The 52,676-nt window shown below is 66.7% G+C and carries 58 protein-coding genes, 1 tRNA gene and 1 riboswitch (2 of these 60 running past the window's edge); of the genes, 23 read left to right on the top strand and 36 right to left on the bottom strand.

Going from position 1 to position 52,676, the window contains the following annotated elements; translation table 11 throughout:
• Positions 1–134: the 3' end of a hypothetical protein gene (locus D6860_RS21935; protein ID WP_076623421.1), read on the top strand. Its footprint begins 247 nt before the window's first position; only the last 134 of its 381 coding nucleotides appear in the window; its start codon lies beyond the left edge, outside the window; the stop codon is at positions 132–134.
• Positions 135–242: 108 nt separating this feature from the next.
• On the opposite strand, the gene D6860_RS21930 is transcribed toward D6860_RS21935, so the two are convergent.
• Positions 243–863, bottom strand: coding sequence for a 2OG-Fe(II) oxygenase family protein (locus D6860_RS21930; RefSeq protein WP_076623420.1), 621 nt, complete (start codon positions 861–863; stop codon positions 243–245).
• Positions 864–963: 100 nt separating this feature from the next.
• On the opposite strand from D6860_RS21930, the gene D6860_RS21925 reads away from it, so the two are divergent.
• Positions 964–1,683, top strand: coding sequence for a hypothetical protein (locus D6860_RS21925; RefSeq protein WP_076623419.1), 720 nt, complete (start codon positions 964–966; stop codon positions 1,681–1,683).
• A 6-nt stretch (positions 1,684–1,689) separates the two neighbouring features.
• Here D6860_RS21925 and D6860_RS25390 read toward each other — a convergent pair whose 3' ends face one another.
• The 12 genes from D6860_RS25390 to D6860_RS21870 form a co-directional block, all read right to left on the bottom strand.
• Positions 1,690–1,848 carry a hypothetical protein gene (locus D6860_RS25390; protein ID WP_017467398.1) on the bottom strand — a complete coding sequence of 53 codons (159 nt, stop codon included), beginning with the start codon at positions 1,846–1,848 and terminating at the stop codon, positions 1,690–1,692.
• Between the two features lie 87 nt (positions 1,849–1,935).
• Positions 1,936–2,349 carry a 50S ribosomal protein L16 gene (gene rplP / locus D6860_RS21920; RefSeq protein ID WP_017467397.1) on the bottom strand — a complete coding sequence of 138 codons (414 nt, stop codon included), beginning with the start codon at positions 2,347–2,349 and terminating at the stop codon, positions 1,936–1,938.
• 13 nt (positions 2,350–2,362) lie between these two features.
• Positions 2,363–3,073: a 30S ribosomal protein S3 gene (gene rpsC, locus D6860_RS21915; RefSeq protein ID WP_017467396.1), complete on the bottom strand. Its 711-nt coding sequence runs from the start codon at positions 3,071–3,073 to the stop codon at positions 2,363–2,365.
• Positions 3,073–3,453 carry a 50S ribosomal protein L22 gene (rplV, locus tag D6860_RS21910; RefSeq protein WP_017467395.1) on the bottom strand — a complete coding sequence of 127 codons (381 nt, stop codon included), beginning with the start codon at positions 3,451–3,453 and terminating at the stop codon, positions 3,073–3,075. The genes rpsC and rplV overlap by 1 nt, the downstream gene beginning before the upstream one ends.
• Before the next feature lie 3 nt (positions 3,454–3,456).
• Positions 3,457–3,735, bottom strand: coding sequence for a 30S ribosomal protein S19 (gene rpsS, locus D6860_RS21905; RefSeq protein WP_008883583.1), 279 nt, complete (start codon positions 3,733–3,735; stop codon positions 3,457–3,459).
• A gap of 3 nt (positions 3,736–3,738) precedes the next feature.
• Complete coding sequence (rplB, locus tag D6860_RS21900) at positions 3,739–4,581, bottom strand: 50S ribosomal protein L2 (protein WP_076623418.1); 843 nt, start codon at positions 4,579–4,581, stop codon at positions 3,739–3,741.
• 364 nt (positions 4,582–4,945) lie between these two features.
• Positions 4,946–5,242: a 50S ribosomal protein L23 gene (locus D6860_RS21895; protein WP_076623417.1), complete on the bottom strand. Its 297-nt coding sequence runs from the start codon at positions 5,240–5,242 to the stop codon at positions 4,946–4,948.
• On the bottom strand, positions 5,239–5,856 hold the full coding sequence (gene rplD / locus D6860_RS21890; RefSeq protein WP_076623416.1) for a 50S ribosomal protein L4: 618 nt from the start codon (positions 5,854–5,856) through the stop codon (positions 5,239–5,241). Before rplD ends, D6860_RS21895 begins: the two co-directional genes overlap by 4 nt.
• Positions 5,853–6,695: a 50S ribosomal protein L3 gene (gene rplC, locus D6860_RS21885; RefSeq protein WP_076623415.1), complete on the bottom strand. Its 843-nt coding sequence runs from the start codon at positions 6,693–6,695 to the stop codon at positions 5,853–5,855. The genes rplD and rplC overlap by 4 nt, the downstream gene beginning before the upstream one ends.
• A 14-nt stretch (positions 6,696–6,709) precedes the next feature.
• Positions 6,710–7,015 carry a 30S ribosomal protein S10 gene (rpsJ, locus tag D6860_RS21880; protein WP_017467315.1) on the bottom strand — a complete coding sequence of 102 codons (306 nt, stop codon included), beginning with the start codon at positions 7,013–7,015 and terminating at the stop codon, positions 6,710–6,712.
• Positions 7,016–7,240: 225 nt separating this feature from the next.
• A complete protein-coding gene (gene tuf / locus D6860_RS21875; protein ID WP_017467314.1) occupies positions 7,241–8,416 on the bottom strand; it encodes an elongation factor Tu in 1,176 nt (391 codons plus the stop codon).
• A gap of 162 nt (positions 8,417–8,578) precedes the next feature.
• Positions 8,579–9,226 carry a hypothetical protein gene (locus D6860_RS21870; protein ID WP_076623405.1) on the bottom strand — a complete coding sequence of 216 codons (648 nt, stop codon included), beginning with the start codon at positions 9,224–9,226 and terminating at the stop codon, positions 8,579–8,581.
• A 179-nt stretch (positions 9,227–9,405) separates the two neighbouring features.
• Between D6860_RS21870 and D6860_RS21865 the strand changes: the two genes are divergently transcribed.
• The gene (locus D6860_RS21865; protein ID WP_229743288.1) at positions 9,406–9,990 is read left to right on the top strand and encodes a hypothetical protein; all 585 of its coding nucleotides are present in this window, start codon (positions 9,406–9,408) and stop codon (positions 9,988–9,990) included.
• A gap of 22 nt (positions 9,991–10,012) precedes the next feature.
• Here D6860_RS21865 and D6860_RS21860 read toward each other — a convergent pair whose 3' ends face one another.
• Positions 10,013–10,420, bottom strand: a complete 408-nt coding sequence (locus tag D6860_RS21860) for a universal stress protein (protein ID WP_076623404.1) — start codon at positions 10,418–10,420, stop codon at positions 10,013–10,015.
• Between the two features lie 303 nt (positions 10,421–10,723).
• Between D6860_RS21860 and D6860_RS21855 the strand changes: the two genes are divergently transcribed.
• Positions 10,724–11,401, top strand: coding sequence for a winged helix family transcriptional regulator (locus tag D6860_RS21855; protein WP_229743287.1), 678 nt, complete (start codon positions 10,724–10,726; stop codon positions 11,399–11,401).
• On the opposite strand, the gene D6860_RS21850 is transcribed toward D6860_RS21855, so the two are convergent.
• Positions 11,398–11,718, bottom strand: a complete 321-nt coding sequence (locus tag D6860_RS21850; RefSeq protein ID WP_076623402.1) for an antibiotic biosynthesis monooxygenase family protein — start codon at positions 11,716–11,718, stop codon at positions 11,398–11,400. The genes D6860_RS21855 and D6860_RS21850 overlap by 4 nt on opposite strands.
• A 217-nt stretch (positions 11,719–11,935) precedes the next feature.
• Here D6860_RS21850 and D6860_RS21845 point away from each other — a divergent pair, with 217 nt between their 5' ends.
• The 6 genes from D6860_RS21845 (at position 11,936) to D6860_RS21820 (ending at position 16,141) form a co-directional block, all read left to right on the top strand.
• A complete protein-coding gene (locus D6860_RS21845) occupies positions 11,936–12,646 on the top strand; it encodes a DUF484 family protein (protein ID WP_017469625.1) in 711 nt (236 codons plus the stop codon).
• Positions 12,643–13,569: a tyrosine recombinase XerC gene (locus D6860_RS21840; protein WP_076623401.1), complete on the top strand. Its 927-nt coding sequence runs from the start codon at positions 12,643–12,645 to the stop codon at positions 13,567–13,569. The genes D6860_RS21845 and D6860_RS21840 overlap by 4 nt, the downstream gene beginning before the upstream one ends.
• 105 nt (positions 13,570–13,674) lie before the next feature.
• Positions 13,675–14,280 (top strand): glutathione S-transferase, encoded by a 606-nt coding sequence (locus D6860_RS21835; RefSeq protein WP_076623400.1) that lies wholly within the window; start codon positions 13,675–13,677, stop codon positions 14,278–14,280.
• A 68-nt stretch (positions 14,281–14,348) separates the two neighbouring features.
• On the top strand, positions 14,349–15,029 hold the full coding sequence (locus D6860_RS21830) for a phosphatidylserine decarboxylase (protein ID WP_076623399.1): 681 nt from the start codon (positions 14,349–14,351) through the stop codon (positions 15,027–15,029).
• Positions 15,019–15,783, top strand: a complete 765-nt coding sequence (gene pssA / locus D6860_RS21825) for a CDP-diacylglycerol--serine O-phosphatidyltransferase (RefSeq protein WP_017469359.1) — start codon at positions 15,019–15,021, stop codon at positions 15,781–15,783. Before D6860_RS21830 ends, pssA begins: the two co-directional genes overlap by 11 nt.
• A gap of 61 nt (positions 15,784–15,844) precedes the next feature.
• Positions 15,845–16,141: an alkylphosphonate utilization protein gene (locus tag D6860_RS21820; RefSeq protein WP_076623398.1), complete on the top strand. Its 297-nt coding sequence runs from the start codon at positions 15,845–15,847 to the stop codon at positions 16,139–16,141.
• A 78-nt stretch (positions 16,142–16,219) separates the two neighbouring features.
• Here D6860_RS21820 and D6860_RS21815 read toward each other — a convergent pair whose 3' ends face one another.
• Entirely contained in the window at positions 16,220–16,882 is a 663-nt protein-coding gene (locus tag D6860_RS21815; RefSeq protein WP_017468407.1) for an outer membrane beta-barrel protein, read from the bottom strand.
• A 219-nt stretch (positions 16,883–17,101) separates the two neighbouring features.
• Between D6860_RS21815 and petA the strand changes: the two genes are divergently transcribed.
• The 3 genes from petA to D6860_RS21800 are packed head-to-tail and all read left to right on the top strand — an operon-like array spanning position 17,102 to position 19,845.
• Entirely contained in the window at positions 17,102–17,677 is a 576-nt protein-coding gene (gene petA / locus D6860_RS21810) for a ubiquinol-cytochrome c reductase iron-sulfur subunit (protein ID WP_017468406.1), read from the top strand.
• Between the two features lie 12 nt (positions 17,678–17,689).
• Positions 17,690–19,030, top strand: a complete 1,341-nt coding sequence (petB, locus tag D6860_RS21805; RefSeq protein WP_076623397.1) for a cytochrome b — start codon at positions 17,690–17,692, stop codon at positions 19,028–19,030.
• Between the two features lie 20 nt (positions 19,031–19,050).
• Complete coding sequence (locus D6860_RS21800) at positions 19,051–19,845, top strand: cytochrome c1 (protein WP_076623396.1); 795 nt, start codon at positions 19,051–19,053, stop codon at positions 19,843–19,845.
• A 72-nt stretch (positions 19,846–19,917) separates the two neighbouring features.
• Here the strand turns inward: D6860_RS21800 and D6860_RS21795 are convergent, their stop codons facing one another.
• From D6860_RS21795 to D6860_RS21785, 3 genes are read right to left on the bottom strand one after another with little or no spacing between them, the layout of a single operon-like run.
• Positions 19,918–20,613 (bottom strand): thiamine ABC transporter ATP-binding protein, encoded by a 696-nt coding sequence (locus D6860_RS21795; RefSeq protein WP_076625342.1) that lies wholly within the window; start codon positions 20,611–20,613, stop codon positions 19,918–19,920.
• Complete coding sequence (locus tag D6860_RS21790; RefSeq protein WP_076623395.1) at positions 20,600–22,168, bottom strand: thiamine/thiamine pyrophosphate ABC transporter permease ThiP; 1,569 nt, start codon at positions 22,166–22,168, stop codon at positions 20,600–20,602. Before D6860_RS21790 ends, D6860_RS21795 begins: the two co-directional genes overlap by 14 nt.
• Positions 22,144–23,127, bottom strand: coding sequence for a thiamine ABC transporter substrate-binding protein (locus tag D6860_RS21785; RefSeq protein WP_076623394.1), 984 nt, complete (start codon positions 23,125–23,127; stop codon positions 22,144–22,146). Before D6860_RS21785 ends, D6860_RS21790 begins: the two co-directional genes overlap by 25 nt.
• Before the next feature lie 37 nt (positions 23,128–23,164).
• Positions 23,165–23,275, bottom strand: a riboswitch (TPP riboswitch).
• Positions 23,276–23,370: 95 nt separating this feature from the next.
• On the opposite strand from D6860_RS21785, the gene aroC reads away from it, so the two are divergent.
• The gene (gene aroC, locus D6860_RS21780; RefSeq protein ID WP_076623393.1) at positions 23,371–24,471 is read left to right on the top strand and encodes a chorismate synthase; all 1,101 of its coding nucleotides are present in this window, start codon (positions 23,371–23,373) and stop codon (positions 24,469–24,471) included.
• Between the two features lie 82 nt (positions 24,472–24,553).
• Here aroC and D6860_RS21775 read toward each other — a convergent pair whose 3' ends face one another.
• The 4 genes from D6860_RS21775 to D6860_RS21760 form a co-directional block, all read right to left on the bottom strand.
• Positions 24,554–26,401: a methyl-accepting chemotaxis protein gene (locus D6860_RS21775; protein ID WP_229743286.1), complete on the bottom strand. Its 1,848-nt coding sequence runs from the start codon at positions 26,399–26,401 to the stop codon at positions 24,554–24,556.
• 135 nt (positions 26,402–26,536) lie between these two features.
• Entirely contained in the window at positions 26,537–27,406 is an 870-nt protein-coding gene (locus D6860_RS21770; protein ID WP_076623392.1) for a DMT family transporter, read from the bottom strand.
• 181 nt (positions 27,407–27,587) lie between these two features.
• Complete coding sequence (locus D6860_RS21765) at positions 27,588–28,700, bottom strand: site-specific DNA-methyltransferase (protein ID WP_076623391.1); 1,113 nt, start codon at positions 28,698–28,700, stop codon at positions 27,588–27,590.
• Between the two features lie 90 nt (positions 28,701–28,790).
• The gene (locus D6860_RS21760) at positions 28,791–29,420 is read right to left on the bottom strand and encodes a ribonuclease HII (protein WP_076623390.1); all 630 of its coding nucleotides are present in this window, start codon (positions 29,418–29,420) and stop codon (positions 28,791–28,793) included.
• Between the two features lie 80 nt (positions 29,421–29,500).
• On the opposite strand from D6860_RS21760, the gene D6860_RS21755 reads away from it, so the two are divergent.
• Positions 29,501–30,160, top strand: a complete 660-nt coding sequence (locus tag D6860_RS21755; protein ID WP_076625340.1) for a DUF2161 domain-containing phosphodiesterase — start codon at positions 29,501–29,503, stop codon at positions 30,158–30,160.
• A gap of 1 nt (position 30,161) precedes the next feature.
• On the opposite strand, the gene D6860_RS21750 is transcribed toward D6860_RS21755, so the two are convergent.
• The gene (locus tag D6860_RS21750) at positions 30,162–31,142 is read right to left on the bottom strand and encodes a DMT family transporter (RefSeq protein ID WP_017467511.1); all 981 of its coding nucleotides are present in this window, start codon (positions 31,140–31,142) and stop codon (positions 30,162–30,164) included.
• Positions 31,143–31,453: 311 nt separating this feature from the next.
• Here D6860_RS21750 and D6860_RS21745 point away from each other — a divergent pair, with 311 nt between their 5' ends.
• From D6860_RS21745 to D6860_RS21730, 4 genes are all read left to right on the top strand, one after another.
• Entirely contained in the window at positions 31,454–31,747 is a 294-nt protein-coding gene (locus D6860_RS21745; protein ID WP_017467512.1) for a co-chaperone GroES, read from the top strand.
• Positions 31,748–31,802: 55 nt separating this feature from the next.
• Positions 31,803–33,446 (top strand): chaperonin GroEL, encoded by a 1,644-nt coding sequence (groL, locus tag D6860_RS21740; RefSeq protein ID WP_076623389.1) that lies wholly within the window; start codon positions 31,803–31,805, stop codon positions 33,444–33,446.
• 188 nt (positions 33,447–33,634) lie between these two features.
• Positions 33,635–34,393, top strand: a complete 759-nt coding sequence (locus D6860_RS21735) for a meso-2,3-butanediol dehydrogenase (RefSeq protein WP_017468053.1) — start codon at positions 33,635–33,637, stop codon at positions 34,391–34,393.
• Between the two features lie 109 nt (positions 34,394–34,502).
• Positions 34,503–35,495 carry a TraB/GumN family protein gene (locus D6860_RS21730; protein WP_076623388.1) on the top strand — a complete coding sequence of 331 codons (993 nt, stop codon included), beginning with the start codon at positions 34,503–34,505 and terminating at the stop codon, positions 35,493–35,495.
• Between the two features lie 46 nt (positions 35,496–35,541).
• Here D6860_RS21730 and D6860_RS21725 read toward each other — a convergent pair whose 3' ends face one another.
• From D6860_RS21725 to D6860_RS21700, 6 genes are all read right to left on the bottom strand, one after another.
• A complete protein-coding gene (locus D6860_RS21725) occupies positions 35,542–37,563 on the bottom strand; it encodes a M3 family metallopeptidase (protein WP_076623387.1) in 2,022 nt (673 codons plus the stop codon).
• A gap of 81 nt (positions 37,564–37,644) precedes the next feature.
• Positions 37,645–38,691 (bottom strand): HesA/MoeB/ThiF family protein, encoded by a 1,047-nt coding sequence (locus D6860_RS21720; RefSeq protein WP_076623386.1) that lies wholly within the window; start codon positions 38,689–38,691, stop codon positions 37,645–37,647.
• Positions 38,691–39,128, bottom strand: a complete 438-nt coding sequence (gene dut / locus D6860_RS21715) for a dUTP diphosphatase (protein WP_371683209.1) — start codon at positions 39,126–39,128, stop codon at positions 38,691–38,693. Before dut ends, D6860_RS21720 begins: the two co-directional genes overlap by 1 nt.
• A gap of 57 nt (positions 39,129–39,185) precedes the next feature.
• Positions 39,186–40,385: a bifunctional phosphopantothenoylcysteine decarboxylase/phosphopantothenate--cysteine ligase CoaBC gene (coaBC, locus tag D6860_RS21710; protein ID WP_076623384.1), complete on the bottom strand. Its 1,200-nt coding sequence runs from the start codon at positions 40,383–40,385 to the stop codon at positions 39,186–39,188.
• A 58-nt stretch (positions 40,386–40,443) separates the two neighbouring features.
• Entirely contained in the window at positions 40,444–41,259 is an 816-nt protein-coding gene (locus tag D6860_RS21705) for a ChaN family lipoprotein (RefSeq protein WP_076623383.1), read from the bottom strand.
• Positions 41,256–42,134 carry an RNA polymerase factor sigma-32 gene (locus D6860_RS21700; protein WP_076623382.1) on the bottom strand — a complete coding sequence of 293 codons (879 nt, stop codon included), beginning with the start codon at positions 42,132–42,134 and terminating at the stop codon, positions 41,256–41,258. Before D6860_RS21700 ends, D6860_RS21705 begins: the two co-directional genes overlap by 4 nt.
• 271 nt (positions 42,135–42,405) lie before the next feature.
• Here D6860_RS21700 and D6860_RS21695 point away from each other — a divergent pair, with 271 nt between their 5' ends.
• Entirely contained in the window at positions 42,406–43,329 is a 924-nt protein-coding gene (locus D6860_RS21695) for a glutathione S-transferase family protein (protein WP_076623381.1), read from the top strand.
• Between the two features lie 57 nt (positions 43,330–43,386).
• Entirely contained in the window at positions 43,387–44,901 is a 1,515-nt protein-coding gene (locus D6860_RS21690; RefSeq protein WP_017467571.1) for a YifB family Mg chelatase-like AAA ATPase, read from the top strand.
• On the opposite strand, the gene D6860_RS21685 is transcribed toward D6860_RS21690, so the two are convergent.
• The 4 genes from D6860_RS21685 to rsmI form a co-directional block, all read right to left on the bottom strand.
• Positions 44,871–45,770, bottom strand: a complete 900-nt coding sequence (locus D6860_RS21685; protein WP_076623380.1) for an alpha/beta hydrolase fold domain-containing protein — start codon at positions 45,768–45,770, stop codon at positions 44,871–44,873. The two genes, D6860_RS21690 and D6860_RS21685, sit on opposite strands and share 31 nt — an antisense overlap.
• The gene (gshB, locus tag D6860_RS21680; RefSeq protein ID WP_076623379.1) at positions 45,767–46,702 is read right to left on the bottom strand and encodes a glutathione synthase; all 936 of its coding nucleotides are present in this window, start codon (positions 46,700–46,702) and stop codon (positions 45,767–45,769) included. The genes D6860_RS21685 and gshB overlap by 4 nt, the downstream gene beginning before the upstream one ends.
• 62 nt (positions 46,703–46,764) lie before the next feature.
• Positions 46,765–47,214: a YraN family protein gene (locus tag D6860_RS21675; protein WP_083697792.1), complete on the bottom strand. Its 450-nt coding sequence runs from the start codon at positions 47,212–47,214 to the stop codon at positions 46,765–46,767.
• A gap of 16 nt (positions 47,215–47,230) precedes the next feature.
• A complete protein-coding gene (gene rsmI / locus D6860_RS21670) occupies positions 47,231–48,103 on the bottom strand; it encodes a 16S rRNA (cytidine(1402)-2'-O)-methyltransferase (RefSeq protein ID WP_076623378.1) in 873 nt (290 codons plus the stop codon).
• Between the two features lie 89 nt (positions 48,104–48,192).
• On the opposite strand from rsmI, the gene D6860_RS21665 reads away from it, so the two are divergent.
• On the top strand, positions 48,193–49,389 hold the full coding sequence (locus tag D6860_RS21665; protein ID WP_076623377.1) for a penicillin-binding protein activator: 1,197 nt from the start codon (positions 48,193–48,195) through the stop codon (positions 49,387–49,389).
• A 19-nt stretch (positions 49,390–49,408) separates the two neighbouring features.
• Positions 49,409–52,159, top strand: a complete 2,751-nt coding sequence (locus tag D6860_RS21660) for a [protein-PII] uridylyltransferase (RefSeq protein ID WP_076623376.1) — start codon at positions 49,409–49,411, stop codon at positions 52,157–52,159.
• Positions 52,160–52,365: 206 nt separating this feature from the next.
• On the opposite strand, the gene D6860_RS21655 is transcribed toward D6860_RS21660, so the two are convergent.
• Both D6860_RS21655 and D6860_RS21650 read right to left on the bottom strand, forming a co-directional pair.
• A tRNA-Arg gene (locus D6860_RS21655) sits at positions 52,366–52,442 on the bottom strand.
• A gap of 63 nt (positions 52,443–52,505) precedes the next feature.
• On the bottom strand, positions 52,506–52,676 hold the 3' portion of the coding sequence (locus D6860_RS21650; RefSeq protein ID WP_076623375.1) for a sensor histidine kinase. 1,212 nt of this gene lie beyond the right edge of the window; only the last 171 of its 1,383 coding nucleotides appear in the window; its start codon lies off the right edge, out of view — the gene reads right to left on this strand; its stop codon occupies positions 52,506–52,508.

Below are 52,676 nucleotides of genomic sequence, written 5' to 3'. Positions count from 1 at the left end.
AAGACGAGACCGCTCCCTGGAGCCCGCGCCAGACCGCGAAGGTCGAGGGGCTCCGCGCAAGATGGCAGGCGCTCGGGGGCGATGCGCGCGACGTCAGCGCAAAATGCCACCAGCTCCCGTCCATGGTGCTCTAGGGCCGCACCAGCCCCGTAAATGGCCAGGAGCCCGGACCAGCGGGCTCCGTCCGTTCGAACCTCAAACGCTCCCCCGGAGCGTTTGCCGGGCCCGGGCCGGCCCGTCCTTCACTCCCACTTGTAGTTGAAGCTGACCGAGATCCGCTCTTCCTCGGACATGTTCGGCGGCACTTCGTGGCGCAGCCAGCTTTCCCACAACAGCACATCACCGACCTTGGGCGCCTCGTAGATGAAGGTCTTCAGTTCCTCCCGGCAGCCCTTTCGACGCGCGGGCGCGGCCATCATGTAGCCCAGCCGCGGGTCCTCGAGCTTCAGCGCCGATGTGCCGTCGGGCATGGCGACATAGGTCGTGCCCGAGATCACGGAGTGCGGGTGAATGTGCGACGAATGCGTGCCGCCCTCGGGCAGGATGTTGATCCAGAGGTCCTCCAGCACCAGCGTCTTCTCCCCGAGATCGAACTCGAGATCCTCGGCAAAGGCCATGACATGCTTGTCGAGCGCCGCGACGAGATCGGCGAAGATCGGGAAGCGCCACGGCAGGTCCGTCAGCGAGGCATACGATGTGTATCCCGGATAGCCGTTCGCCTCGCACCATTCCTGCCCCGCCTCGTCATCCTCGGCGATGGACCAGCAGGAGGCTTCGAGCTCGTCGGTGTCGATGGCGGGCGCCTGCTCGGAGAGCTGCGCACGGTAGAGGCGGGTCGCGAAGAGGGAGCGGATCTGGGACATGCCCGCCTCATAGCGCGAGTCGCGGGATCTGGCGAGAGGCAACGAAGTCTCAACCTCGCTGTGCGAGACCTCGGGCTGTCTCTCTCGTCGAAAGGTCAGAATGACCCGTCTTCTGTTGCCACTGTCCCTGGGCCTGGCCCTCGCGCCGCCCGCGATGGGCGCCGAACCGCTGTTGTCGTCGCGCGTCGCGCGCAAGCCCCTCTTGCAGCAGGCACAGCCGCTGATCCCGGTGCGATCGGGCGCCGGGACCTCGGGCGCGAGCCTGTTCGCCGGGCGGGCAGAGGGGGGCCTGTTCTCGGCAGTTCTTGAGCCCACCAGCCTGCCCCACCGGATCGGTGGGGATAGCGTCAACGCGCGCATTCGCGACATCATCGCACGGGCCGAGGCCGGGCCTGACGGATACGACGCGGTCCAGCACGGCGCCCGCAGGCGGCCGCCGAAACGCCCCACGGCGATGACCCTCGACGAGATCTTCGCATGGATCGCCGCCACGCCGGGCCAGCCGCACGCCATCGGCCGTTACCAGTTCATTCCGGACACGCTGCGGATGCTGGTGAATCGGCTCGGTCTCGACCGTCGGACACGGTTCACCCCCGGCGTTCAGGACAGGCTCGCGGACCTGCTGCTCCTCGATGCGGGGCTCGACGACATGCGGCGCGGCAACATCACGCGCCGCAGCTTCATGCACAACCTGGCCCGGATCTGGGCCGGCCTGCCGACCGCGTCGGGCCGGTCGCATTACCACGGCCATGCGGGCAACCGCGCGACCATGACATGGGCGCGCTTCGAAAGCGCCATGGCGCCGATCTTTCCGCACTGATCCCGCTCAGCCGGGAACGACGCAGATCTGTGCCTCGCCCCCGTCCAGCGAACCGCCAAGATCGTCGCAGGCGGCGTCGTCGAGATATTGCTCGTAGGATCGCCCGGCCCAGAACCCGACGATCACGGCAAGAACAAGCACCAGCCGGCGCAAGATCCAGAACATGTCAGTCTCCCGGAAAAGAAAAGACCTCCGCCGATCTCTCGGCGGAGGTCCAATTCAATCGGCGGGCCATCGGCCCACCGCAGCGGTTTACCAGTCCTCGCGGACGACCACGCGGGTCTTGATCGGCAGCTTCATCGCGGCCAGGCGCAGCGCCTCGCGGGCGATGTCCTCGGCGACGCCGTCGATCTCGAACATCACGCGGCCAGGCTTCACCTTGCAGGCCCAGAAGTCGACCGAGCCCTTACCCTTACCCATCCGGACTTCGGTGGGCTTGGAGGTCACGGGGGTATCCGGGAAGATACGGATCCAGACCCGGCCCTGACGCTTCATGTGACGCGTCATGGCACGACGGGCCGCCTCGATCTGGCGCGCGGTGACGCGCTCGGGCTGAAGAGCCTTCAGACCGTAGTGACCGAAGTTCAGATCAGAGCCGCCCTTGGCTTCGCCCTTGATCCGGCCCTTCTGCATCTTGCGGAATTTTGTGCGTTTCGGTTGCAGCATTGTTCAAGCCTCCTCAGCGACGGCCGCCCATGGCGCCGCGCGGAGCCGGACCATCCTGGATTTCCTGCGACTTGCGGTCGCGGGCTGCCGGGTCGTGCTCCATGATCTCGCCTTTGAAGATCCAGACCTTGATCCCGATGATACCATAGGGGGTCGTGGCTTCGACGTTGGCGTAATCGATATCGGCGCGCAGGGTGTGCAGGGGCACACGACCTTCGCGATACCACTCGGTCCGTGCGATCTCGGCACCGCCCAGACGGCCGGCGACGTTCACCCGGATGCCGAGCGCGCCCATGCGCATGGCGTTTTGCACCGCGCGCTTCATGGCACGACGGAACGACACACGACGCTCGAGCTGCTGTGCGATGTTCTCGCCCACCAGACGTGCGTCCAGCTCGGGCTTGCGAACCTCGACGATGTTGAGGTGCAGCTCGGAGTCGGTCATCTTCGACAGCTTCTTGCGCAGGACTTCGATGTCCGCGCCTTTCTTGCCGATGATGACACCCGGACGTGCGGTGTGAACCGTCACGCGGCACTTCTTGTGCGGGCGCTCGATGATGACACGGGCAACGCCGGCCTGCTTGCACTCTTCGTGGATGAACTCGCGGATCGCGATGTCTTCCAGAAGCAGGTCACCGTAGTCCTTGGTGTCGGCGTACCAGCGGCTGTCCCAGGTGCGGTTGACCTGGAGGCGCATGCCGATCGGATTGGTCTTGTTACCCATTAGGCTTGCTCCTCGATCTGGCGCACCTTGATGGTGATTTCCGAGAACGGCTTGTTGATGCGGCCGAAGCGACCACGTGCCCGGGGACGGCCACGCTTCATCACAAGGTTCTTGCCCACGTACGCCTCGGCGACGACGAGCTCGTCGACGTCAAGACCGTGGTTGTTCTCGGCATTCGCAATGGCGGACTGAAGGCACTTCTTCACGTCCACGGCGATCCGCTTTTTCGAGAAGGTCAGGTCCGTAAGGGCCTTTTCGACCTTCTTGCCACGGATCAGCGCGGCCACCAGGTTCAGCTTCTGCGGCGACGTACGCAGCATGCGGAGCTTTGCCATCGCCTCGTTGTCCGCCACGCGGCGGGGATTCTTATCCTTGCCCATGGCTTACTTCCTCTTGGCTTTCTTGTCGGCCGCGTGCCCGTAGTAGGTGCGGGTCGGCGCGTATTCACCGAATTTCTGACCGATCATGTCTTCCGACACGTTCACCGGAACGTGCTTCTGGCCGTTGTAGACGCCGAACGTCAGGCCCACGAACTGGGGCAGGATCGTCGAGCGACGCGACCAGATCTTGATAACTTCGTTCTTGCCGCTTTCGCGAACCTTCTCGGCCTTCTTGAGGACGTAGGCATCGACGAAAGGGCCTTTCCAAACAGAGCGCGACATATGTTAGCGACCCTTCTTCTTGGCGTGGCGCGAGCGGATGATGAGCTTCTGCGACGCCTTGTTGGTGTTGCGGGTGCGCTTGCCCTTGGTCGGCTTGCCCCAGGGCGTCACCGGGTGACGGCCACCGGAGGTCCGGCCCTCACCACCACCGTGCGGGTGGTCGATCGGGTTCATCACGACACCACGGACCGACGGACGCTTGCCCATGTGGCGGGTGCGGCCGGCCTTGCCGAAGTTCTGGTTGCTGTTGTCGGGGTTCGACACGGCACCGACGGTGGCCATGCATTCCTGACGCACCATCCGCAGCTCGCCCGAGGACAGGCGGATCTGGGCGTAGCCGCCGTCACGGCCGACGAACTGGGCGTAGGTGCCCGCGGCGCGTGCGATCTGACCGCCCTTGCCCGGCTTCAGCTCGATGTTGTGGACGATCGTGCCGATCGGCATGCCCGAGAACGGCATCGCGTTGCCCGGCTTGATGTCCGCCTTCGCGCTTGCCACGATCTTGTCGCCGATGGCGAGACGCTGCGGCGCGAGGATGTAGGCCTGTTCGCCGTCGTCATACTGGACGAGCGCGATGAAGGCGGTGCGGTTGGGGTCGTATTCGATGCGAACGACGATGCCGTTCACGTCGATCTTGTTCCGCTTGAAATCGACGATCCGGTAGAGACGCTTTGCGCCACCGCCGCGGCGGCGTGCAGTGATCCGTCCGGTGTTGTTACGGCCGCCCTTCTTCGTCAGACCCTCGGTGAGGGCCTTGACGGGACGTCCTTTGTACAGCTCCGAACGGTCGATCAGCACCAGCCCGCGCTGGCCCGGCGTCGTCGGTTTGTACGACTTGAGTGCCATGCTTCTGTCTTCCGTTTGCAGACGGGTGGAGGATCCACCCTATGTGTTAGCCCCCTCGACTGTGCGTCCGCAGGTGGCCGGTCGTGTAGGCCCCCGAAGGTGCCCGGTTCGATGCCCCGGGACGACGCCCCGGACAAAACGCGAAGCCCCGGACGAATCCGGGGCTGTTGCGGATGCCCCCCTTTAGAGATCGTCGCCCTGCCGGTCAAGGGCACACGGGCGAAAGCGCCCGGTTTGCCGCACGTGGGCCGAAAGGGCGACGATATCCAAGCGCTGTCGGGAGTGGCTTCACAAGAGAAAAGGCCCCCGCAGCGCTGCGGGGGCCCTTCCAATTAAGTTCAGCGGGGCGCCTGCCCCACCGGGCTCAGAGGCCGGTCGACACGTCGATCGTGTTGCCCTCTTCGAGGGTCACGTAGGCCTTCTTCACGTCGTTCCGGCGGCCGATCTGGCCCCGGAACCGCTTGACCTTGCCCTTGGTGATGGAGGTGTTCACGGCCTTGACCTTGACATCAAAGAGCGCCTCGACGGCCTCTTTCACCTGGGGTTTCGTCGCGTCGATCGCCACTTCGAAGACCACCGCGCCGTGCTCGGACGCCATAGTGGACTTCTCGGTGATGACCGGCTTGCGGATCACGTCGTAATGTTCGGGCTTCGCACTCATTTCAGTCGAGCCTCCAGAGCTTCGACACCCGCCTTCGTGAGCACCAGCGTGTCACGCTTGAGGATGTCATACACGTTCGCACCCATGCTGGGGAGCACGTCGAGACCGTCGATGTTGGCCGCGGCACGAGCGAAGTTCTCGTTGACCGAGGCGCCGTCGATGATCAGGGCACGCTTCCAGCCCAGGCTCTTCACCTGCGCCGCGAGGGCCTTGGTCTTGCCTTCGGCTTCGGTGTTGTCGATCACCACGAGGGCGCCCGACTTCGCCTTGGCCGACAGGGCCATCTTCAGACCCAGAGCGCGGATCTTCTTGGGAAGATCATGCGCGTGGCTGCGCGGGGTCGGACCCTTGTAGATACCACCCTTGCGGAAGATCGGCGCCTTGCGCGAGCCGTGGCGTGCGCCACCGGTGCCCTTCTGGCGGTAGATCTTCTTGGTCGAGTAGCTCACTTCCGAGCGGGTCTTGACCTTGTGCGTACCGGCCTGCGCCTTGTTGCGCTGCCAGCGGACGACCCGGTGCAGGATGTCGGCGCGCGGCTCGAGATCGAAGATCGCGTCCGTCACCTCGACCTCGCCCGCGGCGGAGCCGTCCAGGTTGATCACGTCGAGTTTCATTCGTCGCCTTCCTTCTTCTCGGCCTGGATTTCAGCTTCCGCTTCCTTCAGGGCCTCTGCTTCGGCTGCTGCCTGCTCCTTGGCGGCGGCCTCGGCTGCTGCGGCTTCCTCGGCGGCGGCCTGTGCGGCGGCTTCCTCGGCGGCTTTCGCGGCTTCGTCAGCTGCGGACTTCAGCGCTGCCGGCAGAATGGCGTTCTCGGGGAACGGCTTCTTGACGGCGTCCTTGATGGTCACCCAGCCACCTTTCGAACCCGGAACCGCGCCCTTGATCATGATCAGGCCACGGGTCGCGTCGGTCTTGACGACCTGCAGGTTCTGGGTGGTGACACGGACGGCGCCCATGTGGCCCGCCATCTTCTTGCCCTTGAAGACCTTGCCCGGATCCTGACACTGGCCGGTCGAACCGTGCGAACGGTGCGAGATCGACACGCCGTGCGAGGCCCGCAGACCGCCGAAGTTGTGGCGCTTCATCGGGCCGGCGAAGCCTTTACCGATGGTCGTGCCCGCGACGTCGACGAACTGGCCTTCGAAGTAGTGGTCCGCGGTGATCTCTTCGCCGACCTTGATCAGGTTCTCGGCGTCGACGCGGAATTCCGCGATCTTCCGCTTCGGTTCAACCTTGGCAACGGCGAAGTGGCCACGCATGGGCTTCGAGACGTTCTTTGCCTTGATCGAGCCGGAACCGAGCTGAACGGCGGTGTAGCCGTCCTTGTCCGCGGTCCGCTGTGCCACGACCTGGCAACCTTCGAGTTGGAGAACGGTCACAGGAACCTGCTTGCCGTCTTCCATGAAAAGCCGGGTCATGCCGACTTTCTTTGCGATGACTCCAGAGCGCATCATGACGTCTGCCCTCCTTACACCTTGATCTCGACATCCACGCCGGCGGCGAGGTCGAGCTTCATGAGCGCGTCCACCGTCTGCGGGGTCGGGTCCACGATGTCGAGCAGCCGCTTGTGGGTGCGGATCTCGAACTGGTCGCGGGATTTCTTGTTCACGTGGGGGCCACGAAGAACGGTGAATTTCTCGATCTTGTTCGGCAGCGGGATCGGTCCGCGCACTTGCGCGCCGGTCCGCTTGGCGGTGTTGACGATTTCCTGGGTGCTGGCATCGAGCACGCGGTAATCGAACGCCTTGAGCCGGATACGGATGTTCTGGTTCATCGAACAGTCCTGTTATTGGCATTTGAGTTGAGAGGAGGAGACAGGACCACCCTGCACCCTCGTCGAACCCGGTCGGAGGCGGGGCCCCCTTAAAGCAGACGGGCGCCGAAGCACCCGTCCAGAAATCCTTGCAGGCGCGCCGGATAGTGCCGGGCGGACTGCGAGTCAAGCCCCTTTAGGGGATGACGGATCAGCGCATCGCCCCGAAGGGCGATGCTTCCGAAATCACTCGAGGATTTTCGAGACGACGCCGGAGCCGACGGTGCGGCCGCCTTCACGGATGGCGAAGCGCAGGCCGTCTTCCATCGCGATCGGGGCGATCAGCTCGACCTCGAACTTCAGGTTGTCGCCCGGCATGACCATCTCGGTGCCCTCGGGGAGGGTCACGGTGCCGGTCACGTCGGTGGTCCGGAAGTAGAACTGCGGACGGTAGTTCGCGAAGAACGGCGTGTGACGGCCACCTTCTTCCTTGGTCAGGATGTAGACCTCGGCTTCGAACTTCGTGTGCGGCGTCACCGAACCCGGCTTGCAGAGAACCTGGCCACGCTCGACGCCTTCACGGTCCACACCGCGAAGCAGCGCGCCGATGTTGTCGCCCGCTTCACCACGGTCCAGCAGCTTGCGGAACATTTCCACACCGGTGCAGGTCGTCTTCTTGGTGTCGCGGATACCCACGATCTCGATCTCGTCGCCGACGTTGATCACGCCACGCTCGACACGACCGGTCACAACCGTGCCGCGGCCGGAGATCGAGAACACGTCCTCGATCGGCATCAGGAACGGCTGGTCGACAGCGCGCTCGGGCTGCGGGATGTACTCATCCACGGCCGCCATCAGTTCCTTGATCTTCTCTTCGCCGATCTCGGGATCACGGCCTTCCATCGCCGCAAGCGCCGAGCCCGCGATGATCGGAATGTCGTCGCCCGGGAAGTCGTACTCGGACAGCAGCTCGCGGACTTCCATCTCGACGAGCTCGAGGAGCTCCTCGTCGTCCACCTGGTCGACCTTGTTCAGGAACACGACCATCGCGGGGATGCCCACCTGGCGGCCGAGCAGGATGTGCTCGCGCGTCTGCGGCATCGGGCCGTCAGCCGCGTTCACCACGAGGATCGCGCCGTCCATCTGGGCCGCACCCGTGATCATGTTCTTCACGTAGTCGGCGTGGCCGGGGCAGTCGACGTGCGCGTAGTGGCGGTTCTCGGTCTCGTACTCGACGTGGGCGGTCGAGATCGTGATGCCGCGGGCCTTCTCTTCCGGCGCGCCGTCGATCTGGTCGTACGCACGGAAGTCACCGAAGTACTTCGTGATCGCCGCCGTCAGCGTCGTCTTGCCGTGGTCAACGTGACCGATCGTGCCGATGTTGCAGTGCGGTTTGCCGCGCTCAAACTTTTCCTTTGCCATCTTCTTAAGACGCCTCGCCTTTTCAGGGGCCCCAAGTGACCCGGTTTTGCATCGCGGGCCGTTTATTGGCTTGCAACGGGAAAATCAAGCGGTTGATGCGCCGGACGCGGCGGGAAAGCGCGCTCTGCAACGGGTTTGGCACGCCCCGCGCGCCGCGGAGCGTCAACTCGCCGCGTCGGCGGGCGCGTCGTCCGCTTCGGCAGGATCCTCGGCCCCGGCCTCCGGCGCGGGCGCCATGGCGGGTGCGGAGGCGGTGGCGTTGGCCTCGGGGCCACCGAACCAGCCTTCCTCGCGCTGCTTCCGCCGCATCCACTTCTCGATCTGGAGCGCCACGTTGACCGACAGGTTGCGCATCTGCTCGGCCTTGGACTGGGTGACGCCGGAGCCCACGACCGTCTCGGCCGAGAACGACTCGAGGGCGGTGATCTGCTCGGGCTCGGCGTTCAGCTTGGTCTGGGTGGCGTCGTCCCACACCGTCACCCGCACGATCAGCGCCGACTTCGGGCTGAAGACCAGCGGCACGCCGGGCTGCGCCAGCACGTAGCCCTCGATGCTGATGCCGAGATGGTAGAACTTTTCCCCGTCGTAGCGGCGGAAGCGCTCCTCGATCGCGGCGTCGACCTCGTCGATCCACTCCTCGGGACTGGCCTCGCGCGAGACGGGGCCCTTGACGATGTTGGGCGCGACCACCGCCGCGTGTCCGAGCTTGAAATCTCCCAACGGGTCGGCCTGCTTCTCGAGATCGCGCTGGCCGTTCGCGCAGGCGGCAAGGCCGAGAACGAGGCCGAGAACGGGGATCAGACGGAACATGGGGCCTCCTGCGGGCTGGGGTGCCGCGCAGGGATAGCGCAGCGGCCCCCCGCGCGCAAATGCAGTGATGCTGCGGCCCCGGGGACACGCCGACGCGCCGTCGCGCGCTCTGCCCTTGCCTTGCCGGCCGCGCGCGCCAAGATCGTAGGACATCCTGCAACCGGACCGGACCGATTTCCTTGCTGCCACGCGCCTTTACCGCCCTTGTCCTGCTGCTCGCGACCTTGCTTGTCGCCGGCTGCGCCACGCCGCCCCCGCACGAATTGCCGCGCCCCAGCGACGGCGACATCGCCGAGCTTGCGCGTGAAATCACCGCGCTCGGACCCGACATCGACCCGGCCGAGGCCCGCCGGGCCGCGCAGATCGCCTATGACTACCCGCTGCGACTGGCGGTGCGCTACGAGATCGAGGATCCGCCCTACATCCACAACATCAAGGTGAACCAGGGGATCAAGCCGCGCGGCCTCTGCTACCAGTGGGCCGACGACCTCGAGGCCCGCTTGCGGCAGGAAGGGTTCACGACGCTCGAGTTGCAGCGCGCCATCGCCAACTCCGAGAACGCGTTCCGCATCGAGCACAGCACGGTCGTGGTGACCGCGCCGGGCGACAGCATGTACGACGGCATCGTGCTCGACCCGTGGCGCTACGGCGGCGAGCTCTACTGGGGCGCGGTGACCGAGGATCACAAGTATCCGTGGCTGCCCCGGCAGGAGGTGTTCAAACGCAAGCGCCTGCGCGCCGGCGGGATGGCGGCGGCGCGCTGAGGCCGCCGCCGCTCGGGATCGCTCAGCGCAGGACGTGCACCGCGCAGTTCGCGTGACGCACGACCTGTGTCGCCGTCGAGCCCAGCAGCATGTCGCCCATGCCCGGCCGGTGCGACGCCACGACGATGAGGTCGATGCCGTTGTCCTCGGCAAAATCGAGGATGGTGCGGCCCGAGTGTCCCTCGACCACCAGCCCCTTGGCTTGACCGAACTTCGCCGCCATCGCGTCGAGCTCGGACTGGATCGCGTCGCGGGACTGCTTGAGGTAATCCGGCGGCATGTAGCTGATCGCGTAGCCGGGGATATGCTCCATCACGTGCAGCAGGGTGATCTCCGAATCGTCGGCAGCCAACTGCTTGGCCACCGCCATGGCCGCCTCCGCCTTGGCGTCACTGTCGAATGCGATGGGGACCAGGATATTCTTGTACATGAGGTGGCCTCCTTTCTTCCTGGCATGAAGATACCTATCCCTAAGAGTATCACATTGATCCATATCACCTGCCGCCCGCCGGGGCCGGAACACATTTCGGGCACAATTCGCCGTTAAACCGTTTTTCAGGCCGCAGAACGCGCCGCACCCGATCCCGCCGCCGGAGGCCCACCCTCCCGGCTCCCACGAGATCGGCGTGCCCGGCAGCGCGGCCCGTCCCGACACCGCCGCCCTGCCCTTCCCGCAACCCCGAGAAGTGAGACCCGAGCGATGCGTTACCTGATTGCTGAATCGAGTTGGAAAATGGTGAGTTTGGCCAAGGCCGTGGCCGACAGCGGCACGCTGGTCACCCGCTGCGAGGCCAGCGAGGAGGTCGAGGACTACCACGAGATGGGCACGCACGACCTGCTGGTGATCGAAGCGCGGCAGGTGATGCGCCAGAGCGCCCTGAGCCGCCTGCGCGAACTGCGCCCGCGCACCCCGATCGCCGTGGTCGCCCGTGACCCCGAGCCCGAGCAGATCGCGGCATGGATCATGTCCGGTGCCGACACGGTGTTCGACGGCAACACGCCGCTACCCGAGATGCTGGCACGGCTCTCCGCGGTCGCGCGCCGGGCGCACGGGGTACCGCAGCGTCTGCTGGAATGCGGGCCGCTGCTGTTCGATCTCGATGCACGACGGGTGCACATGGGCACCGTGACGCTGTCGCTCTCGCCGAAACTCTACGAGATCCTCGAATACCTCGCGCTCCGCCCCGGCGCGCTGGCCTCGCGCGAGGCGCTGCTGAGCCACGTCTACGGGTTCGAGAACGAACCCGCGCCGCGGGTCTTCGACGTCTACATGTGCAACCTGCGCAACCACCTTTCCGGGGTGGCCGATGCCATGCGGATCGAGACGGTGCGCGGCTCGGGTTACCGGCTGGATGTCACGGACCGGCGCGCGGCCCCCCGCGCCCCGGCAAGGATCGGCGCCGCAGCCTAGCCGTAGGCGGCGACCACGTCGTACATCACCGGCTCGAAACTTCGGCTCAGCTCGTTGAAGCGGCGGTTGCGCGCGCGCATCTCGTCGCTTCGCAGCATCGCCTGGAAGTCCTCGCGACGGGTCCATTGCGAATAGTTTGCGATGCGCGTCTGCGCGTCGTTCACATGCAACCCGGCGGCGATGAAGCCGGGCTGTTTCGAGATGAAGCTGTCGTAGGCATCCTGCAGGGCATCGAGAAGATCCTGGCAGTTGCCGGGGCTTGTCTCGAAGGTGGTGATGACGGTCTGGCAGTCGCTCGGGCTGGTGATCTCTGGCATGGCTTTCCTCCGTTCCCTCTAGCAGTCTGGCACGGAACCCTGCGCCCCGCCAAACCTTTCCATACACGCCGAAATCCGCCATGTGCCCGCGCCCGCCGGCCGCTTGCTTGACAGATGCGCAACAGGAACGCGAAACAGGGCCGAACAGAAAAGAAAAGGCGGCGCATTCGTGCCCGAGACCTGATAAGGTCCCAATCACAATAAAGAAGAGACAGGCATGAAGAGCGGTTCCCAGACGATCGACGAGCCCCTGCGCGAGGAGATCATCTCGCGCCCCGACATGATCCTCGACGACCGGGATCTGATGCAGGCCCTCATCGCCGCCAACGAGCGGGCCATGGGCGGCAACATCGTGGACCTGCGCGGCATAGCGATGGAGCGCCTCGAGGCACGCCTCGAGCGGCTCGAGGACACCCACCGCAGCGTCATCGCCGCCGCCTACGAGAACCTTGCCGGGACGAACCAGATTCACCGCGCCGTGCTGCGGATGCTCGACCCGGTCGAGTTCGAGCCCTTCCTGCATGACCTGCGCGGCGAGGTCGCCGACATCCTGCGCGTCGACAGCGTGCGGCTGGTGCTCGAATCCGGCCAGACCGAGGACGATCCGGCAGTGCGCAAGCTCGGCGACGTGCTTTCGGTCGCGGAACCCGGCTTCGTCGAGGCCTATGTCACCGAGGGGCGCAACATCCCGCTGCGGCAGGTCACCCTGCGCCAGCTCAGCGAGGGCGACCCCGAGATCCACGGCAACAAGGCCGCCTGGATGCGCTCGGAGGCCTGCCTGACGCTCGACTTCGGCACCGGCCGCCTGCCCGGCCTGCTGGTGCTCGGCTCCGAGGACCCGCATCTCTTCACGCCGCAGCAGGGCACCGACCTGCTGGGCTTCTTCGCCGGCGTCTTCGAACGCGCCATGCGGCGCTGGCTCTCGTGACCCTCGAGATCTCGGGCGCCGCCCGCGACGCGCTCGAGGGCTGGCTCACGGCATCGCGCGCGCTCAAGGGTTCCGCGGAGAATACGATCACCGCCTACCGCAACGACGTGCTCGACTTCATCGTCTTTCTCACCAGCTATCACGCCGAGCCGCAGGGGCTTAAGGCGCTCGCCCGGGTGACCACGCCCGACATGCGTGCCTTCATGGCGCATCTGCGGGCCGAGGGCGCCTCGCCCCGTTCGATGGCGCGCAAGCTGTCCGCCGTGAAGAGCTTCTACCGCTGGCTCGCCGAACGCGAGGGCTTCGAGCCGACCGCCGTCCTCTCGGCCCGCGCGCCGAAGTTCCAGAAGAAGCTGCCCCGCCCGCTCGGCGAAGACGCGGCCCGCGCCATGATCGACACCGTCGAGATACAGGCCGCCGACAGCTGGGTCGGTGCCCGGGACGCGGCGGTGGTCACGCTGCTCTACGGGTGCGGGCTGCGGATCTCGGAGGCCCTGAAGCTCACCGGTGCCGACTGGCCGATGGGCGACTCGCTCCGGATCACCGGCAAGGGTGGCAAGGAGCGGATCGTGCCGGTGCTGAAGGTCGCCCGCGACGCGGTGGCGACCTACCTGCAGCTCTGCCCCTTCGAGCCCGAGCCGACCCAGCCGCTCTTTCGCGGCAAGCGCGGCGGTGCACTGAACCCGCGGCTGGTGCAGAAGGTCACCGAGAAGGCGCGGATGCAGCTCGGCCTGCCCGCCACGGCCACGCCGCACGCCATGCGTCACAGTTTCGCGACGCATCTGCTGTCGGCCGGCGGCGACCTGCGGGCGATCCAGGAGCTGCTGGGCCACGCGTCCCTCTCGACCACGCAGGCCTATACCTCGGTGGACAGCGTGCACCTCATGAAGGTCTATAACGCCGCCCACCCCAAGGCGGGCTGAGGGGCCCTGCCCCTCGCAATGGTTCGGTAAATCTTTTCCGAAAGGATTTGCCCGGCACTCCCGCCGTGCCTACGTTCAGCGCAAGATCCGGAGGACACCATATCCATGAAACTGCTCAAGGCCGGCCCGTCGCCGTTCGTCCGCAAGGTGCTTGTCACGCTGCATGAAACCGGCCAGTTCGACGAGGTCGAGCAGGTGCAGGTGACCGCCTCGCCTCTCGACCCCGATCCCAATCTCACCGCCGCGAACCCGATGGGCAAGATCCCCGCGCTGATCCGGCCCGATGCTCCGGCGCTCTATGACAGCCGCGTCATCTGCCGCTTTCTCGACCACCGCGCGCAGGCCGGGCTCTATCCCGACGCGCGCCTGTGGGACACGCTGACGCTCGAGGCGACCGCCGACGGCATGATGGAAGCGGCGGTGCTCATCGTCTACGAAGAGCGCTTTCGCCCGTCCGAGAAGGTTTCGCTCGATTGGATCGAGGGGCAATGGGCCAAGGTCTCGCGCGCGCTCGATGCGCTCGAGACCCGCTGGATGAGCCACCTGCACGGACCGCTCGACATGGGCCACATCGCCATCGGCTGCGCGCTCGGGTATCTCGATTTCCGGCATGACGTCCGCAAGTGGCGCACCGGGCGCGACTCGCTGGCCGACTGGTACGAACGTTTCGCCGACCGCGAGTCGATGATCGCCACCGAACCGGACCGCTGACGCGGGGCTTGCAAGACCACGCCCGCCCCCGTAAGCCCCGGCAACGCCGCCGATAAGGAGGATCTGCCATGCGGATGCGCGACACCTTCCTGAAACCGATGCACCCCGAGGGACGCAAGTTCGTCGCGATCTTCGCCGTCGTCTCGCTCGTGCTGTTCCTGATCTGGGAGCCGCTCGGCTGGATCGGCGTGGGCCTCACGGTCTGGTGCTACTACTTCTTCCGCGACCCCGACCGCGTCACGCCCACGCGCCCCGGTCTCGTCATCAGCCCCGCCGACGGCATCGTCTCGCTGATCGAGCCCGCCGTCCCCCCGGCCGAGCTGGGCATGGGGCCCGAGCCGCTGACCCGCGTGTCGGTCTTCATGTCGGTCTTCAACTGCCACGTGAACCGCTCTCCGGTCGCGGGCGAGCTGGTCAAGCTCGCCTACCGGCCCGGCAAGTTCCTGAACGCCTCGCTCGACAAGGCGTCCTCGGACAACGAACGCAACGCGCTGCGGCTTCGCATGGCCGACGGGCGCGAGATCGCCGTGGTGCAGATCGCGGGCCTCGTGGCGCGCCGCATCATGTGGTGGAAGAAAGAGGGCGACTGGATCGATCGGGGCGAGCGCTTCGGCCTCATCCGGTTCGGCTCGCGGCTCGATGTCTACCTCCCCGACGGCGTGCCGCCGCTGGTCAACATCGGTCAGACCATGGTCGCGGGCGAAACCGTGCTCGCGGACCTCGGGCTCGAGGCCGGCGATGACCACTGAACCCGGCGAACCCAGTGGCGACCGCGGACAGGAGAAGCTGACCCTGGTTCAGCTTCTGCCCAACATGCTGACCGTCGTGGCGATCTGCGCCGGTCTCACGGCCATCCGCTCGGGGCTTCAGGGCTCCTACGAGGTGGCGGTGCAGCTCATCCTGCTGGCCGCCGTGCTCGACGGGATGGACGGCCGCCTCGCCCGCGCGCTCAAGTCCGAAAGCGGCATGGGCGCCGAGCTCGACAGCCTCGCCGACTTCCTGAACTTCGGCGTGGCGCCGGGGATGCTGCTCTACACATGGGCGCTCGAGGACAGCCGCAGCGTCGGCTGGCTCGCCGTGCTGACCTTTGCGATCTGCTCGGTGGTGCGGCTCGCCCGCTTCAACGTGCAGCGCAAGTCCGAGGACAAGAGCCACGACAACGCCTATTTCACCGGCGTCCCCTCCCCCGCCGGCGCGATGCTGGTAATGCTGCCGATGTTCCTCAGCTTCGGGCTCGGCACCGGCCCGGTGCTGCCCGACGTGATCCTCGCGATCTGGATGGTCATCATCGGACTGCTGATGATCAGCCGCATTCCCACATGGTCGTTCAAGACCACCCGGATTCCGCGCAAGAACGCGAAGTTCTTCCTCGTGGCGGTCGCCGTGGCGCTCGCCGCCGCCGTGACCTACGCGTGGATCACGCTGGTGGCTTTCTGCGTGGCCTATGTCGCCTCGGTCATCATCATGCTGCCGCGCCGCCGCCGCGCGATGTCCGACGACTGAGCGACAGCGCGTCCCATCCGGGGCTGCCGACCGGCGCCCCGCCCCTTTGAAGGAAACCGGCATGGCCGATCAGGATGAAGAGTGGGTCTACGACGAGGCCAGCGGCGAGTGGCGCCCGGCCTCGGAGGTCGCACAGGAGCAGGCGGTCGAGGTGCGCGACGCCGCCGGCAACCTGCTGAGCGACGGCGATTCCGTGGTGCTCGTCAAGGATCTCAAGGTGAAGGGCGCGGGCCAGACCCTGAAGCAGGGCACGGTGATCCGTTCGATCCGGCTGACCGACACACCGGAAGAGATCGACTGCCGGCACGACACCATCAAGGGCCTCGTGCTGCGAACCGAGTTCGTGCGCAAGCGATAGCCGCCGCCTCGGGCCGCTGAAGGAAACACAAAAAAGCGCCCCGAGGGGCGCTTTTCGCGTTTCGACCTGCGGTCAGGATCAGAACCTGTAGGAAATGCCGATGTTCAGCGCATTGGTCTTGATGTCGGTGGACAGCGACCCGCCGCCATCGAGATCGGCCTCGTTGCTGGAATAGACGAACTGGTATTCCCCGAACGCCGAGAAGCGCTCGTTGATCGGGTAGCTGACCCCGGCGACAAGCCGCATCGCCGGACCGGTCAGCTGGTAGCCGTAGGTCTTGTCACCGGCCGTGGTCGACACGTCGACATGCGGCACCGCGACACCGAGACCGCCGCCCACGTAGGGCGTGGCGCTGCCCCACTGCTCCGGCCAGCGCTTCATGGCGTTGACCGTGATGATGTTGTGGCCGTCGGTGAATTCGAGGTTGTCGAAGCCAAGCGCTGCCTTCTCGTCGTCGGGGGCGTAGACCTTGGTGTGGGTCATCTCCAGCGCGAGGCCGAAGGTGTCGGTCTTCCACCAGGTGCCGCGGACGCCGTAGTAGGGCGGCATATCGAAGCTCTTTCCCTCCCAGCCGATCAGCTCGTCGTAGTCCGCGCCGGTGCCGGGGAAATCCCCCGAGATCCGGCTGTGCGGTGCGGTCTGCCAGCCGGTGTAGCCGGAAATTTCGAACTCGCCCGCGGCGACCTGCGACGCGGTGACGGTTGCGACCGAAAGGGTCGCGGCAAGAATCAGTGTCTTCATGGGATTGCTCCGGGCGCTCGGGTGCCGATGCATTGCTCATATACCTTTCGGCATGCGAGTTTCAATTGCGACAGATGCGCACTACTTGGGATCACGACTTCATGATTGCTTTACGGACACATGACAGATCGCTAAACACGCCAGCGGAAAGCCGTATCGGGACGCGGCAATCTTAGGGATTCTGGCCAGCACTAGGCCATGAGGAATGGAGAATACCCCGTGACACAAGCAGAAGATCACGAAGGCACTCGGAGGGATTTCCTCTACTATGCCACCGCCGGTGCGGGTGCCGTCACCGCCGGCGCAGCCGTCTGGCCGCTGGTCAACCAGATGAACCCCTCCGCCGACGTGCGCGCGCTCAGCACGATCCGCGTCGATGTCTCCGGCGTCGACACCGGGACGCAGCTGACCGTCAAGTGGCTCGGCAAGCCGGTCTTCATCCGCCGCCGCACCGAGGCCGAGATCGAGGCCGCGCGCGAAGTCGACCTCAGCGAACTCGTCGATCCGGTCGCGCGCAACGCCAACATCGCCGGCGCCGCCGACGCGACCGACCAGAACCGTGCGCTGGACGACACCGGCGAATGGCTCGTGATGATGGGCGTCTGCACCCACCTCGGCTGCGTTCCGCTGGGCAATGCCGGCGAATACACCGCCGGCGGCGTGGGTGGCTGGTTCTGCCCCTGCCACGGCTCGCACTACGATACGGCCGGACGCATCCGCAAAGGCCCCGCCCCGCAGAACCTGCCGGTTCCCACGGCGGAATTCGTCGAAGAAACCACCATTCTGCTGGGATAAGGGAGGGCGCAGATGTCCGGTATTCCGCACGACCATTACGAACCGAAGACGGGTGGCGAGCGCTGGCTGCACAAGCGGCTGCCGATCGTCGGTCTTCTCTACGACACCATCATGATCCCCACTCCCAAGAACCTCAACTGGATGTGGATCTGGGGGATCATCCTGACCTTCTGCCTCGCGCTGCAGATCGCCACCGGCATCGTGCTCGTGATGCACTACACGCCGCATGTCGACATGGCCTTTGCCAGCGTCGAGCACATCATGCGGAACGTGAACGGCGGCTTCATGCTGCGCTACCTGCACGCGAACGGCGCGTCGCTGTTCTTCGTCGCCGTCTACCTGCACATCTTCCGCGGCCTCTACTACGGCTCCTACAAGTCCCCGCGCGAGGTGACCTGGATCGTCGGCATGCTCATCTACCTCTGCATGATGGGCACCGCGTTCATGGGCTACGTGCTGCCCTGGGGCCAGATGTCCTTCTGGGGTGCGACCGTGATCACCGGCCTGTTCGGCGCCATCCCGTTCATCGGTGAACCGATCCAGACCTGGCTGCTGGGCGGACCGGCGGTGGACAACGCCACGCTGAACCGCTTCTTCTCGCTGCACTACCTGCTGCCCTTCGTGATCGCGGCGCTGGTCGCCGTGCACATCTGGGCCTTCCACACCACGGGCAACAACAACCCGACCGGTGTCGACGTCCGCCGCACCTCCAAGGCCGACGCCAAGAAGGACACCGTGCCCTTCTGGCCCTACTACGTCATCAAGGACGTCTTCGCCCTCGCGGTGATCCTGATGATCTTCTGGGCCATCGTCGGCTTCATGCCGAACTACCTCGGCCACCCCGACAACTACATCGAGGCGAACCCGCTCGCGACACCTGCGCACATCGTTCCGGAATGGTACTTCCTGCCGTTCTACGCGATCCTGCGTGCCTTCACCTCCGAGGTGTGGGTCGTGCAATGGGCCTCGGCGCTGACCGGCGGCATCATCGACGCGAAGTTCTTCGGCGTGCTCGCCATGTTCGGTGCCATCATCGCCATGGCGCTGGCGCCCTGGCTCGACACCTCCTCGGTGCGCTCGGGCCGCTACCGCCCGCAGTTCAAGTGGTGGTTCTGGCTGCTGGTCATCGACTTCGTCGCGCTGATGTGGCTTGGCGCCATGCCTGCGGCCGAACCCTATGCCAGCTTCTCGCTCATCGGTGCGGCCTACTGGTTCGGCTACTTCTTCGTGATCCTGCCGCTGCTCGGCGTGTTCGAGAAGCCGCTGCCGCAACCCGCAACGATCGAAGAAGACTTCGAGGCCCACTACGCGAAGTCCGGCGGCACCAAGACCGTCTCGACCCCGGCCGAGTGACATTGAAAGGACAACGACCCATGTTCAAGAAACTTGCCCTTTCGACCGCAATGGCTCTCGGCCTTGCCACCGGCGGCGCTTTCGCCGCCGGAGAGGGTGGCCACGTCGAGGACTTCAGCTTCTCCTTCGAGGGGCCGTTCGGCACCTACGACCAGGCGCAGCTGCAGCGCGGCCTCAAGATCTACACCGAGGTCTGCTCGGCCTGTCACGGTCTGCGCTACGTGCCGATCCGGACCCTTGGCAGCGAGGCCGGCCCCGGCATCCCCGAGGACCAGGTCCGCGCCTACGCCGAGCAGAACTTCGAGGTCTTCGACGAGGAACTCGACGACTACCGCCCTGCCCGGCCGACCGACAACTTCCCCGCCAACACCTCGCTTGGCGCCCCTGACCTGTCGCTGATGGCCAAGGCGCGCGCGGGCTTCCACGGCCCCTACGGCACTGGCCTGAACCAGCTGGTGAACGGCATGGGCGGCGCGGAATACATCGCGTCGCTCCTGACCGGCTACACCGGCGAGGAAAAGGAAGAAGCGGGCACGCTGTTCTACGAGAACACCGCCTTCCCGGGCGGCTGGATTTCGATGGCGCCGCCCCTGCAGGGCGAAGACGTCGAATTCGACGACGGCCACCCGAACTCGCTTCACCACGAGGCGCAGGACGTCTCGGCGTTCCTGATGTGGGCGGCCGAGCCGAAAATGATGGCACGCAAGCAGGCCGGCTTCGTCGGCGTGATCTTCCTCGGTGTCCTGTCGGTGCTGCTCTACCTCACCAACAAGCGCATCTGGCGCCCGATCAAGCACAAGCACGAAGAAGCCTGATCGCGGCCCATCGCCAACAAGAAAGCCCCGCCCGACCGGCGGGGCTTTTTTCATGTCCTGCGCAATGGCTGTCTAGCCGAGGTAGGCGCGCAGTGCCTCGGGCGGATCCGCAAAGAGCGCCTCGGTCGCGCGCGGCGCGGCGGCGATGCCCTCGGCCACGAGCACCGTCTCGTCAGCAAAGCGCCGTGCGTCCTGCGGATCGTGGCTCACCAAGAGCACCAGCGCGCCGAGCTCGCCCGAGACTTCGCGGACCAAAGCCAGCATCTCGTCCTTGAGCGCGGGGCCAAGCGCGGCGAACGGCTCGTCCAGCGCGATGACCGGCCGTTTCTGCAGGAGCACCCGCGCGAGCGACGCACGGCTCTGCTGGCCGCCCGAGAGTGCACCCGGTTTGCGCGCGCCCATGCCATCAAGACCCACGCGCTCCAGCGCGCGGTCCACGGCGTCAGCCTCGGCCGGGGTCACCCGGCGCCCGTCAGGGCGCAACGCAAGCCCGAGATTGCGGCGCAGGTCGAGATGCGGAAAGAGGTTGTTTTCCTGGAACAGCATCGCGACGGGCCGGCGATCCGGGGGCTCGTCGGTGATGTCCTGCCCCTGCCAGAGCACCCGCCCCTCCCCGGGCTTTCGAAACCCGGCGATGAGGTCGAGAAGCGTCGACTTGCCTGCCCCCGATGGCCCGATGATCGCCACCCGTCGCCCCGCTGCGAGGCTGAAGTCGGCGGACAGCGCATAGTCGCCCTCTTGGAAGCGCAGGGCCTCAAGCGTCAGCATCGATTCTTCCTCCGCGATCGAACAGCCAGAACACCCCGAAGCTCAGGAGCAGCAGCAGAAGCGCCGCGCCGGCGGCCGCATCCATCTGGTAGGAGCCCATCAGCCGGTAGACCTGCAACGGCAGCGTCGCCCGGTCGGGGTCCGCGAAAAGCGCGATGACCCCGAGGTCCCCCATCGACAGCGCGGCGGTCAGCCCGGCGGCAAATCCGAGCGGGCGGCGCAGGCGCGGCAGCAGAACGAGCCGCAGCCAGGCGAAGGGCGTCAGCCCCAGCGATTGCGACAGGCGGCGATAGTCCTTCCGGATCGCCTCGGCCTCGGGGCGCAGGATGCGCAGCGCGAAGGGCAGCGCCACCAGCGCGTTGACCAGCGCCGTGACCGGCAGGGCCAGCGAAAACGGGTTCGCAAACGGCCTCACGATCAGGAACAGCCCGGTGCCGAGCACCAGCGGCGACAGCGCGATACCGGCGAGCCCCACGAGCTCGCCGCCGCGCGTCGACAGCGGCAAGGCCCAGCAGAGGCAGAGCGCCGTCGATCCAAGCGCCACCGTCGCGGAATGGCCAGCGGCCTGCCAGGTGGCCGCCCCCAGATCTGCAAGATACGGCAGCCCGCGGATCACGACGCTCAGAAGCGGTGTCAGCAGGAAGAGCGCCGCAAGCGCGATCCACAGCGTATCGCCGATACGGGCGGCCGCGCCCTGCCCGTCCCAGCGGTGCCGGATGCGGTCGAGACCCGCACCGAAACCATCCCCTGCCCCGAGCTTCAGCGCCACGAGCCCCGCGCATAGAGCAAGCCCGAGCTGGATCACCGACAGCAGCGCCGCGCGGCCCAGGTCGAAATCGAAGCGCACCGCCTGGTAGATCGCCAGCTCCACGGTCGTCGCGCGCGGCCCGCCCCCCAGCGTCAGCGCAACAGCGAAGCTTGACAGGCAGATGACGAAGATCACCGCGAAGGCGCCCGGCGCGATGCGCAGCAGCATCGGCGCCTCGAGCACCCGGAACATCGCCCCGGGCGTCAGCCCGAGCGAGGCCGCAAGCCGAAACCGTTCGGCCGGAATGGCAAGCCAGCCCTGGAGGATGAGACGCACGGCGAGCGGCAGGTTGAAGAACACATGCGCGAGGATCACCCCGTGCACGCCGTAAACGGTCATGCCCGGCAGACCAAGCCCACGCAGCGCGAGGTTCACGAGACCGTTCTGGCCGAAGACCGCGATCAGCCCCAGCACCGCCACGATCACCGGCAGGATGAAGGGCGCGCCCATAAGCGCGACGAGCGCCCCACGGCCGCGAAAACTCCGCCGCGCCAGCGCCCGCGCCACGGGGACTGCAAGCGCGACACTCAATCCCGCGGACAGAGTGGCCTGCATCAGGGTGAACCGCAGCGCCTGCCACTCGTTCGCCCCGAGGCTGCCCCAACCGCCCGCGCGGATCAGCACCGCGACGACCGGCCCGAGCGTGAGCACCGCCACGGCAAGCGCGGCGAAAACCGCGATGCCCCGGCCTGGGCGCACCATTGATTTCCCGAAGCCGCGGGTCAGCGCGACAGCGCCCGGCGCCATGCCTCGATCGCCTCGTCGCGCAGCGCGGCCGCCTCGTCCTCGGAATAGAAAAGCACCTTCTCGGGCAGATCGAGTTCCTTGAAGCCCTCGGGCCATTTCTCGCGCGGCAGCGCCGCCGGGAAGGACCAGTTGCCGGTCGCGATCATCTCCTGGAACGGCTCGCTCAGGATGAAGGCCATGAAGTCGTCCGCCAGCTCGGGCTGGTCGGTGCTTGCGACCTTGGCGGCCAGTTCGACCATGAAGTAATGCCCCTCGGGGAAGATCGCCGCCTTCTTCGTTCGATCGTCCTCGGCGATGATGTGATAGGCGGGCGAGGTCGTATAGCTCATCACCATGTCGGCCTCGCCGTCGGTGAAGAGCCCGTAGCTTTCCGACCAGCCCTTCGTCACCGTGAGGATCTTGGGGGCAAGCTCCTCCCAGGCTGCCTCGGCCTCGTCGCCGTAGACCGCCTGAACCCAAAGCACCGTGGCCAGCCCGGAGATCGAGCTGCGCGGGTCCTGGATCACGATCTTGAGGTCGTCCGGCGCGTTCAGCAGTGCGTCGAAGCTTTGCGGCGGCTCGGGCAGACGCTCGGTGTCGTAGACAAAGGCCGTGTGCCCGTAGTTGTAGGGCAGGAAGATCTCGTCATCCCACTCGATCGGCAGCGTCAGCGGCGACAGGTCCTGCCCGTGGGGCGCGAAGAGCCCGCTTTCGCGCGCCTTTTTCGTGACGTCGGTGTTCAGCCCGAAGACGACGTCCGCTTCGGTGCGGTCGCCCTCGAGCAGAATGCGCGGCAGCAGGTCGCCGGGCTTGAACTGGAGGTCGCAGTCGCACTGCGCCTCGAACATCTCCTCGATCTTCGGGCCGGGGCCCCATTCCGAGACGATGTAGTCGCCTGCGTAAACGGTGAGAACGGGTGTATCCGCCAGCGCGGCGCTGGCTGTGAGAAGTCCCGCTGCAGCGGTGGTGATGGCCTTCATGGCATCCTCCAGGCTTGCGGCGAGAGGGCAAGACCGGGCGCGAGGCCGTCACCTTCCCTCCGCCGGTGTTAACCGGTTCAGGTTCAACGGGTTCGCAAGATGCATCTCAGCCCGGCCGCGGATCGGCCGGACACCCCGAGGTATCGGGAGTCGTAGTGCCGCAACCCGCCCCGCGCAAGGTGAAATGCCTTGAGACGGCGCCGCCGCTGCCCTAGGAACCCTTCGGACAAGGAGACTGCGCCCATGAGCATGAACACATTCGGCCACCTGTTCCGCGTCACCACCTGGGGCGAAAGCCACGGTCCCGCGCTCGGGGCCACGGTGGACGGCTGCCCGCCGGGGGTCGCGGTTGACGAAGCGATGCTGCAGCACTGGCTCGACCGTCGCAAGCCGGGGCAGAACCGCTACACGACGCAGCGGCGCGAGCCCGACGCGGTGCGCATCCTGTCGGGCGTGTTCGAGGGGCAGACCACCGGCACCCCCGTGCAGCTGATGATCGAGAACACCGACCAGCGGTCCAAGGACTACGGCGACATCGCCGAGAAGTTCCGGCCCGGTCACGCCGACATCACCTACTGGCAGAAATACGGCATTCGCGACTATCGCGGCGGCGGACGCTCGTCGGCGCGGGAAACCGCCGCGCGCGTCGCTGCCGGAGGGCTCGCGCGGGCCGCTCTCGCCGCTCTGGCCCCGGGCCTCGAGATCACCGGCTACATGGTGCAGATGGGTCCGCACGCGATCGACCGGTCGCGGCTGGACCTGGCGCAGGTGGGCGAGAACGCCTTCTGGTGCCCGGATGCAGAGACGGCCGAGACCTGGGCCAACTACCTCGACGACCTGCGCAAGAGCGGCGACAGCGTCGGCGCGGTGATCGAGGTCGTGGCGCGTGGTGTCCCTGCGGGGCTTGGCGCCCCGGTCTATGGCAAGCTCGACACCGACCTTGCGGCGGCAGCCATGTCGATCAACGCGGTCAAGGCGGTGGAGATCGGCGAAGGCATGGCGGCGGCGGCCCTGCGCGGCTCGGAAAACGCCGACGAGATCACCATGGGTCCCAACGGGCCGGAGTACAGCTCGAACCACGCGGGCGGCATCCTTGGCGGCATCTCGACGGGGCAGGACGTCGTGCTGCGGTTCGCGGTGAAGCCAACCTCTTCGATCCTCACCCCCCGCCGGACAATCACGAAGTCCGGCGAAGAGACCGAAATCGTCACGAAGGGCCGTCACGACCCCTGCGTAGGCATCCGCGCCGTTCCGGTGGGGGAAGCCATGGTGGCTTGCGTGCTGCTCGACCATCTGCTCCTGCATCGGGGACAGGTCGGAGAGAACCGCGGCAAGATCGGGTGACCTTTCCTGTCCCGTGACATGCAGCTTGCCGTCTTCCCCTGGGTTCGCGTTCCGGAGAAAGACGGCAGCGCGTCATGCTGATCTAGAAATCCTCCCAGAGGTCCATGTCGGCACCAGCCGCACGTTTGGGAGGCGCGACCGGGACATCCTGCACGGCCATCTCCGGGACCTCGATCTCGGCGATCGGCGCAGCAACGGGCGTGACCTCCTCGAGCTCAGGCGCCTCCATCCCCATGAAGCGGTTCAGGACGCTGCTCAGGCGATCCGCCTCGGCACTGAGTTGCTGGCTTGCCGAACTCGTCTCGCCGACCATTGCCGCGTTCTGCTGGGTGACCTTGTCGAGTTCCGCCACGCCTACGTTGATTTCCTCAAGACCCGCTGACTGCTCCTTGGCCGCAGAGGCGATCTCGCCCACCATGTCGGAGACCTCGGTGACATAGCCCACGATCTCGGACAGGGTCGCGCCGGTCTGCTCGACGAGCAGCCCCCCGTCCTTCACCTGTTGCGAGCTGTTCTGCACGAGGGCCTTGATCTCGCGAGCCGACTCCGAGGCCCGTTGCGCCAGCGACCGCACCTCGGAGGCGACGACCGAGAAGCCTTTGCCGCTTTCGCCGGCGCGCGCCGCCTCGACCCCGGCATTCAGCGCAAGCAGATTGGTCTGGAAGGCGATGTCGTCGATGACTCCGATGATCTGCGTGATCTGGTCCGAAGAGGCCGCGATCGAACTCATTGCCTGAAGTGCGCGCTCCATGACGGTCCCGCCTTCCTCGGCGCGGCGGCGCCCCTCGCCAGCACGACGGTCGGCGGCCTCGGCCCTGTCTGCCGCGGAGCGGACACTGCCCGACATCTCTTCGAGTGCGGCGGCAGATTCCTCGAGCGTGGCAGCCTGCACCTCGGAGCGGCGCGACATCTCGTTCGACATCTTGGACAGTTCCTGAGAGTTCCGCTGGACCATCTCGGCGGAATCCTTGAGCGAGCCGACCATGTCGCCGATCTGCTCGGCCAATTCATTGAAATCGTCGCAGATCTTCTTGTAGTCGGTCCCGAGATCATTCCATTCGGCGCCATCCAGACGCTCGGCCACCTGCCCTTGGGCGAGCTGGCCCATCGCCTCTCCCAGGGCACTGAAGAGCGCGACGCGTCGCTCGTTTGCCACCCGCTCGCGGCGGTCCGTCTCTTCGGCCTTTTTCAGCTGATCTCGCAGGCCCGCGAGATTGCGGGCAATGGCGCCGGCTTCATCGCCGCGCTCCTGCCCCGTGATTTCATGTTCAAGCGCACCGTCGGCGATGCTTTGCACGCTTTGCGCGGCAGTCTGGAAGGGACGAGCCAAAACGCGACCGAAGATCAGCACGCAGCCGAGTCCGAGGAGCACTGCAAAGCCATTCAGCCCTAGCAGGATGACGTTTCCATCCCGGACTGTCACATCGGTCTGCCTTTCCGACACATGAAACGCCTCGATGATTTCGTCGCGAAGGCTGTCCACCGTCGTGCGCATTTCATCCAGCGCGGGAAGGACCGTGTCAGAGACGATGGCGTCTCGCTCGAAAATCGTCACCCCCGGTGACCCAAGGAAGTCGACGGGCTGCACAAGGGTCTGGGCGATCTCTGCGACGCTCTGGAATTCGGGAACGAAATGAGGTCGATAGGCTGCCTCGGTATCGGTCCTGGTGAACACGTCGTCGGCTTCGTCCACCAAGGTTGAGAGTGTCGCGATCTCTTCGCGAATTTCGTCCAGCACGTCGTTGCTGCTGTGCTCGAATTTCAGGAAGCCCGCCGCGATCCGTTCGATCCGCTCTTCAAGCAGCGACAACGCGCGGTTCTGGGAGGTGATGTCGTGCCCATAGTGGATCGCATCGGCCAGCCGGGCCTGCACGCCCCAGGAAATCGCCGCCACCACCAGGATCTGCAGCACGAAAACCGTGCCGAGCATCAACACCTGGGTCCGAATGGGAAACCTGCTCATCATCGCTCCAACCGCTGCATGGTCCGCCGGTCGTAATCCGGCCGACCCTGCAGCTATCAGAGAGGTGTAAACAAACCCTTCCGGCCTGTCGGAAACACCGCCTCAGCGCAGCGCGGCGCGCGAGCGCTGCACCGCGAGAATGCCGAGCGTTACGATGACCACGCCGATCACGTCGTAGCGCCCCATCGGTTCGCCCAGCAGCACTGCGGCCACCGCAACGCCGAAGAACGGATTGAGGAAATGGAAGGTCGCCGCCTGGATCGCCCCGATGCGTTCGACCAGCAGCACCCAGACGAGGGTCGCCGCCACACCGGGGATCAGGACGGTGTAGCCGAAGGCCACTACAAGCGTCCACGACCATGTGACCTCGGGGGTCTCGAGCGCGAGGGCGAACGGCCAGAGCAGCGCGCTGCCGACCAGCATCTGCAGTCCGACGATCATCATGATGTTGCCGCCCGACACGGCGCCGCGCACCGACATGGTCGCCGCAGCCAGAGAGAGCACGCCGAGCACGCATAGCATGACGCCCCACGGATCGGCCCCGCCCTGCAGCCGTGCGCCCATGATGATCGTGACCCCGAGCACACCGGCCAGAAGCCCCGCATAGCCCATGGGACGCAGCCGTTCACCCAACCAGAGCCAGCTCGCCAGCGCCACCACCAGCGGCATGGTCGATGCGATGATCGAGGCAAGCGAGGCCTCGACCGTCTGCATCGCGACGAAATTCAGCCCCAGATACAGGGCGTTCTGGCAGATGCCGAAGATGATGGTCGCCCGCCATTGCGCGCGGTTGAGCCGCCAGCTCTGCCCCAGCATCCGCGCCATCGCCACCGCGAGCAGGCCCGAGATCAGGAAGCGCAACGCCAACGAGCCCAAGGGCGGGGCGGCGGTCACGATGATCCGGGCCGAGGTGAAGGCCGACGACCACATGACCGCAAAGGCCAGCCCCATGAAGATTGCGCGCAAGTCCATTCCGTGCCTCCGTTTGTGCACACATGACCCGCCCTTGCCGGGAGGTCAATCAAGTCGCCCGCCTTGGCGGAGGCCCTCCGAGGACACCAAAAAAGGGCCCCGTCGGCACAAGGCGGACGGGGCCAGTCTGTGCCCGCGTATCGCGGGCACCGGCGGTGTCATTGTTCGGATTTCGGTAGGCTCAGTGTGGGCGCGCTGCCATCTCGGCGCGGATCTGCTGGCGCAGCACGTCGATCGGAACGGTTTTCCCGTCCTTGCGGAAATGCCAGTAGGTCCAGCCATTGCAGGAGGGCGCGCCCTCGAGATGGGCGCCGACCTGGTGGATCGAGCCCTTCACGTCCTCGCCCACCAGCGTGCCGTCCGCCCGGACCTTGGCGACCTTGCCCGTGGGCGAGACAAGCATCTCGCCGGGGCGCAGCATGCCGCGCTCGACCAGCTGACCGAAGGGCACGCGCGGCTCGGCGCGCTTGGCGCGGGTCACCTCGAGCGAGGACTTGTCGTAGGCGCGGATGTCGGCAAGGCGACGCTCAGCCACCTCGCGGTAGCTGGCCTCGCGCTCGATGCCGATCCAGTCACGCCCGAGCATCTTGGCCACGGCGCCGGTGGTGCCGGTGCCGAAGAAAGGGTCGAGCACCACGTCGCCGGGGTTGGTCGACCCGACGAGTACCCGGTGCAGCAGGCTCATCGGCTTCTGGGTCGGATGCGCCTTCTCGCCGTCGGCGGTCTTGAGACGCTCGCCGCCGTTGCAGATCGGCAGAACCCAGTCCGAGCGCATCTGGATGCCCTCGTTAAGGGCCTTCAGCGCCTCGTAGTTGAAGGTGTATTTCGCGCCTTCTCCCTTCGACGCCCAGATCATCGTCTCGTGGGCATTGGTGAAGCGCTTGCCCCGGAAATTCGGCATCGGGTTCGACTTGCGCCAGACCACGTCGTTCAGGATCCAGTAGCCGGCATCCTGCAGCGCGGCGCCGACACGGAAGATGTTGTGATACGATCCGATGACCCAGATCGCCCCGTTCGGCTTCAGCAGGCGGCGGGCGGCCTTGAGCCACTCGCGGGTGAACTGGTCGTAGACCGCGAAGCTGTCGAACTGGTCCCAGTCGTCGTCGACCGCGTCGACACGGCTGTTGTCGGGACGGTGCAGATCGCCGCGAAGCTGCAGGTTGTAGGGCGGATCGGCGAAGATCAGATCCACGGACTCCGCCGGCAGACTGTTCATCATTTCGATGCAGTCTCCGTCCAGAATCGTGTTGAGCGGGAGCGCTTGCGCACTCTTCGGTTTGGTCATCGCGTTCATCTCTGCCTCGGTCCCTGTGGTGCGTTCGGCACTCGTTGGTTGTGGACAAAAATGAGTCAAAGGCGATTCGGGGTCAATTTCTTTTTTGAATCAGTCACTTGTAGATTTGGCTTGCCACAAGATATTGTGTATCGGCCTGAAGGACCGTCTATGGTGAGGCGTCACACCAATATCTCGCAGCGCGTCCTTGTGCTTTTTCGACCCGTAGCCCGCGTTGGTCTCCCAGCCGTAGCCCGGATGTTGTTGCGCCAAATCCCGCATGAGGCGGTCGCGCCACGTCTTCGCGACGACAGAGGCCGCCGCGATGCTCACGGAGCGGCCGTCTCCCTTGATGATCGGCGTGGCCCCACAAGGCAGCTGCGGCGGCAGGAAGCGCCCGTCGACAAGCGCGTGGTGGACCGGACCGCGCAGCCCGGTGACCGCCCGGTGCATCGCGAGCAGGCTCGCCTGAAGGATGTTGAGCCGGTCGATCTCCTCGACGGTCGCCACGCCAAGGCTCACGTCGGCGCATTCCCACAGCCAGCCGGCCAGCCGCGCGCGGCGCTTGGGCGAAAGCTTCTTGGAGTCGTTCAGGCCCGGCGGGATGCAGTCGGGATGCAGCACCACCGCGGCGGCCACCACGGGCCCCGCGAGCGGTCCGCGACCGACCTCGTCCACGCCGGCCACGCATCGGCCATCTGCCCAGAAGGGCGCTTCACACGACTCGTCCGGTCCCGTCATGGCCCCAGAAACCCCAGCAGACGGCGCAACGCAAGCGATGCCGCTCGTCCTTGCCCGACGGCTTCGATATGGTCGCCCGCATGGAACGGGAAAGCGATCTCTACGCGCCGGTGAAGGCGCTTCTGGCGGCGCAGGGCTACGAGGTGAAGGGCGAGGTCGGCGCCGCCGACCTGGTCGCCGTGCGCGGCGGCGAAGAGCCGGTGATCGTCGAGCTGAAGCTGCGCATCTCGCTTGCACTGTTCCACCAGGCGGTGGCCCGGCTTTCGGTGACCGACGCGGTCTATATCGCGGTGCCGAAGCCCTCGGGCCGCAGCGCCCGGCGCGCGCTCAAGGACAATCTTGCGCTCTGTCGCAGGCTCGGGCTCGGTTTCATCACGGTCAAGGGCAAGCGCGCCGAGGTGCATTGCGACCCAGGCCCCTATGCCCCGCGTCGCAACAAGACGAAACGGGCACGGCTGCTGCGCGAGTTCCAGCGGATCTCGGGCGATCCGAACGACGGCGGGGCGACGCGCCACGGCATCGTCACGGGCTACCGGCAGGACGCGCTGCGCTGCGCCGCGCATCTGGCCGAGCACGGCCGCTGCCGGGGTCGTGATGTCGCCGCGGCCACCGGCGTGACCCCCGCGACCCGGATCATGCGCGACAACCACTACGGCTGGTTCGAGAGGGTCGACAAGGGCGTCTACGCGCTGACCGCCACCGGGCGCGCCGGCCTCGTCCACTGGGCGCACAGCTGGTAGCTCAGATCTCTTCGGTGCGCGCCGCCATCTCGGCCTCGAAGGCCGCCTCGGCCCGCGCGCGGTTCTTCGCCCGCCGCGCCGCGATCCGCTCGCGATTGAGCGTGTAGAGCCCCGAGGCCACGATGATCGCGCAGCCGACAAGCGTCCAGACGTCCGGCAGGTCTGCGAAGAGCAGGAACCCGTAGAGCGTGCTCCAGATGATCATCGAATACTGCATCGGCGCCACGACGACCGCCTGCGCGACATCCAGCGCCCGGATGATGAAGACCTCGCCCAACGCCGCGCAAAGCGCCATGGCGGGCGCGACCAGCCAGACCCACGAGACCTCCGGCGACTGCCAGACGAAGGCGAGCGGCACCGTGAGCAGCGCCGTCGAGGTGATCGAGGTGTAGGCCACGGTCGTCGCGATGCCGTCGTCTCCGCTCAGCACCCGCGACAGCACCTGCCGCATGGCAAAGGCGGTCGCAGCCGCGACGGTGATGAAGATCGCCGGATGAAAGACGCCCATGCCGGGGCGCATCACGATCAGCATGCCGACGAAGCCCGCCACCACCGCGAGCCAGCGGCGGATGCCCACCGGTTCGCCGAGAAAGAGCCCGGCGATGACGGTGATGATGAACGGCGCGATGAAGGTGACCGCGGTCGCATCGGCGAGCGGCACGTAGCGGATCGTCAGGATGAAGAAGGTGGCCGAGCAGGTCGTCAGCACCCCGCGCAGCACCTGAACCGCCGGGTGCCGGGTGCGCAGCACGTGCCCGCCGCGCATCGCCAGCATGATCATCACGCCGATGAAAAGACCGAGCTGGCGCATCCAGACCACCTGTAGCGGCGGGAACTCCGTCGTGAGCAGCTTGGCCATGGCGTCGGTCGCGCCGAAGCAGACGAACCCGAGCGTGATCAGGAGGATGCCCTTCATGTTGTCGGGGCCGCGCTGCTCGGACGAGCGCGGCACCTGCACGGAGGACGCGGGATGGGTGGGCATGGGGGGTCAACTCTGGATGGGAAGCGGCTTTGGCCGTTTGGTATACCAAACCACATCCGAGGCCCCAATGCCATGCCCGATCCGCGTCAGCAGGATATTGCTGTCCCGTCACCCCTCCCCTTTCACGGCGCCACGAAGTGAATAGGTCCGGTCGAGACGCTGGCGGGGACGCATTTTTTCGAGTTCCCGCTGGTTGACACGACTCGATGGGCTGCCTAGCTATGCGCCGTTAGCACTCCACCCAAGTGAGTGCTAACGGCCCTCGCGAGGGGGCCGTTACAGGGACAAACTTTGAGCAAGGAGCCTCGAAGATGGCATTCAAACCGCTTCATGACCGCGTGCTGGTTCGCCGCGTCGAAAGTGACGAGAAGACCAAGGGTGGTCTGATCATCCCCGACAGCGCCAAGGAAAAGCCCGCCGAGGGCGTCGTGGTCGCATGTGGCGAAGGCGCACGCAAGGACAACGGCGAGCTGATCGCGATGGCCGTTTCCGAGGGCGACCGCGTCCTGTTCGGCAAGTGGTCCGGGACCGAGGTCACGATCGACGGCGAAGAGCTGCTGATCATGAAGGAATCGGACATCCTCGGCGTGACCGAGGCCGCGTAAGCGCCGCTCCCCCATTTTTCGTCTGCAACGAAATTCAAATCAGGAGAACTGATCTATGTCTGCAAAGGACGTGAAGTTCGATACCGACGCCCGCAACCGGATGGTCCGTGGCGTGAACATCCTCGCCGACGCCGTGAAGGTCACGCTGGGCCCCAAGGGCCGCAACGTGGTGCTCGACAAGTCCTTCGGCGCGCCCCGCATCACCAAGGACGGTGTTTCGGTCGCCAAGGAAATCGAACTGGAAGACAAGTTCGAGAACATGGGCGCCCAGATGGTGAAGGAAGTCGCTTCCCGCACCAACGACGAAGCGGGTGACGGCACCACCACCGCGACGGTTCTGGCACAGGCCATCGTCAAGGAAGGCGTGAAAGCCGTTTCCGCCGGCATGAACCCGATGGACCTGAAGCGCGGCATCGACCTCGCAACCACCAAGGTCGTCGAGGCCATCAAGGCCGCCGCACGCCCGGTGAACGACTCCAACGAAGTCGCACAGGTCGGCACCGTCTCCGCCAACGGCGAAGCCGAGATCGGCAAGATGATCGCGGACGCGATGCAGAAGGTCGGCAACGAGGGTGTCATCACCGTCGAAGAGAACAAGGGCCTCGAGACCGAGACCGACGTCGTCGAAGGCATGCAGTTCGACCGTGGCTACCTGTCGCCCTACTTCGTGACCAACGCCGACAAGATGATCGCAGAGCTCGATGACTGCCTCATCCTGCTGCACGAGAAGAAGCTCTCGTCGCTGCAGCCGCTCGTGCCGCTGCTCGAGCAGGTGATCCAGTCGCAGAAGCCGCTGCTGATCATCGCTGAAGACGTCGAAGGCGAAGCGCTGGCGACCCTCGTGGTCAACAAGCTGCGCGGCGGCCTCAAGATCGCAGCCGTCAAGGCACCGGGCTTCGGCGACCGCCGCAAGGCCATGCTGCAGGACATCGCGATCCTGACCGGCGGCCAGGTGATCTCGGAAGACCTCGGCATGAAGCTCGAGAATGTCACCATGGACATGCTCGGCACCGCCAAGACCGTCACCATCACCAAGGACGAGACCACCATCGTCGACGGTGCAGGCGAGAAGTCGGAGATCGAGGCACGCGTCAGCCAGATCCGCACGCAGATCGAGGAAACCACCTCGGACTACGACCGCGAGAAGCTGCAGGAGCGTGTTGCCAAGCTCGCAGGCGGCGTCGCAGTCATCCGCGTCGGCGGCATGACCGAAGTCGAAGTGAAAGAGCGCAAGGACCGCGTCGATGACGCCCTGAACGCGACCCGCGCGGCCGTCCAGGAAGGCATCGTGGTCGGCGGCGGCGTTGCCCTCGTGCAGGGTGCCAAGGCCCTCGACGGTCTGGAAGGCGCCAACAGCGACCAGAACGCCGGTATCGCCATCGTGCGCAAGGCGCTGGAAGCACCGCTGCGCCAGATCGCAGAGAACGCGGGCGTCGACGGTTCGGTCGTCGCTGGCAAGATCCGCGAAAGCAACGACCTGAAGTTCGGCTACAACGCCCAGACCGACGAATATGGCGACATGTTCTCGTTCGGCGTGATCGACCCGGCAAAGGTCGTCCGCACCGCTCTGGAAGACGCCGCATCGGTCTCCGGCCTGCTCATCACCACCGAAGCAATGGTGGCGGACAAGCCGCAGAAAGAAGGCGCAGCTCCGGCCCCCGACATGGGCGGCATGGGCGGCATGGGCGGCATGATGTAATCTGCCGCTGCTCAAGCGACATCTGCCGTCTGACGGCAGGGCAAAGGGGCCTCCGGGCCCCTTTGTCATGTCCGGACCCCGGCGCCCTGCCTCTCGTTTTCTTGAGACGCGACAAGTGCTTGGTCCGGAACGGTCCTGTCCGCCGTCCCGTTGGGATGCAAACGCACCTTCAACGGAAAGGACATTCCATGAACCGCTTTAGCGAAAAGACCGTCGTCGTGACCGGCGCAAGCTCGGGCATCGGCGCCGCCACCGCCCGCCGCTTCGGCAGCGAGGGTGCAAACGTCGTGCTGGTTTCGCGCACGAAGGAAAAACTCGAGGCGGTCGCGAAGGACATCCCCTCGGCCAAGGTGGTGGCTGCCGACCTTTCGACGAAGGAAGGTGTCGAGACCGCCGCTGCCGGTGCGCGCGAAGCCTTCGGACAGGTCGACGTGCTGGTCAACAACGCCGGTACCGCCGTGGCAGGCAGCATTGACGACGTTGACGAGGACGGCTTCGAGACGGTCATGGAGACGGACGTCACCGGTGTCTGGCGCCTGACCAAGGCGCTGTGGCCGGACCTCAAGGCCAGCCAGGGCAACGTGGTGATGACCTCTTCCGTGTCGGGTACCGGCGGCGACTGGAACATGCACGCCTACAACACGGCCAAGGGTGCAATCACCAACCTGACCCGCGCGCTGGCGCTGGATGCGCGCGAAAGCGGTGTCCGGGTGAACGCGGTGAACCCCAGCTTTACCAAGTCCGAACTGACCGCCGACATGCTCGACAACGAAGAACTCGTCGCGAAATTCCGCGAGCGCATCCCGCTGGGCCGCCCTGCCGAGCCCGAGGACATCGGCGACGTGATCGCTTTCCTTGCTTCGGACGACGCGCGCTTCGTCAACGGCGTGAACCTGCCCGTGGACGGTGGGCTTTCAGCCTCCAACGGCCAGCCGCCGCAGGCCTGAGGCGCATATGCGCGCCCCTCGCGCCATCCGGCGCGGGGGCCATCGCGCGTTGTCGTTCGGAGTGACATCGCCTAGCGTCCTGCCATCGACACTCCGGAGACCGTTCTCGATGCGCAAGTTCCTGTTCGCCCTGCCCGTCTGGCTGATGCTCTCACCATTTGCCTCGGCGCAATGCGCGGGGCACGATCTGCGCGAGACGCTTACCTCCGCCGAACGCGATCGGCTTGACGCGCTTCTCGCCGAGATGCCCTACCCTGCCGGAAATCACTGGCGCGCCGAGAAGGACGGCGAGGTAATCCACCTCGTCGGCACCATGCATCTCAGCGACCCGCGCCTCGAAGCGCCGCTGGAGCGGCTGCGCCCCGTGGTGCGCGACGCCGGCGCGCTGTTGCTCGAGATGCCGCGCGCGCAGGAAAAGCAGTTGCAGGCGGCCGTGACGACGCAACCCGATCTGCTGTTCCTGTCAGACGCCACCTTGCCCGAACTGATGGATGAGGAAGACTGGCAAGCTCTGTCGAAGGCCGCCAAGGCACACGGCATCCCGCCCTTCATGGCGGCCAAGTTCCGCCCCTGGTATCTTTCGATGATGCTCTCGATGCCCGCCTGTGCACAGGAAGCGCTGCAGGAGCAGAATGGCTTCGACAAGCAGCTTGAGACCGTCGCCGAAAACATGGGCGTGCCGACGGTCGCGCTCGAGCCCTATGATGCGGCCTTTGCGATCTTCAACGCAGAGCCGGTCGAGGACCAGATCGAGATGATGACCGCGTCGCTCGCCGCCGAAAAACAAGGCGAAGACAGTTTCGCCACCACCATCGCCGCCTATTTTGACGAAGAGGCCGGCGAGATGTGGCACATGGCGCAGATCCTTCTGGAACGGCAGGACACCTTCACTGCCGAGGAGGCCGCGGAGGTCATGGAGGAGAGCGGCGAGGCGCTGCTCGCTCAGCGCAACCGGGCCTGGATCCCGGTCATCCTCAAGACGGCCGACAAGGCAGGGAAGCCTATCGTCGCCGCTTTCGGTGCCGCGCATCTGCCCGGCGAGGAAGGTGTTCTCAACCTTCTTGCAGAAGAGGGCTTCACGCTCACGCGCGAGCCCTTCTAAGCAGGCAAGGCGGGCGGCACGTCGCGGGCCGCCCGGCCATCGGTGGTCAGGCCGCGAGCCCGCGCCCTTTCAGCAGCGCCTCGACGCCGGGCATCCGCCCCCGGAAGCTGGTGTAGAGGTCTTCCGCCTCCCGCGAGCCGCCCTTCGAGAGAATGAACGCCTCGAGCTTGCGCGCCGTCTCCGGATCGAACGCGTCACCGGCCTCCTCGAAGGCGGCGAAGGCGTCTGCGTCCATCACCTCGGACCACATGTAGCTGTAGTAGCCGCTGGAATAGCCGTCGCCCGCGAAGACATGGGCGAAATGCGGCGTCGCGTGGCGCATGGTGATCGCCTCGGGCATTCCCATCCCGCCAAGGATCTCGGACTGCCGTGCCATCGGATCGGCGGGCGCCTTGCCGCTGTGGAACTCGAGGTCGACCATCGCCGAGGCGACGTATTCCACCGTCTGGAACCCCATGTCGAAGGTCGCCGCCGCGAGCACCTTGTCGAGCAGCGCCTTGGGCATCGGCGCGCCGGTGTCGGCGTGGGTGGCGAACTCCTCGAGCACGCGCGGCACTTCGAGCCAGTGCTCGTAGAGCTGGCTCGGCAGTTCCACGAAATCACGCGCGACACTGGTGCCCGAGACCGACCCGAACTCCACGTCCGAGAGGATCTGGTGCAGCGCGTGGCCGAACTCGTGGAAGAGCGTGCGGGCATCGTCGTAGGACAGCAACGCCGGCTTGCCCGCCGAAGGCTTGGCGAAGTTGCAGACGTTGACCACGATCGGTGTCTCGACCTCGGGCCGCTTGGCCTGGCTGCGCATGGCCGAACACCACGCACCAGAGCGCTTCGACGACCGCGCGAAGTAGTCGCCGATGAACACCGCCAGATGCTTGCCGTCGCGGGTGACCTCCCAGGCGCGGCAATCGGGGTGATAGAGCGGCACGTCGAGTGGCGCGAACTCCAGCCCGAAGAGCCGGTTGGCACAGGTGAACGCGGCTTCGATCATGCGGTCGAGCTGCAGGTAGGGCTTCAGCTCGGTCTCATCGAGGTCGTGCAGCTTCTTGCGGCGCTTCTCGGCGTAGTAGCGCCAGTCCCACGGTTGCAGGCTGTCGTTCACGCCGTCGGCGCGCAGCATCTCCTGCATCTCCTCGGCGTCGCGCAGCGCCTGCGCCCGCGCCGGTTCCCAGACCTGCATCAGCAGATCGCGCACCCGGTCGGGCGTGCCCGCCATCTCGGGTTCGAGCTTGAAATGGGCGAAGTCCGCGTAGCCGAGCAGCCCCGCGCGCTCCTCGCGCAAGGCAAGCACCTCGGCGGCGATCTCGCGGTTGTCGGTCTCACCACCGTTTGCGCCCCGCGCAGCCCAGGCGCGGAACGCCTTTTCGCGCAGGTCGCGGCGCGGCGAGAACTGCAGGAACGGGGTGATGAGCGAGCGGGAAAGGGTCACCACCGGGCCATCCTGCCCCAGCGCCTCGCCCGAGGCGCGGGCGGAATCCACGACGAAACCGGGCAGCCCCTCGAGATCGTCCTCGGCGAGCGGCATGAACCACGCGGACTCGTCCTTGAGCAGGTTCTGGGTGAACTGCGTGCCAAGCACCGCGAGACGGGATTTCACCTCTTTCATGCGGTCGGCCTCGGCCCCCCGCAGCGCCGCCCCTGCCCGCACGAAGCCGCGATGGGTCAGGTAGAGCACCCGCGCTTCCTCGTCCGACAGCCCGAGCGTGTCGCGCTTTTCCCAGAGCGCGGCGATCCGGGCAAAGAGCGGCTCATTGGCATAGATGGCCGAGCTGTGCGCGGCAAGCTTCGGGCTGAACTCGCGCTGCAGCGCCTGCCGGGTCTCGTTGCTGTCGGCTCCCGCCACCGAGAAGAAGGTCGACAGCACCTTGTCGAGCTGCTCGCCCGCGCCCTCCATCGCCTCGATGGTGTTGGTAAAGGTCGGCGGCTCGGGGTTCGCGGCGATGGCCTCTATCTCGTCGAGGTGCTCCTTCAGCGCGACCTCGAAGGCCGGGGCGAAATCCTCGTCGGAGATACGGTCGAAGGGCGCGATCCGGAACGGCGTGTCCCAGTCGGCCAGAAGCGGGTTGGTCATGGATGAAACTCCTTTCCTCCAATAGCTAGGCAACCGCTCACGCACCCGCAATGGGCCGCGCACCCGCCACGCAGGAAAGGGTCAGCCGCCGCAGACCGGACAGCCCTCGCGCCGCTTCAGGGTGATCTTGCGGGTCTCGCTCCAGAGCGCGTCGTAGATCAGCATTTCGCCCAGAAGCGGCTGGCCCGCGCCCGCAATGAGCTTGATCGCCTCCACCGCCATCATCGCGCCCACGACGCCCGGCAGCGGGCCAAGCACGCCGGCTTCGGCGCAGGAGGGCGCGAGCCCCGGCGCGGGGGCTTCCGGGAAGATGCATTCGTAACAGGGCGTGCCCTGCGCCGGAGCGAAGACCGAAAGCTGCCCCTCCCACTGGCTGAGCGCGCCCGAGACGAGCGGCTTGCCGGTCGCCACGGCGGCCCGGTTGGCAAGATAGCGCGTGTCGAAATTGTCGGTGCCGTCGAGGATCAGGTCGTAGTCGGCAAAGAGCGTCTCGGCGACCTCCGCATCGAGCCGGCGCTGGTAGGGGCGCACCTCGACATGCGGGTTCTGCGCCTCCATCGCCTCTTTCGCCGAGAAGACCTTGGGCATGCCGATGCGCGCGTCGGTGTGGATCACCTGCCGCTGCAGGTTGGCGTTCTCGACCACGTCATCGTCGATCACGCCGATCACGCCGACCCCGGCGGCGGCGAGATACTGCAGCGCCGGCGCGCCGAGGCCACCGGCCCCGATCACCAGCACCTTCGCGTCGCGCAGGGCCTTCTGGCCCGGACCACCCAGCTCACGCAGGACGATGTGGCGGGCGTAACGCTCGAGCTCGGCGCCCGAGAAACGGTCCTTGCGCGCGGCGGGCGCGGGCGGCTCGGGCTGTGTCGCGTCGGCCCGCGCCTTGACCCGCCGCAGAACGAAGGCATAGGCCAGCGCGATCGCCACGAACCCGCCGAGGATCAGCCAGGGCGCCGGGCTTTCGCCGGTCGCCATGCGGACGGGGTGGCCGTCGGGCAAGAGCACGTGCAGCGCCAGCACGATCACGCAGAGCAGCCCCAGCATGTAGGCCCGCGCCTGCTTCGAGGCCCCCATGAGCCGTCCGAGGCCCCAGATCGCGGCCGCCAGCGCAAGGACGAGAAGCATCAGCCGCGCCCCGTCGAGCCGAAGCCACCCGTGCCGCGCAGGGTGTCGGGCAGCGTCTCCACCACCGCAAAATGCGCCTGTTCGACGGGCGCTGCCACCATCTGCGCGATGCGGTCGCCATGGGCGATGACGAAGGGCGCCTCGCCGGCGTTCATCACGATCACGCCGAGCGGGCCGCGGTAGTCGCTGTCGATGGTGCCGGGGCTGTTCGGCAGGGTGATCCCGTGCTTGAGCGCGAGCCCCGAGCGCGGTCGGACCTGCACCTCCCAGCCCTCGGGGATCGCGAGGCGCAAGCCGGTGGGCACCAGCGCGCGCGCGCCGGGTTCAAGCGTAATCTCGCCCCGGTCGGGCAGGTTCGCCCGCAGGTCGGCGCCCGCCGCGCCCTCGGTCGCATAGGCCGGAAGCCCCAGTGCCCTGTCCGCGCCCTCGTCCCACATCACCGCAATCTCGACCACGTCTGCCCCTCTTGCTCTCTTCCGCTATCCACACAGCACTCAGTCCGCGCGCAGCGCCTCGGCGATCCGCGCCGCGAGGCGCTTTGCCACCTCGCGCTTGCCCATGCGCGGCCAGCTCTCGCTGCCCTCGCCCGAGATCAGCACCACCGCGTTCTCGCTGCCGCCCATGATCCCCGTCGCAGGGCTCACGTCGTTGGCGACGATCCAGTCGCACCCTTTGCGCAGACGCTTGGCCGTTGCGTGGGCCTCGACATCGTCGGTCTCGGCGGCAAAGCCCACGACCAGCGACGGGCGACCGTTCTCGAGCCGCGAGACCTCGGCAAGAATGTCCGGGTTCTCGGCGAACCCGAGCGTCGGCAGCGCACCGGCGACCTTCTTCATCTTAGACGTCGCGGCGTTCTCGACACGCCAGTCGGCCACCGCGGCAGCGAAGACGCCAGCGTCCACGGGCAACGCGGCCATCACCGCATCGCGCATCTCGCGCGCGGTCTCGACCTCGACCACCTGAACGCCCGACGGTCGCGGCGCCTCGGCCGGACCGGTGACGAAGATCACCTCGGCCCCGAGATCGCGCAGCGCCCCGGCAATGGCCGAGCCCTGCGCCCCCGAGGACCGGTTGGCGATGTAGCGCACCGGGTCGATGGGTTCATGTGTCGGCCCCGAAGTCACCAGCACGCGGCGCCCCCTGAGCGGCCCGTCCGCCAGCGCGGCCTCGACCGCCGCGACGATCTCGGGCACCTCCGAAAGCCGCCCCGGCCCGTATTCGCCACAGGCCATGTCACCGGACGCAGGACCGACCACGCGCACACCGTCGCCCTGCAGTGTCGCAAGGTTGCGCTGCGTCGCGGGGTGGTCCCACATCCGCACGTTCATCGCCGGGGCGATCATCACCGGCGTGTCGGTGGCCAGCAGAAGCGTCGTCGCGAGATCCCCGGCCAGCCCCTGCGCCATCTTCGCCATCAGGTCCGCCGTCGCAGGAGCGACCAGCACCAGATCGGCCACCCGGCTCAGCTGGATGTGGCCCATCTCGGCCTCGTCGGTGAGGTCGAAAAGGTCGGTGTAGACCTTTTCGCCGGCCAGCGCGCCGACCGAGAGCGGCGTCACGAATTCGCCGGCGGCGCGCGTCAGCACCGGCGTCACCGCCGCGCCGCGCTCGCGCAGGCGCCGGATCAGCTCAAGCGCCTTGTAGGCGGCGATACCGCCACCGATGATCAGCAGGATACGTTTGCCGGCCAGCATGTCGCGCGTCTCTCCCTCGCCTCCGTGGTCACGGTGTTACGGCGCGGACGGGGAAAACTCAATTGCCCGTGCTGTCCTCGAAGGCGGCGCAGGGATCTTCGCGGTCGGCCACGCCCTCGGACTGTTCGACGACATCGAAGCTGCCGCCGGGATCGCCGCCGTCCTCGCCCTGCCCCAGCGCCGCCACCTTGACCTCGGGGGCCGCCATAGCGACCAGCGCCGGAGCCCCCCAGTCGGTGCGGGCATGGCCGTTGCCAGTGATGACGACGACCGGCGCGCCGTGCATCGCCAGCGCTTCGAGCGCGGTCTCGGCAAGCCGCGCGTCGCGCAGCCGCTGGATGCCGACCATGACCGGCAGCATGTCGTCAGGGAGCGCGTCGCAATGCGCCGCCGCCTGAAGCGCCTCGCGCTCTTCCTGCTGCTCCGGCGGCAGAGGCTTGTCGAGCGCATAGAACCCCGCACTCGGGCCGAAAATCGCGTCGAGCGGCCTGTCCTGCGCCGCGCGGGCTTCCGCGCGCGGCAGCTCTGCCCCGAAGATCGCCGCCTCGGGGGCCGCCGCGAAGATCGGATAATACATCGAGAAGTCCGGCCAGCCGGTGTTTTCCCAGTCGAGCCGTTCGGCCAGCGCGACCTCGTCCTCGACGTCGCCGGGGCGGATCTGCGCGGACTGGTCCGTGGTCAGCATCTCGAATACCAGCGCGGTCGGCTGCAGCTCACGCACGAGTTCTGCCTGCCGGGCATGGTGCGCCGGGTTGTCGTGGGTCTCGCCGAGGAAGATCACCTCGGCCTCATCGAAAACGCTCCCCTGACCGAAGGCGGCGGGAGCGTAAAGGCCCAGCGCGAGAAGCGGGGCGAGGAAACTGAGGCGCATCATGCGAGGAAGTGTTGCACTTCCCTCGACTGCGCTTCAAGCGACTTGCGCATCTTGGTGAAGGCAGCCGCTTCAAGCTGGCGCACGCGCTCTTTCGACAGGCCGAGTTCCTGACCGAGGCTTTCCAGCGTGCGGGTCTCTTCGCGCAGCTTGCGTTCGCGCACGATGAAGCGCTCGCGCTCGTTCAGCGCGGTCAGCGCCGTCACCAGCCACTCGCGCAGCTGTGCGTTGTCCAGCCGGCCCTCGACAAGCTGGGCGCTCTGCTCGCCGTCGTCCTCGAGCGTGTCGATCCACTCGCGACCGTCCTCGTCGGTGGATTGCGTCGCGTTCAGCGAAAAGTCGGAACCCGAAAGGCGCCCTTCCATCATCTGCACGTCAGTCAGCGGCACGCCGATCTCTTCTGCGATGGCGGCCTGAAGCACGTGACGCTCCAGCGAGCGACCCTCGGCGGCGGCTTCGCGCTCGAGCCGGGCCTGAACGCGGCGCATGTTGAAGAAGAGCGACTTCTGCGACGAGGTCGAGCCGGTCCGGACCATGGACCAGTTGCGCATCACGTAATCCTGGATGCTCGCCTTGATCCACCAGACCGCGTAGGTCGAGAACCGCACACCGCGATCCGGGTCGAACTTGTCCGCGGCCTTCATCAGGCCAAGACCCGCTTCCTGGATCAGGTCGCCCATCGGCGCACCGTAACGCTTGAACTTGGCCGCCATCGAGATAGCTAGCCTCATGTAGGCGTTGATGAGCCGATGCAGCGCAGCCTCGTCCCGGTGATCACGCCAGGCGTAGGCGAGCTTGAGCTCGGTATCCGCATCGAGCAGCTCGGCCTTCATGGCGCGCCGCGAGAGGGTCTGGTCGTTGAAGGTCTCTGGTGTCATGGAACACTCCCCATCGAACTTGGACGGGGTGTCCCCGCCTTCTTCGCACAGTCATTCGGCGAGTTAACGCGCGAGATCCGGGAATGGTTTCTCGCGAACGCGCAGTTTTTTCCGCAGGCGGCAAAAGCTGGCCGACGCCGGGCGCGCTCGCTTGTCGAGCGGGCCAAAAGCGCCATGACATGTTGTGATTTGATGGCGCACAAACCGGAATTTCCCCGCGCGCCCCTGCCGTTGTAATCTGCCCGAAATCCCTTTGTTTCCGGAGACTTCTATGACGGACACGCTGTATCTCGGCGACTACACCTACTCGAGCTGGTCCTTGCGCGGCTGGCTTCTCATGGTGCGGTTCGGCCTGCCCTTCGATCCCGTGAGGGTCGATTTCAGCGAAGGACCGGTCGCGGATCAACTAACCGTGATCCCGCCGGCCCGAACGGTGCCCTGCCTCGTCACCGCGGACGGCGCGGTGATCTGGGACAGCCTCGCCATCGCCGAAGAGCTCGCCAGCCGCCATCCCGACGCGGGCCTATGGCCGCTCGACCCGATCGCCCGCGCCACCGCCCGCAGCATCGCCGCGGAAATGCACGCCAGCTTCGGTGCGCTGCGGTCGGACTGCCCGATGAACCTGCAGACGGGCTATGCCGATGTCGCACCGTCCGACGCCGTTCTCGCCGACGTCGCCCGGATCGAGACGCTCTGGGCTCATGCCCGCACGCGTTTCGGCGATGGCGGCCCCTGGCTTTTCGGCGCCTACACGGCCGCCGACGCCTTCTACGCCCCGGTCGCCGCACGCATCGCCGGCTACGGCCTGCCGGTCTCTTCCACGGCGCAGGACTACGTTGCCGCGCATCTCGCCGATCCGGCCTTTCGCCGCTGGCGCGCCATGGGCATCGCGAAGGCAGAGCATCTCGCGCGCTATGATCGGCCATTCAGGCAGATCGGCTGGCCAGGCCCAACGCCGCTGCCTGCGCGCGCCATTGAGACCGGCACGCCGGAGAATGACCTCTGCCCCTACTCGGGCAAGCCGATCACCCACCTGATGAACATTGACGGGCGCGTCTTCGGGTTCTGCAACGCCTTCTGCCGCGACAAGACCGTGGCCGATCCGCTGGCCTGGCCAGCCTTCGCGGCCCTCTTTGACGGTAAAGGCCGGAGCACCCCGGACCGCACGCCGAGCCGCATCCCGGACCGGAGTTAACCATTCGCTAACCTCCTGCGCAGACAGTCGGACAAGGGGACGACAGGGAGGTGAAGGGTGGTCGCTCAGGCCTACACGGTCGCGTTCGAGGGGGTCGAGGCACGCCCGGTCGAGGTGCAATGCGCCGTCAGCGCGGGGGTGCCGGCCTTTGCCATCGTCGGCCTGCCCGACAAGGCGGTCTCGGAAGCGCGCGAACGGGTGCGCGCGGCGCTCACCACCATGGCCATCGCCCTTCCGTCGAAACGGATCACGGTGAACCTTTCCCCGGCCGACATGCCCAAGGAGGGCTCACATTTCGACCTGCCCATCGCCATCGGCCTGCTCGCCGCGCTCGACATCCTGCCACGGGACGAGATCGCGCAGACCATGGCGCTTGGCGAACTGGCGCTCGACGGCACGCTGATCCCGGTGCCGGGCGCCCTGCCCGCCGCGATGACCGCCGCCGAGGAAGATCGCACGCTGCTCTGCCCCGCCGCCTCGGGACCCGAGGCCGCCTGGGTCGACAGTTGCCGCGTGCTTGGTGCGCACAGTCTTGCGGAGGTGGTGCGGCACTACACCGGCGACGCGCCGATCCTGCCCGCCACGCGGGGCGAGGCCACCGATGGGCCCGCCCTCCGGGACCTGCGAGACGTGAAGGGGCAGGAACGCGCCAAGCGCGCGCTCGAGATCGCGGCTGCCGGACGGCATCACCTGATGCTCGTCGGCACGCCCGGCTCTGGAAAGTCGATGATGGCCTCGCGGCTGCCCGGGATCCTGCCGCCGCTTGCCCCGCGGGAAGCGCTCGAAACCTCGATGATCCACTCGCTTGCCGGCCTGCTCGACCAAGGCGGCATCTCGCGTAGCCGGCCCTTTCGCCAGCCGCATCACACGGCTTCGATGGCGGCGATCATCGGCGGCGGGCGCGGCGCCAAACCCGGCGAGGTCAGCCTTGCGCACAACGGCGTGCTCTTCATGGACGAGTTCCCCGAGTTTCCCCGCGCCGTGCTCGAAACCCTGCGCCAGCCGATCGAGACCGGCGAGGTCATGGTGTCTCGCGCCAACGCCCATGTGTCCTATCCCTGCCGCTTCATGCTGGTCGCCGCCGCGAACCCCTGCAAATGCGGCTACCTGAGCGAGCCCGCGCGGGCCTGCTCACGGGCCCCGGTGTGTGGCGAAGACTACCTTGGCCGCATCTCGGGTCCGCTGATGGATCGCTTCGACCTGCGGATCGAGGTACCGCCCGTCGCCTTCACCGACCTCGACCTTCCGGCCTCGGGCGAGACATCGACCGCCGTGGCCGGGCGTGTCGCCGAGGCGCGCCAACGGCAAACCGAGCGTTTCGCAGCGTATCCGGGCCTGCGCACCAATGCCGATGCCGAGGGTGCACTGCTCGAGGAGGTCGCGAGTCCCGACGCCGAAAGCCGGGAACTGCTCTTGCGCGCGGCGGACCGCTTCGGCCTGTCGGCGCGTGGCTATCACCGCATTCTGCGTGTTGCCCGCACCATCGCCGACCTTGCCGGCGAGCCCGAGCTGCGGCGCCCGCATATCGCCGAGGCGCTGAGCTACCGATTGGTGTCGTCGAGCGAATCCTGAAGAAATCGCGCCGCCTGCCTCAGGCTGTGGCGGGCCTCGGGAATCCATCCGTCGAAGACCGGCCACGCATGGGGTGCGTTCGGATGCACGACAATCTCGACTCGGCCGCCTGCGTCGCGAAGCCGCTCGGCCATGCGCCGCGCGTCATCGGCAAGGATCTCGGTCCGCGCATATTGGATCATCACGGGTGGGCAGCCGGGAAAGGTGGCAAAAAGAGGCGAAATTCTCGGATCATCGGCAGGAAGGTCTCCAAGGACGATTTGCACCAGTTCCTCCATCCGGCCGACCGGCAGGAACGGATCCGCTTTCGCATTGTCCCTGAGACTTGCACCGGTCATCGCGAGGTCGGTCCAGGGCGAGAACGCCACCGCCGCCGCCGGAGGCTCCCCCGAGGCGCAGCAGCGGGCGAGAAGCGCCAGCGCGAGCCCGCCTCCGGCGGAATCCCCGGCAAGAAGGATATCGCCCGGAGCATAGCCCAGCGCCCGACAATGCCGCCACGCGGCGCAGGCCGCATCGAAGGCCGCCGGCGCGGGCGCGTCCTGAGCCAGCGGATAGTCCGGGGCGCAGACCTCGATCCCCGACAGTTTCGAAAGCCGGCCCATGACGCCCTGATGGGTGAGGCCGCTGCCGGTGATGTAGCCGCCGCCGTGAAGATAGAGGATGACCTTGCGCACCCGGCAGGGGCCGGCACTGATCCAGTGCAACCCGCGCGGCCGCTCGAGTCGGCGCAGGTAGGGCGGGCGGCGCAGGAAAAGCGCCGCCGACCTTTCGAACTCGCGCGCCGCCTGCTCGGGGCCCCTTGTCCGGGCCAGTCGCGGCTTCACCGCGACCCGCAGGACGAAGTTGAGCGCGGCGAGCCGGCGGCTCATCCGAGTCGGGCTTCCACCGCCTCCCAGATCTTGCCGGCGATGTTCACCTCGTCGAACCGCTCGAGCTCCTGAATGCCGGTGGGCGAGGTCACGTTGATCTCGGTCAGCCAGTCGCCGATGACGTCGATGCCGACGAACACCTGCCCCTTCTCGCGCAGGACCGGTCCGATCCGCGCGCAGATCTCGCGGTCACGTTCGGTCAGGGCGACCTTCTCGGGGCGGCCACCCACGTGCATGTTCGACCGCACCTCGTTGGCTGCCGGAACCCGGTTGATCGCGCCGACCGGCTCACCGTCGACGAGGATCACCCGCTTGTCGCCCTTCGTCACTGCCGGCAGGTATTTCTGCACGATCAGAGGCTCGCGCGAAAATCCGGTGAACAGCTCGTAAAGCGAGCTGAGATTGCGGTCGTTCTCGTCGAGCCGGAACACGCCGGCCCCGCCGTTCCCATAGAGTGGCTTGAGAATGATGTCGCCGTGCCGCTCCTTGAACTCGCGAATGGTCTGCAGGTCGCGGGCGATGGTCGTGGGCGGTGTCAGGTCGGGGAAGTTCAGCACCAGCAGCTTCTCGGGCGAATTCCGGACCCAGAACGGATCGTTCACCACCAGCGTCTCCGGCCCGAGCCGCTCGAGCAGGTGCGTCGTGGTGATGTAGTGCATGTCGAAGGGCGGATCCTGCCGCAGCCAGACCACGTCGACATCGGCTAGATCGAGCAGCTCGAGCGGCCCCATCTCCGCGTGGTTGCCGCGCACGCGCTGCACCTTGAGAGACCGGGCCCGCGCCATGATCCTGCCCTCCTGATAGGAGAGATGATCCGGCAGGTAATAATACAGTTCGTGACCGCGCGCCTGCGCCTCTTCCGCGAGACGGAAGGTGCTGTCGGCGTCGATGTCGATCGGACCGATCGGGTCCATCTGAAAGGCGATTTTCATGGGATCTCCCGCTCTGGCTTTCGCCATACATGGCCCAGAGACGGGGGCGAGGCAATGCCCGCTCAGGGGCCGAGCGCGTTCTCCATCACCCGGATCACGCCGCTGGCGTTCACGAGCGCGATATCGAACCGCATGTCGGTGAGCGAGCCGCGTGGCTGCGTTCCCGCGAACTCTTCCCCGGCCCGCAGGAGCCGGCCGATCTGACGTTGCGAGAGCCGTGCGAGCGCCCGGTCGAAGCTGCGGCTTTTCTTGACCTCGACGAAGATCAGGGCGTCACCGTCCTGCAGGATAAGGTCGATCTCGCCGCAGGCGCCCCGCCAGCGCTTGCGCAGCACCGCGTAACCGCGCCGCTCGTAGTCCTGCACCACCTGCGCCTCGGCAGACAGCCCCGCGTGATACCCAAGGGCGCCGCGATCCTGCCGGGCGCGACGCCCGTCCTCGTGCGGGCGCAGCACAACCGCCGGGATCGGCGGCGCCGGCGCGCGGAAGTCGAATGCAAGCTGTTCGCCCATCCTCACCTTACCTGATTCAGCCGCCCTGCCCGTCTTCGCGCGACAGCACCATTGCGCGCTGGTAGACAGGCCGTCGCTTTACTCCGTACATCGCCGAGACCGTATCGGCCGCGTCGCGCACCGACATCGTCTGCAGCGCCTCGGACAGCGAACGGTCTATATCCAATTCACTAATTTTCTCCGAACCTCCCCGCCCGATCAGCACCACGATTTCACCCTTGGGCGGCGCGTCGGCGTAGTGGTCGGCAAGGTCCCCAAGACTGCCCTGCCGGCATTCCTCGAAACGTTTTGTCAGTTCCCGGCAGACCGCCGCGGGCCGGTCAGCGCCAAGCGTGTCGGCGGCGTCGCGCAGCATCGCGCCCAGTCGTTTCGGCGATTCGTAGAAGGCGAGCGTCGCGGACACGCCACGCATTTCCTCGAGCCCGCGGCGCCGGGCGCCCCCGGCATTGGGCAGGAAGCCCCCGAAGCAGAAGCGGTCGGTCGGCAATCCCGCGACCGTCAACGCGGCAATGACCGCCGAGGCGCCCGGGGCGGTGGTCACCGGGTAGCCGGCCTCGCGGGCGGCGCGCACCAGGTCGAAGCCGGGGTCCGAGATCATCGGCGTCCCGGCTTCCGACGCATAGGCCACCGACTGGCCCGCCGCGAGCGCGTCGAGCAGGCGCGGCCGCACGCGCTCGCCGTTGTGATCGTGGTAGGCGAGGCACGGCCGGTCCCCGAGCGGCACGCCGTGGATTTCGAGCAGCCGTCGCAGGCTGCGCGTGTCTTCCGCGGCCAGCACGTCGGCGTCGCGCAGGATGTCCAGCGCCCTGAGCGTAATGTCGCGCGCGTTGCCGATCGGCACCGCCACCATGTAGAGTCCCGGCGCCATTCCGCCCCTTTCCGGATTCATTTCTGGACCCGCCTTCCTGCTGGCCTATGATCAGCCTCAAACCCGCGCGGGATCGAACCCGCGCCTGATCTCGAGGGAGTTCCACCAGCATGTTCGCCGTTTTGTCCCGCGCCCGCAAGGCGCTCCGCACCGCTGCCGTCGTGGCAAGTGCAGGTCTCGTCGCCGCCTGCGGCGCGCCGATGATGTCCGATCTGGGCGGCGGAGGCGCCGGCAGCGGCGGCCCGCAGATCGACCCCAAGCAGCCCGTGCGCGTCGCCCTGCTCGTGCCCCGCAGCGATTCGGGCGCAGGCACCATCGCCCGCGATCTCGAGAACGCCGCGCGGCTCGCCATCGCGGATCTCGACGGGGTGAACATCGACCTCGCGGTCTACGACACCGCCGGCTCACCGGCGACCGCGGCCTCCGCGGCCCAGCGTGCCGTCGACGAGGGCGCCAAGATCATTCTCGGGCCGCTGCGCGGCGAAGTCGCCGTCGAGGCCAGCAAGGTTGTCGCGGACGAGGGCGTCAACGTGCTGTCGTTCTCGAACAACCCCTCGATTGCCGGCGGGAACCTCTTCGTGCTCGGGCCGACCTTCGTGAACACCGCCGACCGCCTGATGGGCTACGGTCGCCGGCAAGGTCTCGACAGCGTCGCCGTGCTCTATTCCGAGGACGTGCCGGGCCAGTTCGGCCGCTCGGCGATCCAGCAGGCCGCCGCCAACAACGGCATCGACGTCGCCACGACGCAACCCTACCCGCTCAGCATCGACGGTGTGACCTCGGCGGCGCAGAACATGGGCAACGTGGTCTCCGAATCCGGTGCGGACGCTGTGTTCATCACCACCGATGCCACCAATGCGGCGATGCCGATCCTGCTGCAGGTCATGCCCGAGAACGGCGTCGACCCGGCGCAGACCCAGTACATCGGCCTGACGCGCTGGGACGTGAAGCCCGAGCTCTTCGGCTACCCGGGGGCCGAGGGCGCCTGGTTCACCCTGCCGAACCAGTCGATGCAGCAGAACTTCTCGTCGCGCTTCAGCGCCGCCTACGGCACGTCCCCGCACCCGCTCGCCGGGCTCGCCTTTGACGGCATCGCCGCCGTCGGTGCACTGGTGAAACGGGGCCGCAGCGACGCGCTGACCGGGCGCGCGCTGACGCAATCCGCTGGTTTCCAAGGCACGGGCGGTGTATTCCGGCTCAAGTCCGACGGCACCAACGAGCGTGGGCTCGCCGTCGCAACCGTGCGCAACAACCAGATGGTGATCCTTGACCCTGCACCCTCCAGCTTCTCAGGCGCAGGCTTCTGAGCCACTGACGACAGGCGCGATGCCGGACGACCTGATCGCCCCGGCCTCGCGCATCATCGACCTCCCGGCCCTGCGCGACGCCCTTTTCGCGGCCTGCGCAGAGGCCACGACCGAAGCCGAAGTCCGCGCGATCGCGGTCAAGATGCTGTCGGCGGCCCGCAAGGACGGCCGCGAGGTCATCGCAGGCGCCTTCAACGAGAAACCGCGCGCAGCCTTTGCCACGACGGAAGCCTACGCTTGGCTCACCGACTGCATCGTGCGGCTCGTCTTCGACCTGGCGACGCAGCGCCTGCACCCGCTCAACAATCCGACCGAGGGCGAACGCCTCACGCTGATGGCCGTCGGCGGCTACGGTCGCGGCGAGATGGCGCCCTACTCCGACGTCGACCTGCTGTTCCTGACGCCCTGGAAGATCACCCCCTGGGCCGAGAGCGTGATCGAGTCGATGCTCTACATCCTGTGGGACCTGAAGTTGAAGGTCGGCCATGCCTCTCGCACGGTGAAGGACTGCCTGCGGCTCGGCGGAGAGGATTACACCATCCGCACGGCGCTGCTCGAAACCCGTTACATCACCGGTCACGAGCCGCTTGCCCGCGAGCTGGAAAACCGCCTGTGGGAAGACCTCTTCAAGGGCTCCGAGCGCGCCTTCGTCGCCGCCAAGCTCGAGGAGCGCGATCAGCGCCACCGCAAGCAGGGGCTGCGCTATGTTGTCGAGCCCAACATCAAGGAGGGCAAGGGCGGCCTGCGCGATCTCCAGTCCCTCTACTGGATCACGAAATACATCCACCATACCGATGACGCCGAACAGCTCGTGCCGCTGGGTGTCTTCCGGCGCGAGGAATACGACACCTTCATCCGTGCCGAGGAGTTTCTCTGGGCCGCCCGCTGCCACCTGCACCTGGCCGCCGGCCGCGCGGTCGAGCAGCTGACCTTCGACATGCAGGTCGAGGTGGCCGAGCGCATGGGCTACGTCGACCGTGGCGGCCGCCGCGCGGTCGAGTGGTTCATGCAGGACTATTTCCGGCACGCCACCGCCGTGGGCGACCTCACCCGCATCTTCCTGACGTCGCTCGAGGCCGAACACCGCAAGGATGCACCGCTGCTCGTGCGGATGCTCAAGCGTGGCCCCAAGGTGAAGCCCGGTTACGAGGTGGTCCACAACCGGCTCGCCATCGTCGACGAGACCGCTTTTCTCTCGGACAAGGTGAACCTGCTGCGCTTCTTCGAGGAAGGCCTGCGCACCGGCCTGCTCCTGCACCCCGATGCCATGCGGCTGGTCAAGGCCAACCTGCACCTGATCGACGATGAGCTGCGCACCAACCGCGAGGCGCGGCGCATCTTCATGGACCTGCTTCTGAAGCACGGGAACCCGGAACGCTCGCTGCGCCGGATGAACGAACTGGGCGTTCTCGGGGCCTTCATCCCCGAGTTCGAGACCATCGTGGCGATGATGCAGTTCAACATGTATCACAGCTACACGGTCGACGAGCACACCATACAGTGCATTCGCCACCTCAGCGACATCGAGCACGGCGATCTCGTCGAAGAACTGCCCGTTGCCTCGACGATCCTCAAGGAAGGCGTCAACCGCAAGGTAATCTATGTCGCGCTGCTGCTGCATGACATCGGCAAGGGCCGCGACGAGGATCATTCCGTTCTTGGCGCCCGCATCGCGCGCAAGGTGGCGCCGCGGCTCGGTCTCAACAAGTCCGAGACGGCGACCGTCGAATGGCTGGTGCGCTATCACCTGCTGATGTCGGACATGGCGCAGAAACGCGACATCGCCGATCCGCGCACCGTCCGGGATTTCGCCAAGGCGGTACAGACGAAGGAGCGGCTCGACCTGCTCACGGTGCTGACCGTCTGCGACATCCGGGGCGTGGGCCCCAACGTCTGGAACAACTGGAAGGCCGCTTTACTCAGGGCGCTCTACCGCCAGACCCGCCGCGCGCTCGAAGACGGCATGGAAGCGCTCAACCGCGAGAACCGCGGCGCCGAGGCCAAGAAGGCCCTGCGCGAGGCACTCTCGGACTGGGAGCCCAGAGAGCTGCGCGCCGAGACCCAGCGGCATTACCCGCCCTACTGGCAGGGGCTGCACGTCACCGCCCACGCCGTCTTCGCGGAACTCCTGCGCGACATTCGCGACGACGAGATCCGCATCGACATCCACCCCGACGAGGACCGCGACGCCACCCGCGTCTGCTTTGCCCTGTCGGACCATCCGGGCATCTTCGCCCGGCTGGCCGGGGCGCTGTCGCTGGTGGGGGCGAACGTGGTCGACGCGCGCACCTTCACCTCCAAGGACGGCTATGCCACCGCGGCCTTCTGGATCCAGGACGGTGACGGCTCGCCCTACGAGGAAAGCCGCCTGCCCCGTCTGCGTGACACGATCCGCAAGACCCTGCTGGGCGAGGTGAAACCGCGCGAGGCGATCCTGTCGCGCGGCAAGCTCAAGAAGCGCGAGAAGGCGTTCAACGTGCCGACCTCGGTCACCTTCGACAACGAGGGCTCCGAGATCTACACGATCATCGAGGTCGACACGCGCGACCGCCCGGGGCTGCTCTACGACCTTGCCCGGACCCTGTCCGAAAGCAACGTCTACATCGCGAGCGCGGTTATCGCGACCTATGGCGAGCAGGTGGTCGACACCTTCTATGTGAAGGACATGTTCGGCCTGAAGTTCTACACGCCCTCGAAGCAGAAGACGCTGGAGCGCCGCCTTCGCGCCGCGATCGAGGCGGGCACGGAACGCATCGCGCAGAACGACTGATCGGACAGCTCCGGGGGCAACACGCCTCCGGAGCGCCCCCGCGCTTCACCCGCGCACTCAGGCACGCTCTGCGGCCATCCTTCCCCGTTTATCGAAATCTCGCAGAGACCACCAAGGCCCGATTGCACAGGCCCAACATGGTTTCGATTAAACTCGCGCCAAAAAGAATAAGGCCCGATGCAATTTGCATCGGGCCTTGGAAATTCTGGCGGACCGAGGAGGATTCGAACCCCCGACCCCTTGATTCGTAGTCAAGTACTCTATCCAGCTGAGCTATCGGTCCGTTGAGGCGTGATCTAGACTCTGGCGCCGGGAGTTGCAAGAGACTTTTTCGCAGTTTTTTCAATCAGGCGTTCTCGCCCATCGGCAAACGGATTTCGAAGCACGTGCCCTGCGCATCGGAGCGGGCAAGCTGCAGGGTGCCGCCGTGATTGCGCACCAGCTCCGCCACGATCGCGAGCCCGAGCCCCGCACCGCCCTTGCGGACACCGCCCTGGAACGGCTGGAAGAGGTGGTC

Source organism: Salipiger sp. D13, assembly GCF_003703915.1.
Taxonomy (GTDB): domain Bacteria; phylum Pseudomonadota; class Alphaproteobacteria; order Rhodobacterales; family Rhodobacteraceae; genus Salipiger; species Salipiger profundus.
This window is presented reverse-complemented; position numbering and strand designations above follow the sequence as displayed.

Bases quoted from the DNA above. Each gene is read 5' to 3' on its own strand.
- D6860_RS21930 (WP_076623420.1), bottom strand. From the start codon at position 863: ATGTCCCAGATCCGCTCCCTCTTCGCGACCCGCCTCTACCGTGCGCAG.
- D6860_RS21925 (WP_076623419.1), top strand. From the start codon at position 964: ATGACCCGTCTTCTGTTGCCACTGTCCCTGGGCCTGGCCCTCGCGCCG.
- D6860_RS25390 (WP_017467398.1), bottom strand. From the start codon at position 1,848: ATGTTCTGGATCTTGCGCCGGCTGGTGCTTGTTCTTGCCGTGATCGTC.
- rplP (WP_017467397.1), bottom strand. From the start codon at position 2,349: ATGCTGCAACCGAAACGCACAAAATTCCGCAAGATGCAGAAGGGCCGG.
- rpsC (WP_017467396.1), bottom strand. From the start codon at position 3,073: ATGGGTAACAAGACCAATCCGATCGGCATGCGCCTCCAGGTCAACCGC.
- rplV (WP_017467395.1), bottom strand. From the start codon at position 3,453: ATGGGCAAGGATAAGAATCCCCGCCGCGTGGCGGACAACGAGGCGATG.
- rpsS (WP_008883583.1), bottom strand. From the start codon at position 3,735: ATGTCGCGCTCTGTTTGGAAAGGCCCTTTCGTCGATGCCTACGTCCTC.
- rplB (WP_076623418.1), bottom strand. From the start codon at position 4,581: ATGGCACTCAAGTCGTACAAACCGACGACGCCGGGCCAGCGCGGGCTG.
- D6860_RS21895 (WP_076623417.1), bottom strand. From the start codon at position 5,242: ATGAGTGCGAAGCCCGAACATTACGACGTGATCCGCAAGCCGGTCATC.
- rplD (WP_076623416.1), bottom strand. From the start codon at position 5,856: ATGAAACTCGACGTGATCAACCTGGACGGCTCCGCCGCGGGCGAGGTC.
- rplC (WP_076623415.1), bottom strand. From the start codon at position 6,695: ATGATGCGCTCTGGAGTCATCGCAAAGAAAGTCGGCATGACCCGGCTT.
- rpsJ (WP_017467315.1), bottom strand. From the start codon at position 7,015: ATGAACCAGAACATCCGTATCCGGCTCAAGGCGTTCGATTACCGCGTG.
- tuf (WP_017467314.1), bottom strand. From the start codon at position 8,416: ATGGCAAAGGAAAAGTTTGAGCGCGGCAAACCGCACTGCAACATCGGC.
- D6860_RS21870 (WP_076623405.1), bottom strand. From the start codon at position 9,226: ATGTTCCGTCTGATCCCCGTTCTCGGCCTCGTTCTCGGCCTTGCCGCC.
- D6860_RS21860 (WP_076623404.1), bottom strand. From the start codon at position 10,420: ATGTACAAGAATATCCTGGTCCCCATCGCATTCGACAGTGACGCCAAG.
- D6860_RS21855 (WP_229743287.1), top strand. From the start codon at position 10,724: ATGGTGAGTTTGGCCAAGGCCGTGGCCGACAGCGGCACGCTGGTCACC.
- D6860_RS21850 (WP_076623402.1), bottom strand. From the start codon at position 11,718: ATGCCAGAGATCACCAGCCCGAGCGACTGCCAGACCGTCATCACCACC.
- D6860_RS21845 (WP_017469625.1), top strand. From the start codon at position 11,936: ATGAAGAGCGGTTCCCAGACGATCGACGAGCCCCTGCGCGAGGAGATC.
- D6860_RS21835 (WP_076623400.1), top strand. From the start codon at position 13,675: ATGAAACTGCTCAAGGCCGGCCCGTCGCCGTTCGTCCGCAAGGTGCTT.
- D6860_RS21830 (WP_076623399.1), top strand. From the start codon at position 14,349: ATGCGGATGCGCGACACCTTCCTGAAACCGATGCACCCCGAGGGACGC.
- pssA (WP_017469359.1), top strand. From the start codon at position 15,019: ATGACCACTGAACCCGGCGAACCCAGTGGCGACCGCGGACAGGAGAAG.
- D6860_RS21820 (WP_076623398.1), top strand. From the start codon at position 15,845: ATGGCCGATCAGGATGAAGAGTGGGTCTACGACGAGGCCAGCGGCGAG.
- D6860_RS21815 (WP_017468407.1), bottom strand. From the start codon at position 16,882: ATGAAGACACTGATTCTTGCCGCGACCCTTTCGGTCGCAACCGTCACC.
- petB (WP_076623397.1), top strand. From the start codon at position 17,690: ATGTCCGGTATTCCGCACGACCATTACGAACCGAAGACGGGTGGCGAG.
- D6860_RS21800 (WP_076623396.1), top strand. From the start codon at position 19,051: ATGTTCAAGAAACTTGCCCTTTCGACCGCAATGGCTCTCGGCCTTGCC.
- D6860_RS21795 (WP_076625342.1), bottom strand. From the start codon at position 20,613: ATGCTGACGCTTGAGGCCCTGCGCTTCCAAGAGGGCGACTATGCGCTG.
- D6860_RS21790 (WP_076623395.1), bottom strand. From the start codon at position 22,168: ATGGCGCCGGGCGCTGTCGCGCTGACCCGCGGCTTCGGGAAATCAATG.
- D6860_RS21785 (WP_076623394.1), bottom strand. From the start codon at position 23,127: ATGAAGGCCATCACCACCGCTGCAGCGGGACTTCTCACAGCCAGCGCC.
- aroC (WP_076623393.1), top strand. From the start codon at position 23,371: ATGAGCATGAACACATTCGGCCACCTGTTCCGCGTCACCACCTGGGGC.
- D6860_RS21775 (WP_229743286.1), bottom strand. From the start codon at position 26,401: ATGCTCGGCACGGTTTTCGTGCTGCAGATCCTGGTGGTGGCGGCGATT.
- D6860_RS21770 (WP_076623392.1), bottom strand. From the start codon at position 27,406: ATGGACTTGCGCGCAATCTTCATGGGGCTGGCCTTTGCGGTCATGTGG.
- D6860_RS21765 (WP_076623391.1), bottom strand. From the start codon at position 28,700: ATGAACGCGATGACCAAACCGAAGAGTGCGCAAGCGCTCCCGCTCAAC.
- D6860_RS21760 (WP_076623390.1), bottom strand. From the start codon at position 29,420: ATGACGGGACCGGACGAGTCGTGTGAAGCGCCCTTCTGGGCAGATGGC.
- D6860_RS21755 (WP_076625340.1), top strand. From the start codon at position 29,501: ATGGAACGGGAAAGCGATCTCTACGCGCCGGTGAAGGCGCTTCTGGCG.
- D6860_RS21750 (WP_017467511.1), bottom strand. From the start codon at position 31,142: ATGCCCACCCATCCCGCGTCCTCCGTGCAGGTGCCGCGCTCGTCCGAG.
- D6860_RS21745 (WP_017467512.1), top strand. From the start codon at position 31,454: ATGGCATTCAAACCGCTTCATGACCGCGTGCTGGTTCGCCGCGTCGAA.
- groL (WP_076623389.1), top strand. From the start codon at position 31,803: ATGTCTGCAAAGGACGTGAAGTTCGATACCGACGCCCGCAACCGGATG.
- D6860_RS21735 (WP_017468053.1), top strand. From the start codon at position 33,635: ATGAACCGCTTTAGCGAAAAGACCGTCGTCGTGACCGGCGCAAGCTCG.
- D6860_RS21730 (WP_076623388.1), top strand. From the start codon at position 34,503: ATGCGCAAGTTCCTGTTCGCCCTGCCCGTCTGGCTGATGCTCTCACCA.
- D6860_RS21725 (WP_076623387.1), bottom strand. From the start codon at position 37,563: ATGACCAACCCGCTTCTGGCCGACTGGGACACGCCGTTCCGGATCGCG.
- D6860_RS21720 (WP_076623386.1), bottom strand. From the start codon at position 38,691: ATGCTTCTCGTCCTTGCGCTGGCGGCCGCGATCTGGGGCCTCGGACGG.
- dut (WP_371683209.1), bottom strand. From the start codon at position 39,128: ATGTGGGACGAGGGCGCGGACAGGGCACTGGGGCTTCCGGCCTATGCG.
- coaBC (WP_076623384.1), bottom strand. From the start codon at position 40,385: ATGCTGGCCGGCAAACGTATCCTGCTGATCATCGGTGGCGGTATCGCC.
- D6860_RS21705 (WP_076623383.1), bottom strand. From the start codon at position 41,259: ATGATGCGCCTCAGTTTCCTCGCCCCGCTTCTCGCGCTGGGCCTTTAC.
- D6860_RS21700 (WP_076623382.1), bottom strand. From the start codon at position 42,134: ATGACACCAGAGACCTTCAACGACCAGACCCTCTCGCGGCGCGCCATG.
- D6860_RS21695 (WP_076623381.1), top strand. From the start codon at position 42,406: ATGACGGACACGCTGTATCTCGGCGACTACACCTACTCGAGCTGGTCC.
- D6860_RS21685 (WP_076623380.1), bottom strand. From the start codon at position 45,770: ATGAGCCGCCGGCTCGCCGCGCTCAACTTCGTCCTGCGGGTCGCGGTG.
- gshB (WP_076623379.1), bottom strand. From the start codon at position 46,702: ATGAAAATCGCCTTTCAGATGGACCCGATCGGTCCGATCGACATCGAC.
- D6860_RS21675 (WP_083697792.1), bottom strand. From the start codon at position 47,214: ATGGGCGAACAGCTTGCATTCGACTTCCGCGCGCCGGCGCCGCCGATC.
- rsmI (WP_076623378.1), bottom strand. From the start codon at position 48,103: ATGAATCCGGAAAGGGGCGGAATGGCGCCGGGACTCTACATGGTGGCG.
- D6860_RS21665 (WP_076623377.1), top strand. From the start codon at position 48,193: ATGTTCGCCGTTTTGTCCCGCGCCCGCAAGGCGCTCCGCACCGCTGCC.
- D6860_RS21660 (WP_076623376.1), top strand. From the start codon at position 49,409: ATGCCGGACGACCTGATCGCCCCGGCCTCGCGCATCATCGACCTCCCG.